Origin of the sequence: Pseudomonas sp. BN417, assembly GCF_029871205.1 — a bacterium.
Taxonomy (GTDB): domain Bacteria; phylum Pseudomonadota; class Gammaproteobacteria; order Pseudomonadales; family Pseudomonadaceae; genus Metapseudomonas.
Genome location: NZ_SSOJ01000148.1, coordinates 1 through 55,706, shown reverse-complemented (window position 1 = coordinate 55,706; position 55,706 = coordinate 1). Strand labels below are relative to the sequence as shown.

Below are 55,706 nucleotides of genomic sequence, written 5' to 3'. Positions count from 1 at the left end.
GGGGTAGAGGCTGTCGAGCGCTACCACCACCATGTCCTCAGGGATGCCATAGACCGGCACCTGGGTCTGCTCGCTGCGTTCCAGGCTGCCGGCGTAGACCGGTTCGTAGTAGCCGGTGATCAGGCCCTGGGGGCTGTTGCGCGCGGAGCGCAGGCTGTAGACCTCCAGCTGGGCCTTGAGATAGGCGCGAATGGCGGCGGCGTCTTCTGGAACCTGGCTGGCGCTGGTGCAGGTGGCGGCCCAGACCGGGTCCTTGGCCAGCCGCGCGCAGGCCGAGCGCCAGGCGCAGAAACCGGCGAGCAGGTCGGCGTCGCTGGTGACCGGCAGTTCTTCCCAGCTGGCCTTGGCGTAGGTGTCGACCTTGGGCGGTTCAGGCTTGGCGGGTTCCTTGTCGCAACCGGCGACCAGGGAGAGCAGGGCGGCGACGCACAGCGCCAGCCGGCCCCGGCGGAACAGGGGAGCAATCACGTCTTGGTGTTCCTGGTGGGGGATTCGAGGCGGGCTAGCTTGGGGAATAGCTGCGGCAAGGTCAAATTCAACAGTCCGATCCATTGATCCAAGCCACTGAAACCAAAAGGAAATATTCATCTAATAGGGTGCTCGCAGCTTTTCCAGAGACCATCGGTGTGACTCGTAACCTCAGAAACTTTCGCAAGACCCTGGATGCGGTGGCCATGAACAATGAAGCCGCCGCCATCGCCGTGATGCGCGCCGCCGACCGTATAGGCGACGCCGCGCTGAAGGAGCAGCTGTTCGATGTGATCCAGCGCATGAACCAGGACGCGGCCGAGCTGCGTGTGGTTCGCGACCATGTGGGCTGAAAGGGATTGCGTTCGATGTGCAGAAATTGCTGCTTGACCTGGGGTGCGCCGGCCATCTAGATTGGCCGCCATGACTAAATCCCCTTGGTTGTCCGGCCCCGCGATTATTACCGCCATTCCAGCAGTGGCGGGTTAGCCGACGACCAAACAGAAACCCGCCCTCGAGGCGGGTTTCTTCCTTCTGTCTCCTGGGCGAAAAAATCGAAACCAGGAGCCACACATGACCACCCCCTGCACCCGACCCGCCGACCCATTGACCGAGCGCCCGCTGGAATCCCGCGAGGGCCTGCTCAAGCACTACGTGCGCAAGATCCTCGCCGCGCCCGTGTACGACGTGGCCATCGAAACGCCCTTGCAGCCGGCGCGCCAGCTCAGCGAGCGCCTGGGCAACCGGGTACTGCTCAAACGCGAGGACCTGCAGCCGGTCTACTCCTTCAAGATCCGCGGCGCCTACAACCGTGTTGTGCAACTGAGCGAGGAAGAGCGTGCCCGTGGCGTGATCGCCGCCTCGGCCGGCAACCATGCCCAGGGTCTGGCGCTGGCGGCGCGGGAGCTGGGTGTGCGGGCGACCATCGTGATGCCGCGCACCACCCCCGAGCTGAAGGTGCAGGGCGTGCGCTCCCGAGGCGGCAAGGTGGTGCTGCACGGCGACGCCTTCCCCGATGCCCTGGCCCATGCGCTGCAGCTGGCGGAGGAGAGGGGCCTGACCTTCGTCCCGCCCTACGACGACCCGGACGTGATCGCCGGCCAGGGCACGGTGGCCATGGAAATCCTCCGCCAGCATGCGGGAGGGCTGGACGCCATCTTCGTGCCGGTGGGCGGCGGCAGCCTGATCGCCGGCATCGCCGCCTATGTGAAGTACCTGCGCCCCGAGGTGAAGGTGATCGGCGTCGAGCCGGAGGACTCCAATTGCCTGCAAGCCGCACTTGCCGCCGGCGAGCGCGTGGTGCTGAACCAGGTCGGGCTGTTCGCCGACGGTGTGGCAGTGGCGCAGATCGGCGCGCACAACTTCGAGGTCTGCCGGCATTTCGTCGATGAAGTACTGACGGTGAGCGCCGATGAAATCTGCGCCGCGATCAAGGACATCTACGACGACACCCGCTCCATCACCGAGCCGGCCGGCGCCCTGGCCGTCGCCGGGATCAAGAAGTATGTGGAACGCGAAGGCGCCAGCGGCCAGACCCTGGTGGCCATCGACTCCGGCGCCAACATCAACTTCGACCGCCTGCGCCACGTGGCCGAGCGCGCCGAGTTGGGTGAGAAGCGCGAAGCCATCATCGCCGTGACCCTGCCCGAGCGGCCGGGCGCCTTCAAGGCCTTCTGCCAGGCGCTGGGTCGACGCCAGATCACCGAGTTCAACTACCGCTACAACTCGGGGGACGAGGCGCACATTTTCGTCGGCGTACAGACCCATCCGCTGACCGATCCGCGCGCAGCGCTGGTGGAGAGCCTGCAGGCCCAGGGCTTTCCGGTGCTGGACCTGACCGACAACGAAATGGCCAAGCTGCACATCCGCCATATGGTCGGTGGCCGTGCCGCGTACATCGGTGAGGAGAAGCTGTTCCACTTCGAATTCCCCGAGCGCCCCGGTGCCCTGTTCAACTTCCTCGACAAGCTCGGCGGGCGCTGGAATATCACCCTGTTCCACTACCGCAACCACGGCGCCGCCGATGGCTGCGTGCTCGCCGGGCTGGAAGTGCCGGAAGATGAGTGCCACCTGATCCACGAGGCACTGGACGAGATCGGCTACCCCTACCGGGACGAGAGCGACAACCCGGCCTGCAGGCTGTTCCTGGGCTGACTTCCCTCTCGCTGAAGGACATGGGCCGCACAGCGTCCCCGTAGGGTGGACAACGCTCTTTTTGTCCACCAATCGAAGCTGGGCCGGGCGCCGTTGGTGGATGTAAAGAGCGACATCCACCCTACGCACTAGCGACGCTCCTCTGTAGGGGCGAATTCATTCGCCAAGGGCAACGCAATGGCCCCCTTGGGGTCCGGAGGGCGCACGCGCGGTTCGCCTAGCGGTGAAATCGCCCCCACAATCCTGTTCGCCCCTTCGCAATAAAGGCATGTCAGACAAATCCGACAAAAGCTATGTTAGCGCTAACAAAGTGATGTTAGAGTAACGACCATTCCTGATCGACATCCTTTGGAGGAGTGCCCATGTTGACCTGCGGAGAACTGCTGGTTGAGCTGCTGGAAGGCTTTGGCGTGGATACCGTCTTCGGTATCCCCGGCGTGCACACGGTGGAGCTGTATCGCGGCCTGCCGAATACTCGCATCCGCCACATCACCCCGCGCCACGAGCAGGGCGCCGGCTTCATGGCCGACGGCTATGCCCGCGTCTCCGGCAAGCCGGGCGTGTGCTTCATCATCACCGGCCCGGGCATGACCAACATCACCACCGCCATGGGCCAGGCCTACGCCGACTCCATCCCCATGCTGGTGATCTCCAGCGTCAACAACACCGAACAGCTGGGGATGGGCGGCGGCCGCCTGCACGAGCTGCCGTCCCAGCGCAACCTGGTGTCCGGCGTCGCCGCCTTCAGCCACACCCTGATGCGCCCGGACGAGCTGCCGGAAGTGCTGACCCGCGCCTTCGCCGTGTTCAACGGCGCCCGTCCGCGCCCGGTGCATATCGAGATCCCGATCGACGTGATCACCGCGCCCGCCGACCATGTGCGCCGCAAGCTGGGCGCGCTGCCGAGTCGCCCGGGTCCGGCCGCCGAGGCCATCGCCTCCGCCGCCGAACTGCTGAAGAACGCCAAGCGCCCGCTGGTGCTGCTGGGCGGTGGCTGCGCCGACGCCGGCGCCGATGCCCTGCGCCTGGTGGAGGCCCTGGATGCGCCCACCGCCTACACCATCAATGCCAAGGGCGTGCTGCCCAAGGACCACCCGCTGGCCCTGGGCTGCAACCAGGCCTGGGTGCCGGTACGGCAGATGGTGCTGGAGTCCGATGTGATCCTGGCCATCGGTACCGAACTGGGCGAGACCGACTATGACGTGGTGTTCGATGGCAACTTCCGCATCGAAAGCACGCTGATCCGCATCGATATCGACGCCGAGCAGTTGAACCGCAACTACCCGGCCGACGTGGCCATTCTCAGCGACGCCGGCCTGGCGATGAAAGCGCTGGTGGCGGCCCTGGGACAGGGCGCGGCGTTCAGCGCCGAAAGCGCCGGTTCGCAGCGCGCCGCGGCGGTTCGCGAGCAACTGGACGCCCAGTGGCCGGAAGCCTGGAATGGCCAGCGCAAGGTGCTGGAAACCCTGCAGCGGACCCTGCCGGACCTGATCGTCGCCGGCGACTCCACCCAGCCGGTGTATTCCGGCAACCACCTGTTCGAGGCCACCCGTCCGCGCAGCTGGTTCAACTCCGCCACCGGCTACGGCACCCTCGGCTACGGCCTGCCGGCGGCCATCGGCGCCAAGCTGGCCGCGCCGCAGCGCCCGGTGATCGCGCTGATCGGCGACGGCGGCATCCAGTTCACCCTGCCGGAGCTGGCCTCGGCCGTGGAAGCCGGCGCGCCGATCATCGTGCTGCTGTGGAACAACAGCGGCTACGGCGAGATCAAGCGTTACATGAAGAACCGCGACATCCCCACCATCGGCGTCGATATCTACACCCCGGACTTCCAGGGCCTGGCCAAGGCGTTCGGCTGCAATGCCGAGAAGGCCGAGAGCCTGGACCACCTGGCCGAGCTGCTGCAGACCGCCGCCAAGGCCGATCGCCCGACCGTGATCGAGGTGTGGGAGCATGCGGAGTTCCTCGCCTGACCCAGGCGTGGCCTTCGCTTTTCTGTGGGGGCGAATTCATTCGCCAAGGGCAGCGTAGCTGCCCCAGTCGAGGCAGCAGGGCGAACCTGCGGTCCGCTCAGCGATTGAAATCGCCCCCACAGGGATTTGCACCTGAGCGCGGCTGTTCAGGGATAATGCGCCTCCCCGATAGGCGCCAGAGGCCAGGATGTCGACCAAGAGCAAACCCACACTGCAGGATGTCGCCCGGCTGGCCGGGGTCTCCGGCATGACGGTGTCGCGGGTCCTGTCCAAGCCGGACATGGTCACGGAGCAGACCCGGCAGAAGGTCGAGCAGGCGGTGCGCGAGTTGGGCTATGTGCCCAACCTGGCTGCCAGCCAGCTGGTGACCCGGCGCAGCGGCATCATTGGCGCGCTGATCACCACAATCACCAACCCCATTCTCGCCACCACCATCGAGACCCTGCAGCAAGGCCTGGCCAGGGCCGGTTATCACCTGTTGATCGGGGAAACCCGCTTCTCCCAGGAAGAAGAAACCAAGTTGCTGCGGGCCTTCCTCGGCCGCCAGCTGGACGGCCTGATCCTCGCCTATGGCTACCACGCGCCGGAAACCCTGGAACTGCTGCAAGCCACCGATATCCCGCTGATCGAGCTATGGGACCTGCCCGAAGGCGAGGTGCCGCGCCAGCCCGTGGGGCAGGTGGTGGGTTTCTCCAACTGGGCCGCGGGTGCTGCCGCCGGACGCCATCTGGTGGAGTGCGGTTATCGCCGGCCGGCCTTCTTCGGCTATGACGACGATCGCGAGAACCTGCGTTTCTCTGGCTTCCGCCAGGCGGTGAGCGAGGGGCTGGGTGTCGAACCGCTGCGCCTGAACACCTCTCCTGTGCCCCATATCGATGACGGCGTGGACGTCATCCAGCGCATCGCCCGCGGCGAGATCGACTGCGACAGCGCCTTCTTCACCAACGATATGCCGGCCATTGGCGCGCTCTTCACCTGCCAGCGTCTGGGTATCCGGGTGCCGGACGAACTGGGCATCTGCGGCTTCGGCGACTTGCCCATAGCCCGGGTGGCGATGCCGACGCTGACCACCGTGCGCATTCCCGCCGAGCGTGTTGCCAATTCCACGGTGGAATTGCTCTGCCAGCGCATCCGCGGCGAGCAGGCCTGGGATGCGCTGGTGGATGTGGGCAGCGAACTGGTGGCGCGGGAGTCGACGGCGCTGCGGCGTTGACTCCGTGCCGGACCGCTTTTCCTGTGGGGGCGATTTTAATCGCTAAGCGGACCGCAGGTTCGCCCCAAAGACTTGCAGGGGGCAGCTGCGCTGCCCTTAGCGAATGAATTCGCCCCCACGAAAGAGCGCTAATGCTGAGCAGCCAGTAGCCACTCCGCAAACATCCTGACCCTGGCGTCGCGACAACCTTCGGGCCACACCAGGTAGTAATCCCCGCACACCAGCGGTTCCCGACTGGCGATCACCAGCCGGCCGTCTTCCACTTCCGGCGCGACGAAGTAGCGCGGCAGCACCGTGATGCCCAGCCCGTGCAGGGCGGCGTCGAGCACGAACTGGAAGTGCTCCAGGCGCTGGCCGGGCAGGGCGTCGATTTCCCGTGGCGACAGCCCGGCGCTCAGCAGCCAGAGCTGGGTGGAGGACTTGCCCTGGGCGGCGAGGGCGCTGTGGTGGAGCAGGGGATAGCGGAGGATGTCGCGTCGCTCGGCCACCGGGCCGTGGCGCTGGAGCAGGTCCGGGGTGCAGACAGCGACCATCTCGCCATCCATCAACCGTTGGGCTTCGAACCCCCGCCAGTGGCCGTCGCCGAAGAGAATGGCCAGGTCGAAGCCTTCCAATTGTTCATAGAGCCGCTGCAGGTCGTTCATGACCTGCAGCTCGATCTCCGGGTGCAGCTGTCCATAGGCCTTGAGCTTCGGCAGCAGCCAGCGGGTGGTGAGGGAGGGCTCGGCGCCGACCCGCAGGCGCCCGGATTGCCTGGCGCTCACCCGTCGGGTGGCGGCTTCCAGCTGGTCGAGCAGGGGGGCGATTTCTTCCACGTAGCGCTGGCCGTCCTCGGTCAGCAACAGGCGCTGGCGGACCTTCTCCACCAGGGGCCGGCCAAGCATGTCCTCCAGGTTCTTGATCTGCCGGCTCACGGCGCCCTGGGTCAGGCTGAGTTCTTCCGCCGCGCGGGTGACGCTCATATGCCGGGCGAAGGCGGCGAAGCAGGTCAGGGAAATCAGGCTGGGCAGCTGTCGGCGCATGGCAGTTCATTACGATTTGGAATGAGTGTCGGCAAGATAAATCGATATCTCCCGGTCAACAAGCGGCCCTAGTCTGCGGCGCTGATCCATCAATGCCTGCGGGAGACCCGATGAACACGACCGAACAACAACTGCGCACCGACCTGGCCGCCGCTTACCGATTGCTCGACCTGAATGGCTGGAGCGACCAGGTTTTCACCCATATCTCGGTGCGCCTGCCCGGCGCGAAGCCGGCGTTCCTGATCAACCAGTACGGCCTGCGTCCGGAAGAGGTCACGGCCTCCAACCTCGTCCCCATCGACGTCGAGGGGAACAAGCTCGAGCCTGGCGCTCCCGAGGTGAACCCCGCCGGTTTCACCATCCACAGCGCCATCCATATGCACCGCCACGACGCCGTCTGCGTGATGCACACCCACACCCTGGCCGGCATGGCCGTGGCGGCGCTGGAGGAGGGCTTGCTGCCACTGAACCAGACCAACATGACCTTCTACAACCGCCTCGCCTACTACGACTACGAAGGCGTGCCCCTGGACCTCGAAGTGCGCGGGCGTATCGTCGCCGCCCTGGGTGAGAGCAAGGCCATGATCCTGCGCAACCACGGCCTGCTCACCGTCGGCCGCAGCGTGGCCGAGGCCTACTTCCTGATGTACTACCTGAACCAGGCATGCGAGATTCAGCTGGAGGCCATGAAGGCCGGCCGGCCGCTGATCGTCCCGGACCACGAGGCCTGCGAGTTCACCGCGCGGCAGTTGAACAACGACCGCTACCACCTGGAGAGCGTGGACCTGGTGTGGCAGGCCGAACTGCGCCGGCTGGATCGGATCGATCCGTCGTTCCGGGACTGATCCGGGGCCGCCCAGGGCTGTTTTCCTGTGGGGGCGAATTCATTCGCTAAGGGCGGCGCAGCTGCCCCAATCGAAGTGGCAGGGCGAACCTGCGGTCCGCTTAGCGATTGAAATCGCCCCCACAAGGTTCCTTGCAAGCGTTGCTTCAGCGCAAACAAAAAGCCCGGATTCTCATCCGGGCTTTTTCACATCAGGCCGGCGCTGCCGCCGTTTCTCCCGTTTGCCTGGCCTTGCGCGCCGCCAGGTACTGGAACAGCAGCCGCGTGCAGAGTACCAGCAGGGTTACGCCAATCAGCAGGACCGAAATGGCCGCCACGCTGGGGTCGACGTTGTCCCGCAGGCCGCCCCAGATGCGGCGGGGCAGGGTGTTGACGTCGACGCTGGTGATGAACAGGGTCACCGCCACTTCCTCCCAGGACAGGGCGAAGCTGAGCAGGGCGGTGGAGGCGATGCCCAGCTTGAGGTTCGGCATCACCACGAGGAAGGTGGTCTGCATCAGGCTGGCACCCAGGTTGCGCGAGGCCAGTTCGATACGGCGGTCGATCTGGCTGAGCGCCACGAGCATGGTCACCACGCCGTAGGGCACCACCATCACCACGTGGGCGATGACCACGCCGGGAATGGTGTCGTAGCCGAAGCCGGGCAGCACGCGGCCGAGGTTGGTCTCCATGAAGTAGAGGACCAGGGCCGAGATCACCGGCGGGATGGCCATGGGCAGCAGCACCAGGCCGATCAGCAGGGTGGCCAGGCGCGAGCGCAGGTACCAGATGCCGAGGCTGAAGCTCACCGCCAGGGTGGTGGCAATCAGGCTTGTGGCGAAGGCGATGGTCAGGCTCTGGAGGATGCTCGCCATCCAGTCCGGGTTGCCCAGCAAGGCTTCATAGTGGCGCAGCGACCAATTGCCGTTGGGCATCGACAGGTAGCGCTTGCTGGTGAAGGACACCGGGATGACCGTCAGCAGCGGAAACAGCATGAAGGCCATCGCGACCGTGGCCAGCAGTCGGGTGGAAAGGCCAGTGCGGTGTGTATTCATGATCGATCAGCCCACCAGGCGGTTGACACGGGTTATGCGCAGGAGCAGCCAGATCAGCGCGCTGACCAGGGCCAGCAGGACCACGCTGAGCGCGGCGCCCAAGCCCCAGTTGCTGGTCTGGAACATCTGCAGGAAGACGTATTCAGCGATCATCACCGTCTGCCCGCCGCCCAGCAGCACCGGGGTGATGAAGAAGCCCAGGCAGAACACGAAAACCATGATGAAGGCGCCCAGCAGGCCCGGTACGGTCTGCGGCAGCAGCACCTGCCAGAAGGTGCGGAATGCGCCGGCGCCCAGCCCACGGGACGCCAGCAGCACGCGCTGGTCGAGCTGGCGCATGCTGGAGAGCAGCGGGAACAGGGCGTAGGGCACCATGAAGTGGAGCATGCCGATGACCACGCCGGTTTCGTTGCGGGTCAGCTGCAGCGGCGAATCGATCAGCCCCAGGCCCATCAGGCCGCCGTTCAGCACGCCGTTGCTGCGCAGGGCGATCAGCCAGCCGAAGGCCCGCACCAGTACCGAGATCCAGAACGGGATGAAGATGCAGATCTCCACCATGCGCTGCCAGAAGGGCGGGCTGAATACCCAGCAGTAGGCCAGCAGGTAGCCGATGACCAGCGCCAGGCTGCTGACCGTCAGGCACAGGCGCAGGGTGCGCCAGAGCATGTCGTGGATGGCTGGGTCGGTGGCGATGCGCTGGTACTGCTCGATGCCGGGCTCCGGCAGGGTGAAGCTCCAACCCACCACGCCGAGGAACGGCAGCAGGTAGAAGACCACCAGCAGCAAGGGCAGGGGAATCAGCAGCAGGCTGCGCTCGAAGTTGGCGGAGTGGGTTGTGCTCATGCGCGTCGGCTCACTTGGAAAGGTGGGTCAGGTACTGTTCCAGGGTGCTGGCGTAGTGGTCGGCGTACCACTGGGTGTCGAGGAAGATCTGCTTCTTGAAGTTCTCCTCGGAGGCGCAGTCTGCCTCGCGCTGCTCGGCCGTCATCAGCTTCTGGGTCGAGCTGTTGGAAGGGCCGTTGCCGAGCAGTTCGAACAGCTTGAGCTGGCCTTCGGGCTGCAGCGCGTGCTGGATGAAGCGCATGGCCTCCTGGCGGCCGGCGGGGTTGTCACTGAGCACTGCCCAGCTGCTGGCGTTCAGGAAGGCGTTGTCATAGCCCCAGCGGATGCGGCCTTCGCTGTCTTCGGCGAGCAGCTTGGCGCGGGTGCTCCAGATGGCGCCCATCGATACTTCGCCTTCGATCATCAACTGCTGGCTTTCCGCGCCGGAGCTCCAGAACGACAGGACGTGGGGCTTGAGCTCGTCGATCTTGCGCAGGGCGCGCGGCACGTCCAGCGGGTAGAGCTTGTCGGCGGGTACGCCGTCGGCCAGCAGCGCGGCTTCCAGCATGCCGTTCATCCACTTGTAGAGGGTGCGCTTGCCGGGGAATTTCTCGACGTTCCAGAAATCCGCCCAGTTCGACGGCCCCTGGTCGCCGAATTGCTCGCTGTCCCAGGCCATCACGTAGCTGAACAGGTAGCCGGCGATGCCGTGGTCATGGGCCAGGCCGGGAGCGACCTGGTCGCGCTGGATGACGCCGTAGTCCAGCGGCTGGAGGATCTTGTCGCGGCCGAGCGTCATGGCGCTGTAGCTGTCCACGTCGACCACGTCCCAGCTCGGCTTGCCACTGGCCAGCTGCGAGCGGATGGCGCCTTCGGTCGGGCCGGCTCCGTCGATGCGGACCTGGATGCCGGTGCTCTGACTGAAGCTGTCGGTCCAGGCGCGGCGGAAGGCGTCGAGGGCGTCGCCACCCCAGTTCACCACCACCAGCGGCTTGTCCGCCGCCCAGCTGATGCCGCTGCGCATGGCCAGCGGCACGGCGGCCAGCAGGCCCATGGCCTGGATGAAGGTGCGGCGGTTGATCTGCCCGCCACGGGCTTTCTCGATGAGGATTTCGATGCAGTCGCGATGATGTTCCTGGCTCATGGTCAAGTCCTCGCTGGGCAGGCCTCCGGGGGCGGGGCGCTGCCGATTGTTGTTGTAGGGAAACGCGGGTGGGCGAACGCGGTGGATCAGGCCTGGAGGAGGAAGCTCCTCTGCACCGGCCAGCTCAGCCAGACCGGCGTGCCGCTGGCCAGCTGGGCGCCCGGGTGGTTGCCGGGCACCGCGAGGTTGATGGCGGGCAGGTCCATGCCGACCTTGAGCGCCAGGTGGGTGCTGGCGCCCTGGTAGACCTTTTCGGCGAGGTGGGCGGGCACCACGTTGTGGCCGCTGAGGTCGGGCCTTTCCGTGTGCAGGTCCATGTGTTCGGGGCGCACCGCCAGCAGCAGCGGCTCGCCGCTCAGGGCATCGGGCGCGGCGGCATGCAGGTGGTTGTCACCGCAGCGGCCGCTGGCGTGGGCGCCGTTGCGGGCAACGTCGGCCAGGGGGAAGAGGTTCATCTTGCCGAGGAACTCGGCGACGAAGCGGCTGTTCGGCCGGTCATAGATGTCTTCCGGGCTGTCGACCTGGGCCAGGCGACCCTGGTTGAAGATGGCGATGCGGGTGGACAGCGCCAGGGCCTCGCCCTGGTCATGGGTGACGAAGACGAAGCTGGTGCCGACCTGGCGGTGGATGCGTTGCAATTCGGCCTGGAGCTGTTCGCGCAGGTTCTTGTCCAGTGCCGACAGGGGTTCGTCGAGCAACAGCAGGTCGGGCTCGAACACCAGTGCGCGGGCGATGGCGACGCGTTGCTGCTGGCCGCCGGAGAGCTCCGCCGGCTTCTTGTTCAGGTGGGCGCCGAGGCCGACCACTTCGAGGATGTGGCGGACCCGGCGCTGCCGTTCCTCCGCCTTGACCCCGCGAATGCGCAGCGGGTAGGCCACGTTGTCCGTCACTGTCATGTGCGGGAACAGCGCATAACCCTGGAAGACCATGCCGAAGTTGCGCTTCTCGGCCGGGCGCCGGCTGATATCGATGCCGTTTTCCATGAGCGAGCCGGAGGTGGCTTCGAGGAAGCCCGCGAGGATCATCAGCAGGGTGGTCTTGCCCGAACCTGATGGGCCGAGCAGGGTGAGGAATTCGCCCTGACGGATGTCCAGGTCGATGCCGTCCAGGGCGGTGAAGTGTCCGTACTGCTTTCTGATCCCCTGGGCGCTGAGCTGGATAGCCTGACTGCTGGGCACGCTGATTACTCCCCTTGTTGGCCGCGGGACGTGCGAGGACTTGCAGGCACGTCCGGAATGGAGGTTTTGGCCATTATTGTCAAAGGCAGCGCTACATCAATGGAATTATTTCCGCACTAATGTTTAGTTTTTTTGGACAATTGCAGGGGCGTAGACAGGACGGTCCCGGGGCTTCGCATTGGGTCGGTGAGGCCGGAATCGGTGCGCATGGCGCACCCTACGTGGAAGCGATCACCCGTAGGGTGCGCTGTGCGCACCGGGATAGAGCGTGCCGGCGTGGGGCCCTGGCGCCTAGCGATTGTCCTGCCAGAGCTGGGTCGAGGCCTGCAGCTGGGTCTTCACCCAGTTGCTGAAGGCTTGCACGGCAGGGCGTTCGGCCTTTTGCGGGTCGGCCACCAGGTAGTAGCCGCGGTGGGAATCGATGGAGATCTCGAAGGGCCGTACCAGCAGGCCGCGAGCCATGGCGTCGCCGCTGATCAGGTTGTCGCCGATGGATACGCCCTGGGCGGCGATGCAGGCGGACTGCGCGCAGTGGGCATCGGAGAAGACGATGCCGGTGGCGGCGTCGATGTTCGAGGCGCCCGCTGCGGTGAGCCAGACCCGCCAGTCGCTGTAGTCGGTCATGTGCAGCAAGGGGAAACCGCTCAGCTCCTGCGCGCTTTTCAGGCCGCCCAGGGCGTTGATCAGGCGCGGGCTGCATACCGGGAAGAAGCGCAGCGCGACGATCTGCTCGACTGCGAGGTCCGGCCAGTCGCCGATGCCGTAGGAGATGTACAGATCGACGTTGGCGTTGCTCACGTCATCCGGCGCGCGCGGCGAGATCAGCTGCAGCTGGACCTGCGGGTACTGGCGCAGGAAGCCGCCGATGTGGTGGCACAGCCAGTAGGTGGCGAAACCGGGGTTGCAGCTCACGCAGAGCCGTCCAGACACCTGCTGGTCATCCAGGCGGCGGCTGGCCTCTTCGAGGTTGGAAAGAATCCTGTGCACCTCGCGTGCGTAGCGCTCGCCCTGGTAGGTGAGGCCGATGCCACGGCCGATGCGCTCGGTGAGGGTGAAGCCGAGGCTCTCTTCGAGGCTGCTGATCTGGTGGCTGATGGCGCTGCGGGTGAGGTTCAGTTCCTGGGCGGCGGCGGACACGCTGCCGAGGCGGGCGACGGCGTCCAGTGCGCGCAGGGCGGTCATCGAGGGAAAACGCATGGTGGCTCCGGATTGCAGGGCATCTGGTGAAAATATCTAAACATTAGTGGCGAAATAAATCGATTGTTGGATGGCTCGCTTCAACAATACTAGGGCCAGCTCGCCCCTGGCCGGTCTGCGCGGACAGGGGTCGTCTCACCATCAAGGAATCCCGTTCATGCACGAGCCCAAGCAATTCGCCCTGGATTGGGTGGAGAACCACCACAAGACGCTGTCGGACTGGCACCAGGTGATCTGGCATTACGCCGAGCCCGCGTTCCGCGAATACAAGTCCTGCGCCTGGTACGTGGAGCTCCTGCGCAAGGAAGGCTTCGACGTGGAAGAGGGCAGCGGCGGCATGCCCACCGCTTTCTGCGCCACCTTCAAGAATGGCGAGGGCCCGGTGCTGGCCACCTACGGCGAGTACGACGCGGTGCCCGGCAACTGCCAGGCCGCGGCGACCCGCAAGATGCCGCGCGAGGGGCTTTCGCGCTTCGCCCCCGGCCATACCGATCCGCATTCGGCGCTGGGCATCAGTGCCCTGGGTGGCTTGCTGGCGGCCAAGGCGGCGATGCTGGAGCACGGCATCCAGGGCACCCTGAAGTTCTTCGGCGAGCCGGCGGAAAAGCTGCGCGCCTCCAAGCCGGTGCATGCCGCCAAGGGTTACTACGACGACCTCGACGCAGCCATCAGCTTCCACCCGACCTACATGCTGCCGCTGAACAACACCACCACCTGGGACACCCACTGCGGCATCGCCTACGCCTATATCTACACCTTTACCTGTGAAGACCCGCAGAACTGGATCGCCTCCGACAAGTACAGCCCCATTCCGCAGAACCACCTGGCCGCCCGCGCGCCGGGCGCCAACGATGCCCTGGTGCACTTCTACACCCTGAACGAGAGCCTGCGCCGCTCCACGCTGCCCTTCACCGGCCTGTGGAGCTACAACGAGGCGATCCTCACCGCCGGGCAGGCCACGGCGGACAACCTGCCGCCGCACATCTCGCAGATCCAGTACCTGCTGCGCTGCGACTCCATCGAACAGGCCGAAACCATTGCCCAGGTGATGGACAACAACGCCGCAGCGGCCGCGCTGGCCACCGGCTGCCAGTGGAAGAAGACCTGGGTCTGCAAGTCCCGCGGCGGCCTGCCCAACCATGCGCTGGCCCAGGCCACCTACGACAACCTGGCGGCGGTCGGTGCTCCGCGCTGGAACGGCGAAGCCATCGAGATCGCCCAGGAGATCCAGGCCAACCTGGGCCTGGAACCCATGGAAAAGCCCTTCCTGCCGGCCACCGAGGAACTGATCGAGCCCCAGGAATGCGAGCGCCAATTGCGCCAGCAGATGCCGGCCTGGCAGAAGTACCTGACCTCGGACGACTACCCCGAATACACCTGGCACTGCCCCACCGTGCGCCTGCTGGTGGCGCGGCCGATGCTCTCGGCGCCGGCCGGCTATGTCTACCCGGACTGGGTGGCCAATGCCCTGGGCGGCATCCGCCAGACCATCGACCCGATGATCCAGGTGGCGGCCAAGACCATCGCCGCGACGCTGGTGGACCTTTTCACCCGGCCCGAGCTGCTGCAGGCCGCCCGCGCCGAGTTCGTCGAACGCACCGGCGGCGGCATCGGCGGCAGCCACTGGCAGGCGCCGCTGTTGCCGCAGGACTTCCAGGCACCCCATCGCTTCCGCTGGCCGGAGTACATCCGCACCGTGCGTGGCGAAGAGTGGTGGATTCCCGCACGCGACGACGAGTGATCGCGCTGCCGGTCCTGGCCTTGTGCGGCCACACGCTTCTCGACTGATTGACCCAGGGCGGGCAGGAAGCCCGCTCTTTTCCCCAAAGGTGCCATTGTCATGGGTAACCCAACCGACTTCCGCTCCAGCAACGTGCCCGGTCCCGCCGGTGCCGCCGACCTGGTGCTGACCAACGGCCGCATCTACACGGTGGATGCTGCCAACCCCTGGGCCGACGCCGTGGCCATTCGTGGCGGGTGCTTCATCGCCGTCGGCGACAGTGCCAGCGTGGCGAACCTGATCGGCGCTCACACCCAGGTACTGGACCTGCAGGGCCGCTTCGCCATGCCCGGCCTCTACGACATGCACACCCACCCGGACCTGAAGCTGGCCCCCGGCTATGCGGGCTATCTGGAAGTGGGCGTCGAAGACCCGACCCCGGAGCAGGTCAGGCAGGCCATCCTCGACTACGCCGCCGCCCATCCGGGAGATGGTTGGGTCTATGGCCAGTACTTCGTCCGCTACACCTTCAAGCAGGCCGGCCTGGTGCCGGACCGCGACTGGCTGGACAGCGTCCTGCCGGACCGCCCGGTGGCCATCCTCGACCGCTCCTGGGGCTGCATGATGGTCAACTCGAAGGCCCTGGAGCTGGCCGGCATCGACGCCGACACCCTGGACCCTCGCCACGGCTACATCGAGCGCGACAGCGTCACCGGCGTGCCCACCGGCATCCTGGTCGACGGCGCCTATGCGTTGATCCACGCCGCCATGCCGCCCACCCCGCAGCACGCACTGAAGCGCGCCTACCGCGAAGGCGTGTGGTTCCAGAGCGGCCATGGCGTGGTGGGTACCAAGTACGTCCACGTCTGCGAACACCGCCTGAACGCGCTGAAGTCCATCGACCAGGTCGGTGAACTCTCTGTGCGGGTGGAGGCCGCCATCAGCTGGCAGGACGACATCTTCCCGGTGAAGCGCCGCTGGGAGCTGCTGGCCGGGGAGCGGCACTTCTACCGCAGCGCCCGGCTGAACGCCAACGCGGTGAAGTTCCACTTCGACGGCACCCACGAGTCGCGCTCGTCCTACCTGTCCAGCGCCTGGCCGGGCGACAGCAGCTGGCGTGGCCACCTCAACCTGACGCCGGAGCACATCTCCGACATGGTGGTGGACATGGACCGCAGGGGCATCCGGGTGATCGCCCACTGCACCGGCGACGGTGCCTCCGATCTGTTCCTCGACGCCGTGGCCGAAGCCCGCCGGCGCAATGGCGACAGCGGCGTGCGCCACCAGTGCGCCCACAGCACCACGCTGCTGGACGCCAACCTGCCGCGTTTCGCCGAACTGCAGGTGACGGCCGAGTTTTCGCCGGTGGGCTGGTTCCCGTCCTCCTTCGCCAACGCCCGCGCCGTGTTCGGCGAGGACCGCATGCAGCGCGCCTACAACTTCAAGGGCGTGCTGGAGCATGGCGGCGTGGCGGTAATGGGCACCGACTGGCCGGTGTCCAGCATCAATCCCTGGATAGGTTTCGAGGCCATGGTCACCCGCGAGAACCCGTTCGGCGAAGAGGAGGGGCGCTTCTACGGCAGCCCGATCTCCCTGGAGCAGGCCATCCGCGTGATGACCCTCAACGGCGCCTGGTGCATGGGCATCGAGGACAAGGCAGGTTCCATCGAAGTGGGCAAATCCGCCGACCTCATCGTGCTCGACCGCAACCTGTTCGAGCTGGAACCCAAGGGCAATATCCACGCCACCCAGGTGCAGCTGACGCTGCTGGAAGGCGAGGTGACCTGGGACCGTCACGGCGAGTTCGACGGCACTTCCTACGCCGCTACCTGGCGTAGCGAGCTGCCCAACATCCTCTGAGGCTCGCGAGACGAGGCAAGAACATGAGCAGACACGACCCGATTCCCGTGACCCTGGTGTCCGGCTTCCTCGGCGCCGGCAAGACCACGTTGCTGAACCGCATCCTCACCAGCGACCACGGCTTGCGCATGGCGGTGATGGTCAACGACTTCGGCGCGATCAACATCGACAGCCAGCTGATCGTCAGCCAGACCCAGACCATGGTCAGCCTGGCCAACGGCTGCATCTGCTGCACGGTGGAAAGCGACCTCATCGAGCAGCTCGGGCGTCTGCTGGACGACCGCGCCAATCGGCCGGAATACATCGTCATCGAGGCCAGCGGGGTGTCCAACCCGGGCAAGATCGCCAATACCCTGCGTTACCCGCAGTTCCGCGAGACGCTGGCCATCGACAGCATCCTCACGGTAGTGGACGCCGAGCAGTTCGAGAGCCTCGAAGGCGACATGGCGCAGCTGGCCATGGAGCAGCTGGATGTGGCGGACATCATCGTCCTGAACAAGGTGGATCGGGTCAGCCGTGAGCAGGTCGAGGCTCTCAAGGCGCGCTGGCTCTACCCCAATGCGCGGCTGCTGGAAAGCCGGTACGGCGATGTGCCGCTGGAACTGGTGCTGGGTGTCGGGCGCTTCAAGTCCACCTGGAGCTTCAAGCCGGCGACCGTCGCGCCGGCTCCGGTGCTGGCTGCGGCGCCGCCGGACCATGGTGGCGTATTCGATACCTGGAGTTTCTCCAGCGAGCGGCCCCTGGCCCTCAAGGCGCTGCGCGAGGTCCTTGCCGGGCTGCCAAGCGAGATCTACCGCGCCAAGGGCGTATGCCAGATCGCCGAAGCACCGGGCAAGCGCTGCGTCCTCCATCTGGTGGGCAGCCGCAGCGAAATCAAGCCGGAAGAGGGCTGGGAGGGCAGGGCGCCGCATACCCAGTTGATCGTTATCGGCAAGCGCGGCGCCGTCGATGCGGCAGGGCTGCAGACGGCGTTCGAGGCGTGCATAGCCGGGTAGCCCGTCGCCTCGTAGGCTCGCAGGCCTGCCTTTTGTGGGGGCGAATTCATTGGCTATGTCTGCATTAAGTGTTGCTAGAGCGTCCTGAGCCGAGCTGCTTATCGAGTGGGCTGCGAGTCCCTGTTTCGCCTCCCGGCGAGTCACTTCTTTCAAACGCCAAAGAAGTAACCAAGAACGCTCGCCCCTGCATCCGGCCCGGCTGCGCCGGGTCCCCTCGCTCCATCGTTGCTCCGGGGGCCCGGCGTGAGGGGCCATCCATGGCCCCACACGCCGCTCGCGGCATCCATGCCGCTCGTCCCCCTGCGCAACGCTTCCACTCGGCCTCCTGACGGGGCAGGTCCCTGCCCCACCTCTTCTGCACAGGTTCAGGCAATGATCAGGCGTCAGGATTGCTACGCCCTGTCAGGCGCGAGTCACCCCTCTACCTCTGGGGCGAAGAGGCACGCTTTCGGAAGCACCGCTTCCGGTGCCGATGAGCGACTGAGCGCGAAGCGATCAGGCTGGGGCGCAGGGCGGGGGCCGGGGGAGAGGGATGCATCAGGCAGGCGCGGAGGCCTGAAAGAGCCGTACTAACCGCTTCTATTCGGTTCTGCAACAGCTAACGCAGATATAGCCAATTCATTCGCCAAGGGAGGCGAAGCTGCCCCCTGATGGTCTGGAGGGCAGGCCTGCGGCCTGCTCAGCGATTGAAATCGCCCCCACAAGGCTTTTGCATCCGGGATTCAATCCCGCGCGGGAATCCCCAGCCCGCGGATCACCGCCGGACGTGCCAGGAAGGCTTCCAGCACCCGCTTCACGTTGGCGAAGCGCTCGAACTGCACCAGTTCACCGGCTTCATAGAAACCGACCAGGTTGCGCACCCAGGGGAAGGTGGCGATGTCGGCGATGCTGAACTGCTCGCCCATGATCCAGTCGCGGCCCTCCAGGCGCTGGTCGAGCACGGCCAGCAGGCGCCTGGATTCTTCCACGTAGCGGTCGCGGGGGCGCTTGTCCTCGTAGTCCTTGCCGGCGAATTTGTTGAAGAACCCGAGCTGGCCGAACATCGGGCCTATCCCGCCCATCTGGAACATCAGCCACTGGATGCACTCGTAGCGGTCGGCGGCGCCCTCGGGCAACAGCTGGCCGGTCTTGTCCGCCAGGTAGATGAGGATGGCGCCGGATTCGAACAGCGCCAGCGGGCGGCCATCCGGGCCGTTGGGGTCGATGATGGCGGGAATCTTGTTGTTCGGGTTGAGCGAGAGGAACTCCGGCGACATCTGCTCATTGCGCTCGAAACTCACCAGGTGCGGCTCGTAGGGCAGCCCCGTCTCCTCCAGCATGATGGACACCTTGACGCCGTTGGGCGTCGGCAGGGAATAGAGCTGGAGGCGGTCCGGCCGGGTCGGGGGCCATTTGCGGGTGATGGGGAAAGCCGACAGATCGTGCATGGGGACTCCCTGTTCGAGGTTGGGGCGGATAGGCAACCTTACCCGCCAAGGGACGGGCAGCGGAAGGCACTGGTTCAACTCCTGGTGGTTGGCAGACGGCTGAGGGCGATAGCCGCGAGCATCCCCCAGGGAGAGCCAGCGGGGAGGGCGATCAGTCGTCGCGGGTGAGGACTTCCAGCAACTCGATCTCGAACAGCAGGTTGGAGTTGGGTTTGATATGGGCGCCGACCTGGCGTTCGCCGTAGGCCAGGTGTGCCGGAACGAAGAGCTTGCGCTTACCGCCCACTTTCATGCCCATCAGGCCGATATCCCAGCCGCGGATCACGCGCCTGGTGCCGATCACGCACTGGAACGGCTTGCCACGTGCATAGGAAGAGTCGAATTCCGTGCCGTCTTCCAGGGTGCCCCGATAGTGGGTGGTGATCAGGGCGCCCTTGACCACCTCCTTGCCATCGCCCAGCTGGATATCGGTGATCTGCAGTTCGTGACTCATTCGTCGTGCTCCTTGGTTCTGCGGCCGGGTGTGGCCATTTCGGGCTGCGTTTTCGCAGGATTCGAGCGGGCTGGCAACCGGAAGCGATGCCAGCGCTATTCAACCTGACTGCAGCGCCAGGCCGATGCCGAGCGCTACCAGGGCCGCGAAGCCGATGCTGCAGACTAGAAACAGGCTAAGCCTCGATGCCCGATCCTGGCCATTGGTGGGGATGCCCGGGTATCGGTTGAACGTCAGCGTCCGGCAGACGCACCAGTCCACCTGCCAGAGGATGATTTCAATGCCCAGTTCCAACAAGTCAGACGGCCACCAGCAGTGCGCCGGCGATGGGTGCTTGGGCGCCTGAGTGGTCATGGCGATCTCCTCAACGGCTTTTCCCTGCTTCTGGAGTTCGGAGCCGCCGCCAGTTGGCAAGGTTTCTTCTGCACGACGGCAGGCGCCAGCGTCATGCAGATTGCACGGATGGCAAATCCGAATCATGCAAATGTCCCTACGGCACATCACTGGCCAACGATCCCAGGTCATTGATTCATGGGTTGTTTCACGGGTGCGCTGAACCGGGCACGGCTACTGCTTGGAATAGTCACCCAACAACCGTACGGGAGTACCCAGATGAAACTCGCATTCACTGCCTTCTTCGACGCCTTCCCGCAACATCAGGTCGACATCAAGCCGCGGCCGGACGGCACGCTGCTCCTTACCCTGGTAGGGGTAGATGGCCGGCCTTTCTACAAGGCCATCGACAGCGGCGCGCTCTACAGCGAGACGTGCGTACGTCAGGCGATCCGCGATCTACAGCGCGACATGAAGCTCGAGGCGGGCGAGGTGGTCTGGAATGGCAAGGGCATCGACTGGGTTTCCCGCGAGCTGCCGACCTATCTGGGCGGCCCCATCCATATGACTGCGGCCAAGACCCTGGTGGCCCGGCGCAAGCTGGAGCATGACCGCGCGCACAGCCGGCAGCGGGCCTGATTCGGGTCGACTGCTATTGTCGCGAAACTTTGTGTAGGAGCGAGCTTGCTCGCGAAAGTCGCGCTTGAGCGGAGTGCCGGCTAAGCCCCCTGGGCGCCATGGGTCGACCAGATCTCATGGGCTCTCAGCACATCGTCGGCTTCCGTTTCCAGCAGCTCGGCACGGGTCTCCACCAGGTGCGCGAGCAGGGCAGCGATCGCCTGGCGCTGGCTCGCGTCGCAGTGGTTGAGGAAGACGTTGTAGGCAGCACCCTGATAGAGGTGGAAGACCAGCTGCCAGCCATACCAGTCCAGCTGTTCTCCCGGCTCGTCCAGGGCGAAGCGCACCAGGGCGGGCATGTAATAGGCGATGCCTTCCGCTGAGCAGAAACAGATGGGGTCCCAGCCGGCATTGCCGACATCGGCGTGTTGCAGGGTACTGCGGTCGCGGCTGCACAACAGCTCGTCGTGCTCGGCGCATTCGCAGCAGTGCCGGTAGTTGGTGAAATGCTCCGGCCGCGGACAGTCGCCGAAGGCGGCGTCTATGGCGGCGAGTATCTGGGTGTCGGTGGGCATGCTTGCGTCGCAGGGCCGGGGATGGATGGACGCTAGCGGGTTGTTGCCGAACCGGCAATGGCTCTGGCCACCGGTGGCTGTGATCGCAGGTTTGGACGGTTTGAATTCCGCTGAGCCCATGGGCAGGCGGTGATGGGTATCGCTTCACTCAACTCGGGCGCAGAAAGGGGCAGGCGAACCTGCCCCCCCAGTGGCTTAACCACGTTTCGCCTTCTCGGCGAGTTCCTTTTCCTGGGCTACGGCTTCCTGGGCCTGGCGTTTCTGCAGTTCCACCTGGGCGAGACGCGTTTCGTAGCGTTTGATCACGCGATCGCCGCCTCCCGATGCCATGGCGGTACCGGCGGAAAGGACGACGGCGAGCAGCGTGGCGGAAGTGATAAGGGTTTTCATGGTGTGTCTCCTGTCGAGATCAAGGGTTGGGGTATTCAGAACAACTCCGAATTCGGCGTTGCCATCCTTGACGGAGTGAAGGCTCCTGGTCCGCAGAACTGCCTGCGGAGGCAGAAAGCGCCCCGCGGCAAGGAGCCGAACGCCGCGGGGCGAAGAGGCCGGCCTGGTTTGGCCGGACTGGGAGGAAAATGTCAGGCCTGGGGTTGCCAGCCGCCGCCAAGGGCCTTGTAGATGGCGACTATGCCGCGGTAGAGCTCGACTTCCGCCTGGGCCTGGGCGTCTTCGGCGGCCAGGCGCTCGCGTTCGGCGTCCAGCAGCACGAGGAAGTCCACGGTGCCTTCGCGGTAGCGGGTGGCGGCCTGTTCGGCGGCGGCGCGGGTGGCTTCCGACTGGCGCACCAGGGAAACCAGGCGCTGCTGGCGCTTGCCGTAGTCGCTGAAGGCGTTCTCCGACTCTTCCAGGGCCAGCAGGACCTGCTGCTCGTAGCTGGCCAGGGCGCCTTCGGCATCGGCTTCGGAGGCGCGGATCTGGGCCCGCACGCTGCCGAGGTCGAATGCCGCCCAGGAAATGGTCGGCGCCACGGCCCAGGCGCGGGCTGCGGAGGAGCCGATCTGCGAGCCACGGCCGGCGGTGAAACCGAGGAAACCGGAAAGGCTGACGCGGGGGAACAGGTCGGCGGTGGCGACGCCCACACCGGCGGTGGCGGCGGCCAACTGGCGCTCGGCCGAACGCACGTCCGGGCGGCGGCGCAGCAGTTCTGCCGGGTCACCGATGGGCAGGGCCTTGGCGATCACCGGCAGCGGCTTGGCCGAAAGGTCCACGGCGAGCTGTTCCGGCCGCTGGCCGAGGAGGGTGGCGATGCGGTTGCGGGCGCGCGCTTCCTCGGCCTGCAGTTGCGGCAGGCTGGCCTCGGTGGCCGCCAGGCGGCCATCAGCGCGCAGCACGTCCAGCTCACTGCCGACGCCGGCATCGCGCAGTTGTTCGGTCAGGCCACGGGATTCCTGCTGGTTCTCCAGGTTTTCGCGGGCGATGCGTTCGCGCAGCTGGGCGCCACGCAGGTTGCCGTAGGCGTCCACCAGCTCGGCGATCAGGCTGACCTGCAGCTGCTGCAGGTCGGCTTCGGCGGCTTCGCTTTCCGCTTCGCTGGCTTCGATCTGGCGCTGAATGCGGCCGAACAGGTCCAGCTCCCAGGCCATGTTCAGGCCAAGGTCGTAACGCTCGGTGTTGACCCGTTCCTCGGTGATGCCGGGCTGCTGGCCCTTGCCGATCTCGGCGCCGGCGCCGGCGGTGACCACCGGCAACTGGTCGTTGCCGACGTCGTCACGGATGGCGCGGGCGGCCTTGAGGCGGGCGAAGGCCACGCGCAGCTCGCGGTTTTCCTGCAGGGACTGCTGCACCAGCTGGTTCAGGGTCGGGTCGTCGAACTGCTGCCACCAGAGGCTCTCGAAACGGGCGCGGTCGACCTTGGCGCCGTCGGCCGAGGCGAGCCGCGCGGGCTCGCTCACGGGGGCCTTGTAGTCCGGGCCTACGGCGCAGGCGGAAAGTGCCAGGGCCAGCAGGGCAGGGGCGAAGGCTTTCATCATGCGTGTACTTCCTTCAGTTGCTGGCCGCGGGCGGCCTTGCGGGCTTCGCGCTTCTCGACGAAGCCGCGGATCAGGACATAGAACACCGGGGTCAGCAGCAGGCCGAAGAAGGTCACGCCGATCATCCCGCTGAACACCGCCACACCCATGGCATGGCGCATTTCCGCACCGGCGCCGGAGGACAGCACCAGGGGCACCACGCCCATGATGAAGGCGATGGAGGTCATCAGGATCGGGCGCAGACGCAGGCGGCAGGCTTCCAGAACGGCGGCGACGCGGTCCAGGCCTTCTTCCTGTTTCTCCTTGGCGAACTCGACGATGAGGATGGCGTTCTTGCACGCCAGGCCCACCAGTACGATCAGGCCGATCTGGGTGAAAATGTTGTTGTCGCTGCCGGCCAGGATCACCCCGGTGATGGCGGAGAACAGCACGGTCGGCACGATCAGGATCACCGCCAGCGGCAGGCTCCAGCTCTCGTACTGAGCGGCCAGTACCAGGAAGGCCAGCAGCACGCAGAGCGGGAAGATGAACACCGCGGTATTGCCAGCGAGGAGCTGCTGGTAGGTCAGGTCCGTCCACTCGAAGGTCATGCCGTTGGGCAGCTCTTCCTTCAGCAGCTTTTCGATCGCCGCCTCGGCCTGACCGGAGCTGTAGCCCGGCGCGGCCGCGCCGTTGATCTCGGCGGTGATGAAGCCGTTGTAGTGCATCACGCGATCAGGACCCGAGGTACTGTCGATCTTGACGAAGGTGGACAGCGGGATCATCTCGCCACGGTTGTTGCGCACCTTCAGCTGGCCGATCTGCTCGGGCTCCAGGCGGAATTGCTGCTCTGCCTGGACGTTGACCTGGTAGGTGCGGCCGAAGCGGTTGAAGTCGTTGGCGTACAGCGAACCCAGGTACACCTGCATGGTGTCGAAGATGTCGCTGATGGCCACGCCGTGGGTTTTGGCCTTCTCCCGGTCGATGGCGGCATCCACCTGGGGCACGTTGACCTGGTAGCTGGTGAACACCGACATGGGGTTCAGCTCCGGCAGCTGGCGCGCCTTGGCGATGATGTTCTGGGTCTGCTTGTACAGCTCCTCGTAACCCAGGTTGCCACGGTCCTCCACCTGCAGGCGGAAGCCACCGATGGTGCCGAGACCCTGTACCGGGGGCGGCGGGAAGATCGCGATGTAGGCGTCCTGGATATCCGCGAACTGCTTGTTCAGCTCGGCGGCGATGGCACCGGCGGACATGGACGGGTCCTTGCGCTCGTCGAAGGGCTTGAGCGGGGTGAACACGATGCCGCTGTTCGGGCTGTTGGTGAAACCGTTGATGGACAGGCCCGGGAAGGCCACGGTGTTCTCCACGCCCGGATGCTTGGAGGCGATCTCGGACATGCGCTTGATCACCGCTTCGGTGCGGTCCAGGGTGGCGGCATCCGGCAGTTGCGCAAAGGCCACCAGGTACTGCTTGTCCTGCTGCGGCACGAAGCCGGTCGGGGTGCTGGAGAAGCCCAGGTAGCCGAGCACCAGCAGACCCGCATAGACGAACATGGCGATGCCGCTGCCGCGCAGCACGCGGCGCACGGTGCCGACGTAGCCACCGCCGGCGCGTTCGAACATGCGGTTGAACGGGCCGAACAGCCAGCCACCGAACAGCTTGTCGAGCACGCGGGAGAAGCGGTCCTTCGGCGCGTGGTGGTCCTTCAGCAGCACGGCAGCCAGGGCCGGCGACAGGGTCAGCGAGTTGAAGGCCGAGATCACCGTGGAAATGGCGATGGTCAGCGCGAACTGCTGGTAGAACTGCCCGGTGAGGCCGGAGATGAAGGCGGTGGGGACGAACACCGCGCACAGCACCAGCGCGGTGGCGATGATCGGGCCTGTCACTTCCTTCATGGCCTGGCGGGTGGCCTCTACAGGTGACTTGCCGAGGCCGATGTTCCGCTCGACGTTCTCCACCACAACGATGGCGTCGTCGACCACGATGCCGATGGCCAGCACCAGGCCGAACAGCGACAGGGCGTTCAACGAGAAGCCGAACAGGTGCATCACCGCGAAGGTGCCGATTAGCGACACCGGCACGGCGGCCAGCGGGATGATCGAGGCGCGCCAGGTCTGCAGGAACAGGATCACCACCAGCACCACCAGCACTATGGCTTCGAGCAGGGTGTGGACCACCGCCTCGATGGAGCCCCGTACGAAGATGGTCGGGTCATAGACGATTTCGTAGTCCATGCCCTGGGGGAAGTTCTGCTTCAGCTCGGCCATGCGCGCCCGGACTGCATCGGAGATCTCGATCGCGTTGGAGCCGGGACGCTGAAATACCGGAATAGCCACTGCCGGCTGGTTGTTCAGCAGCGAGCGCAGGGCGTACTGGCTGGAGCCCAGCTCGACACGGGCGATGTCCTTCAGGCGAGTGATCTCGCCGTTGTCGCCGGCGCGGATGATGATGTTCTCGAATTCTTCCTCGGTGACCAGGCGGCCCTGGGTGTTGATCGAGAGCTGGAAGCTGTTGCCGGCATTGGACGGCGGCGCGCCGAGGGCGCCCGCGGCCACCTGGCGGTTCTGCTCGCGGATGGCGTTGACCACGTCGGTGGCGGTCAGGTTGCGCGAGGCCACCTTGTTCGGGTCCAGCCACACGCGCAGGGAATAGTCGCCCATGCCGAACAACTTCACGTCGCCTACGCCGTCCAGGCGCGCCAGCTCGTCCTTGACGTTGAGCGCGGCGTAGTTGGACAGGTACAGCATGTCGTAGCGGTTATCCGGCGAGGTCAGGTGCACGACCATGGTCAGGTCGGGCGAGGCCTTGTCGACCGTGATGCCGATCCGGGTGACTTCCTCCGGCAGCTTGGGCTCGGTACGGGTCACGCGGTTCTGCACCTGCACCTGCGCGTTGTCCAGGTCGGTACCCAGGGCGAAGGTGATGGTCAGGGTCAGTTGGCCGTCCGCGGTGGCCTGGGAGGACATGTAGAGCATGCCTTCGACACCGACGATGGCCTGTTCCAGCGGCGAGGCGACGGTCTCGCCGATCACCTTCGGGTTGGCGCCGGGGAAGCTGGCACGTACCACCACCGTCGGCGGCACCACTTCCGGGTATTCGCTGATGGGCAGCTGGAACAGCGAGATGGCGCCGCCGATCAGGATCAGCAGCGACAGCACGGCGGCGAAGATCGGCCGCTGGATGAAGAACTGGGAGAAATTCATGGCGTGCTACCTCAGCCGCGTGGGCCGACGGAGGTTTTGGCGTTGCGCTCGGCCACACGCGGTGACTCGCGCTCTTCCACGGATTGGCGCAGGCGCGCCAACTGGTCGAGGGTGGATTCGTCGGCCATCGGAACCGCTTGCGGCTCCACCGGCGCGCCGGGCATGGCCCGCTGCAGGCCGTTGACCACGATGGTCTCGCCCTTGGCCAGGCCGCTGCGGACGATGCGCAGGCCTTCCAGCTTCGGCCCCAGCTCGATGGAGCGGTAGTTCACCTTGTTGTCGTCACCGAGGACCAGGACGAACTTCTTGCCGAGGTCCGTGCCGATCGCCTCGTCCTTGATCAGCGCAGCCGGGTAGGTCTCGCTGCCCACCAGCTTGATGCGGGCGTAGAGGCCGGGGGTGAACTTGCCATCCTCGTTGTCGAACACGGCGCGGCCACGGATGGTGCCGGTGCGCGGGTTGACCTGGTTGTCGAGGAAGTCCAGCTGGCCCAGGTGCGGGTTGCCGGTCTCGCTGGACAGGCCCATGTACACCGGGCTGGCGGCGCGGGTGTCGGCGCCGGTCTTGCGGGCCAATTCCACATACTTGAGGAACGCGCGCTCGTCGGCATCGAAGTAGGCATAGACCTTGTCGGTAGAGACCACCGAGGTCAGCAGCGCCTGGCCGGCGTTGACCAGATTGCCTTCGGTGATCTCGGCACGGCTGACGCGGCCGTCGATGGGGGCGGTGACGCGGGTGAAGCTGAGGTTCAGTCGCGCGTTGTCCAGCTCGGCCTGGGTGGCGGCCACTGCGGCCTGGGCTTCGACAGCGGCAGTGGTGCGGGCGTCGGCCAGTTCGGCGGAGATGGCGTTGGTCTGGCGCAGACGCTCGCCGCGACGGGCTTCATTGGCGGCGCGGTTCTGGCTGGCGCGGGCCTGTTGCAGCTGGGCCTCCAGGCGCTTGACCTCGGCCTCGAAGGGGCGCGGGTCGATCTGGAACAGCAGGTCGCCTTTCTTCACCAGGCTGCCTTCGTGGAAGGCCACGCGGTCGATGTAGCCGGACACGCGAGGGCGGATCTCGACCGATTCGGGCGCTTCCAGGCGGCCGGTGAATTCGTCCCATTCGTTTAGGGGCTGTTCGATCACTTCGGCAACGCTGACCTTGGGTGCCGCGGCCGAGAGGTTGGCTTCCGGTGCCTTGCCGCAGGCCACCAGCACCACCGCCGCCGCGAGGGTCAGGGGGTAACGCCAGAGATTCTTGTGGATTGCTTCCATGGGACAGCTCCGCCAATTGGTTTTATGAATGGGCGGAGTCTGCGTGCGGGGTTGGATTCAGACGAATCGAACGGCCTGAAGATGACTATCACTGGAAGTGATCGATCAGGGCAGAGTTGTGGGATTGTCGACGGATCGGGGAGGTATGGGGCAGGGTGCATTGTGGGGGCGAATTCATTCGCTATGCAGTCCGCAGGACTGCCCTGCAGGGCCGACGGGGCTGCTGCGCAGCCCTTGGCGAATGAATTCGCCCCCACAGTGAGAGGTACAGTCCTGCGAGAACCGAGACCGTGCTATTCCAGACTATCCGGATCCCCGCAATACATCTGAACTGAATTCGTTGTGAGGCTCTAGATCGGTACTTTTAGAGTGGTATATGCCGCTTGTCGCTTTTCCTTGCCCCCAAGCTTGCCCCCTTTCGCACAGAGGGCGTTCCCCTTCGACCTATCGTCAGAACCTTCTGACCTTTTTCAGCAATACGGCCCGCACCGCAAAGCCTAGCACTGCGCCGTCTCCAGCTGTGCATGAGCGTGACCAGCCAGGATCCAGGCCCGCAGATCCAGGCGCAGCAGCCACAGCGCCCAGCGCCAGGGGCGCCCGCAGGCAGGGGGATGGAAAGGCGAGGGGGGTGGGGGGTGGCCCCGGGCTTTGGGCCGCGCCCCTCCCTACCTATAGGGGCCTACCAAACTCAGACCACTCAAAATCCCAATCCGTGAAACCAAAATTCCAATCTCGCCCCACGGTTCCAAAATCCCAACCGTGAAGAAATTCCCCAACGTTTGCAGAATCCCAATCCGTGACAACCCCAGTGCTAGACGCTGCGCCGCTTAAAATTCCGCCTTCAATCGCCGCCTAAATTTATCCAGCGGCTGTGCACCCGCCGCTAGTTTCCCGCCCCCTCAGACGCCCATACCGCAGCCCATAACCACCCATAACGCCACGACCACCCCGCCATAGCGTCCTCAAAGCCCGTGCCAGCACCGACGACCGTTCGTCTGATCAAACGAATAAATAATTGATCAAACGATTTAGACCGATTGATTTCTACAATAGCAGGCATACCCTTGTTTCATCGGTCGAACGAACCGGCAGGGGGCACCAGATGGGCACACTAGACAGCCAGACGATCACCGCAGCGAACACTGCGACGATCACCGCGCGTGAATTGTGCGAACTGGTGGACCGCTGCCCGAGCTTCTTCACCCTGCACCGCGGCGAGCTACCCCAGCCCCAGCTTGTGCACCAGGGCGTCGGGCGCCCCGCCCATCACTACAGCCTCCAAGAACTGGCCGACTTCGCACTCAGCCACACCAGTCATCTCAGTGACGCCGAATGCCGGCTGCGGTGCGCCATCGCCAGCCTGGCCAAGAGGGAACAGCCATGATGCGCCGCCGCAATAAGCCCGTGCCGAAGCCGGAGCCACCTCAGTGGCCCGTACCCCCCGAGGGCCTGCCGTACAAGACGGTTTCCGGTAAGACCCTGCGGGTGGACCTGCGCGACTACTTCGCCGCCGGGCCGCAGCAGGTCATCTGCCCCAGGTGCGGACGGTGCCCTACCTGCGGCCAACCTCTAGATACCCCTCCTGATCAGTCAGCCCCCGAGGACCAGCGCCATGAGTGACTCGCCCCTGGCCGATGCCTTGGCCGCCCTGAACGATAAGCCGCTGCCGGACATGCTGGCCATGTACGGATTTACCAACGTGTTGTGCCAACCGACCACCGCCGAAGAAAGCTTTAGCGCGGCGTTGCTCTGGGCCGTGCATGAGCGCAACACCGGCATCCACACGCTCCATTGAGGTCACCACCATGGCAACGCTCGCACAGATGCTGAATCCCGAAACGCTCGACAAGATGCTGGGTGACCCCAGGCTGATGCTTGGTTTGCAACTGCTCCAAGCTGGGGGCCCGCAAGCCCAGCAAATGTCCACCGGCCAGCGCCTGGCACAAGCTGCCGGCGGGTTCATGGACCAGCGCCAGGCCCAGCTCCAGGCGCAGCAGATGCAGCAATACCGCCAGGTGCTCGTGGACCAGCAGCGCGCCGCCATGGAGGCCCGCCAGGTGGAAGCCCAGCGCAATGCGGACTTGCAGCGTCGTATGCAGGATCCATCGTTCCTTGAACAGCTGGGCCCGCTGGCCCGTGCCATGGCGCAGTACGGTGCTGAGCCACAGCAGGTCATTTCCGCGCAGAACGCCGGCAACGCGCAGGCACATCGTGACGCCCAGCTCGACATGCAGCAGCAACGCTTGGACCTGGCCCGGCAACGCGCCCAGCAGGCCGGCGGTGCACAGGGGCAGAAGGCACCTAGCATGCGCCAGACCCTCGACGAACCCCTGGCCGATGGCCGGATACAACGCCACAAGTTCAACCCTCAGACCGGCAAATACGAACCCTTCGGCACCCCCTTCAGCCGCAGCCAGGCTAAGGCCGACCCGCTAGACGAGATCCTGAACAACGTTCCGACCGAAGGCCAGGACGTGCCCGACGTGAACGCTGGCCCTGGCCCCGCTGTGCCCGGCCTCCCGGGATCGGCGCCCATGGCCAACTACATCCCCAGCCAACGGCCGGCCCCGCCGCAAGCCACTGACCAGCCTGGTAGTCAGGCGCTGCCAATGGCTGGTGCAGGCTCCGTCACTCCCAAGCGGCCTGCAGTATCCGCTGCCGATGCCAACGCCCCGGCCACCCCGAAGACTCAGGCCGAGTACGACGCGCTGCCCGTAGGTGCGTTGTACGTCGACCCGAAAAACGGCGGCATCTTCACCAAGAAAGCCAAGGGCCGGAGCTAAACGATCATGGCCATCAGCAGCTTCGGCGACAGTGACGACGATGCAGTGAGCATGCCCCAGGCACCGGCCCGCGTCGTGTCCAGCTTTGGCGACGAAGCGGATGATGCCCTTGTGCAACCGCAGGGCGTCCAGCGTGTAGGCCGTCACCAACTGCCGCAGACCATGACGCAGGATCACGCGCCGACCGCCCTCGGCGATGTTGGGCGCGGCCTGTTGCGTGGCGTAGGTGGTGCAGCTCAAGCCGGGGTCGGCATTGCCGACATTCTGTCCGGTGGTGCAGCTGGCCAGCTTGCCGAACAGTCCGGCTACTACAATCCGCGCCAGGCCGATGCACGCCTGAACCAGCAGGACACGCCCGAACTGCAGCAGGCACGCCGCGAACTGGAACAGGCGCAAGGTTTTACCGGCACCATCCAATCCGTGCTGGGCAATCCGCGTCTGATAACCGAAGCCCTGGCCCAGGCTGCACCCTCGATGCTGTTGGGTGGTGGCGTAGGCCGTGGCGTTGTCGCAGCTGGTCAGCTCGCCGGCCGTGCCGTACCTGCCATTGCAGCCGCCGGCATCGGCGAGGGCGCCGTCAGTGCTGGCCAACAGGCCGAACAAACGAGGCAAACCACGGGCGGATTGACCGCAGGCCAGGCTGGTCTAGCTGTCGGTGCCGGTGCGCTAACGGGCCTGCTCGGTGCCGCCGGGGCTCGCCTCGGCCGTGCCATGGGCATCGCTGATATCGACGCCCAGCTAGCCGGCGTTGATGGCGTGAACGTGGCGAAGGGCCTGGTTAACCGAGTGCTTGCCGGGGCCGGTATCGAGTCGATAGAAGAGCTTTCGCAGTCAGCCCAGGAACAGGTGCTTGGCAACATCGCCCAGGGCCGCCAGCCCATGGAAGGTGTAGGCCAAGCCGCTGCTATGGGCGGTGTCGTCGGCGGCCTGATGGGGGGCGCAGCTGGCCTTCGTCGCCCTGCCGTTGGCCAACCTGTGCAAGCGCCCGATCTGGTCACCCAGCAGCCCATACAGCAGGCGCAAGCGCAGGCTGTACCTTCGGCACCCATGGCACCGCAGCAAGCCGCCAGCGCGCCCGCAGCCCCGGCGCCGGCCCTTGCTCAACCAGCCCCGAGCCCGGCGATTCCATTCGCAGCCTCGCAGGACATTTCCCCGCTGCTGGACAAGCTTGGTGTCCAGGGCGAGCAACGCACCCAGACGCTCGACCTGCTGCGCCCGAGTGAAGCCGACATCGAAGCCCGGCGTCGTGGTGTTCTCCCCCTGGATGAGCAGCGCAAGCTCGCCGATTTGATTGGCTTGGAGGGCGCGAAGGCCCAATCGCTCACGCACCAGATAGGCCAGACTTGGAACGCCGAGCAGATCTTTGCCGGCACTGACCTTGTGCGCAACCGCCTGGCTTCCATCCTGGATCTACAGCAGCGCATAGCCAACCGCCAGGCGACCGACGCTGACAAGGCACTGTTTGTCGAGCACATCGACGACTATCGCCGGGCAGCCAGTGCACTGATGGCCACGCGCGCGGAAGCGGGCCGCGCATTAGCCGCTCTCCGCCGGACGCCGAACCTCGGCCAGGCGAGTGATATCGCCAAGGCACTGGAGAAAGCCGGCGGCGCCGATAACGTGGACAAGCTAGCCGGTGCATTGGGTGAAGCCATCAAGGCCGGCGGACTCAAGGGCGCGGGCAAGGTGTTGAAAGGTGGGCCTGGCCTTATCGATTTTTACTGGCGTAGCGCCCTCCTGACTGGTCTGGGAACCCACACCGCCAACTTTGTCGGGAACCTCGGCATGCTGCCCTTGGGCGTTGGTCAGCGCTATGTCGCGGCAGGCATCGGCACGGCCAAGCGCGCTGTAGGTTTGCCCGGTGCCACCACCTTTGGCGAAGCGAACGCCTACACGGCGGGCCTGGCAGGCTCTGTGCTGGACGGGCTACGGGCCGCCACCAAAGGCTGGCAGACCGGCGAATCGCAGAATGTCATGTCAGTGAACTTGGACGATATCCAGACCAGCGTTGGCCTGTCTGCGGATCCCAATGCCCCCAAGATGCAGCGCATGTTCGGCATTCCATTCCGAGCCCTGGCTGCTGGCGACAGCCTCTTCGGGACGATCAACGCGGGTGCAGAACGCTACGCCTCGGCGCACCGGACAGCGCTTGCCGAGAAGCGCGACGGCAAGCTGCCGGCTGGCGTAACTGTGCAGGGTCGCACCCAGCAGCTCTACGCGAACCCGACCCCGGAAATTATCGAGGATGCTGGCCGCCACGCCGCGCGGATGACCTTCAACAGCAAGGCCGGCGCCCTTGTGCAAGGGTTCCAAGTCGCCAAGCAGCGGATGCCCATACTCGGGTTGCTCGCGCCCTTCACCAGAACTCCCAGCAACATAGTGCACACCGTCACGGGTGATCTTGCCCGACGTGAAACCTACGAAGAGTTTCGCGGCAAGCATGGTCAGGCACGCCAGGAGCAGGCCGTTGCCCGTGTGCTGACGGCTGCGAGCATGGTTGCCGTGGCCGCGCAGATGGCCGCAACGGGACAGCTGACAGGCAGTGCACCATCGGATGAGAAAGAGCGTGAAGCCTTCTACAACAGCGGCAAGCAGCCCTTCAGTGTGCGGATCGGGGATCGCTGGGTCAGCTATCAGCGACTGGAGCCGTTTTCCAGTTGGTTAGGTCTTGCCACGGATTTGACCCGGATGGACACCACGCACAAGGACGCCGCAGAGGTCGCCGGCCAGGTGATGGGCACCTTCTACCAGAACATTTTGCAGAAGAGTTTCATGCGCGGGCTCAACGATTTTCTAAATGCGCTCAGCAGGCCGGAGCAGTACGGCGCCGGATTCGGCACCCGCCTCGGCGCCAGCCTTGTGCAGCCGCTCTCCATCCTCAGTCAGGCCGCCAGCGCAGCAGATCCTTACATGCGCCAACCCGAGGGGCTGACTGAATCGATCATGTATCGCACTCCCGGCTTGCGTCAGCAGCTGTCCGAAAAGCTCGACATGTTCGGCCGCCCGGTGCGCAACCCCGCCCAGGGCCTCGCCTACATGATCGGCGGTGTGCGCTCGTCCGAGGCGTCCAACGATCCGCTCGACATTGAAGTGGACCGCCTTGGATGGGCACCGCCCGAGGTGCCAACCAGCATCGCCAACGCCAAGAAAGAATACCCGTTGACCGCTGAACTACAGCGCGAGTGGGCGCAGCTGCGCGGTCGGCTCCTGCACAACAAGGTCAGGCAGGCCATGGCTTCGTCGAACTGGAAACGGCTGAACGACGACCAGAAGCGCGACAGGCTAAGCAAGCTGGCGCGCGAGGCCCGCGACGCCGTGAAGATGAAACTTCTACCGAAAATCGTCAGGAGTGCCCGCAAATGACCAGGCAAGAACAGATCGACCAGGCGCGCGCCGCTGTGCGTGTCGCCCGGGCCAAGTACGACGAAATGCAGAAGGCCGCCGAATTCCTGCGCGACGAACTGCCCAAGGCACAGCAAGCCTGGCATGCAGCCCGGGAGAGTTTGTCGCGATTGGAGGCCCAGCAACGTCGCGAGCCGGGGCGCATGAAGCAAAAACGGGACGCCGAGCTTGAGCGATTGAAAGCGCAGCTGGCCGAACTCAAAGAGGGGGCATGACCATGTACGACATTGCGCAGCTTGCACAGCTCCGGAAGGACGCGGATTTCAACGCCGTAGATTTCACCAGGGGCAGCATCGAACCGACAGCGGACGGTGGCTTTGCCGTGAAGCTGAAGGCGCCTCTTGTGCCGATCAACGACTTGCTTGATCCGCCACCTACGTTGTCCTTCGTCACCGGTTCCGCGCTTCTTGCGGAAGCATGGATGCTGGACAACCTGATCAAGATCGCCCGCGCCGAACGCTTGAAGATACGGACCGGCAGAGTTTCCAGTTGGTCCACGGTGCAGATCACACGCACGCCATTGAGTGATGCGGAAGTCGCCGAATACAAAGCGTTCCTCGAACACCGGAACAAGGTGGCCAAGCTCCAGGCCGAGCTATCCGAAGCCATGCAGAAGAAGGCCGCGCGCCAGAGCGCCCAGGCCGGCGCCGCCGCCCTCCAGGCGCGCTACGGCAACGCCCCGGCACAGGCTGTGCCTGTAGTCGAAGTCGCCCAGGAATCCACGCCAGCGGCCCCGGAGGCTACGCCTGACGTCAGCATCGAAACTCTGCTGGCCCAGTCCGCCGCGCCCATCTACGCCACCCGCAAAACCTCCAAGAGGAAATGACAAATGTCTCTCGATGACGTTCTCGGGTCCGATGATTTCCAGTCGGAAGAAACCCCAATCGAAAGCAGCTGGGCCGCCGAAATCACCGGCACCGTGGGCCTCACTGACGATGATATTGCGTACGACGGCGCCCCGGTGCCTGACGACCTGGCCGGCGACGTCGAGGACTACGACCGGCACCACGACACCCAACGCCAGGTACCACTGGGTGCGTTGAAGGAAGAGCGCGCCAAGCGCCAGGAGGCACAGGCGCAGCTGGAACAGGCACGTCAGCAGCGCGCGGCTGTGGAGCAGCAGCTGGCGCAGTTCGCCCAGCACCTGCAGGCGCAGCAGCAAGCCGCGCAGCGGGCGGCCGCCGAGGCTGCGATTCCGAGTTTCTCGGAAGACCCCGAAGGTCACGTAGCGGCTTTGCGTGAACAATTCGCGCAGCGGTTGGAACAGATCCAGGCCGGCCAGCAGGCCCAGGTCCAGGCACAACAGCAGGCGGTGCAGATACAGCAGGTTCGCGCCGAACTGGCCCAGATCGGGGAATCGATCCAGGCCGAAGAAGCCGATTTCGCCAGCCGTCAACCTGATTATGTTGAGGCAGTCGGTTTCCTGCAGCATCAGGTTACTCAACAGCTCCGGGCGCAGTATCCAGGGGCTACACCGCAACAGCTGGAACTGGTGCAGGCCGTCGCGCTTGGCCAGGCGACGCAGCATTGCAGGGCGCAAGGCGTCAGTCCGGTGCAATGGCTGTATTCCCGTGCCCTGGCCCGTGGCTGGCAAGGCAGCGGTGCACCAGCACAACGCCAGGCCCGGCCTGCGGCAGCCCCTGCGGCGTACCGGCCAGCCCCTTCCAATCTGGGCAATGCCGGCGGTGCTCCGGGCGATATCACTACAGAGCAGTTGGCGGCGATGAGTGACACTGAGTTCGATGCCTACTGGAGCCAGCTCGCCGCGCAGCACAAACCCCGCTTCTTCAAGTAGGGGGTGTGCCATGGAAGCTGACGCCGAAGCCCGGCCGCAGGGCGACAATCGCCGGGGCAACAAAACACGCGGCACCACGCGGCGTGACGCCCTGGCGGTGCGGGCCCAGGTGCTGGAGAACACGCTGCGTGAACTCCAGCTCAAGCTGGAACTCAGCGGCGACCCTGCCACCCGTGCGAGACGGCGGCAGTTGCTGCACGGGATTCGCGTTGGTGCCTACCTGCTGAGCGAGAAACACGAGCCGGGCGAGGTTCGCCGTATGCTGGAGGCCGAGCTGCGGGTGTGAGGCACAACAAGGGCCGCCGCAGCGATGGGGTTCCTATACTGCGGCGGCCAGGTGGCCTTTCACCGGGGCCATTACTGAAAGTCTAGTTGGCGCGCACTGGAAAAAGCGGCTGGCGCGGCCTGCGAGCTATCGCATGAGGGAGGGAAATGCCGCGCCAGTCGAAAGCCCCACTTGCGCCATGGGGCTAACCATACAATTCTAGTCGCCATGCAGGGCTGACGTGAAAAGAGCCGCCACGGCTGCGAGCACATGCGCCGTGGCGGAAGGTTACTTCAGCAAGAGATGCCAACGCGGACCTCGAAACGGGCATAACGATTCCGCGACGGCAACTGTCCTTGGGGGAGGACAATTCGAGCTTAGCAATCACGTATACGTGCGTTGCTGTAGGTGACGGGCGGATTACAGCGTAATGACGGGGCCGATCAAGGCCCCTTCGTTTTGGGTGGCGCCTTCGGCTGAGCTGGCGTATTAGTGGCGCACCGGCATGGAGCCGGGATAAGGAGGGTGGCGGATGGCGTTCTCTACAAGAGAGTCTTGGCTGAAGGTGGAAAGGGCCAGGCAGTTGCTGTCTGGGATCTATGAAAGCCTCGGTGAGTTCCTAGACGGGTATGAGCTCGACATACCAATCGAGAACCACGCAGACCACGAGAGGGGCTGCATATCGGTCAGGATCACGGCACTCCCCAGCCTGCCGCAGGATCTCGGATTGATCATCGGTGACATAGCGCACAACTACCGATGTGCACTGGATTACTTGTGGTGGCAGCTGGCGACGCACAACCTTGGGCGCGAGCCTACCGACGAAGAGGCACCGTCAATTCAGTTCCCCATACTTAAGGAATCGGACAAGTGGGGGAAGAAAGGCTTCAGGTTCGTTTCCTTGGATGACGCGGCCTTTGTAGAGAAGTACCAGCCGTTCAGCTTTGACACGACCGATGACTCATACACCCCACTGGAAGGGCTCAATGTGCTGTCAAACCACGACAAGCATAGAGTCCTGACCCCGGTGATTGCTCGGGCATTGAAAGCTAACTACGTCAACACTTCGGGCCAGGAGCTCCGGGGGGAGTGGTTTGAACTACCACAGCATGTCGTAGTCGGCACAGAAGTGATTCGGTTTTTCGCTGACCTTGACGGCCTGGACGTGGCAACGGCAATCACAGGTAGCTTCCGTGCCTATCTGGCTGTTCAGAACGACTGGAACGTTCTTCAGCTGTTTGAAGCGATAGACCTTCACTGCGACAGCATCCTTAAGGAGGCTGGCAAAAGGTTCGGGTGAGCGCCCCTGTGCACCCGGCGAAGGATGCACATGGTCATCCCGGGTCACCTCTCCAACTCGGCGCACCCGTGCGCTGGCGGTATCTCGATGAGGCCCGCGTCCACGTCCTTGAAGAACTGCTCAAGCAGTGCGTACCAGATATCTTCAGTGCAGTAACCGAACGTGTTCAGCGCCCTCAGCTGGGCGATGCCAGCGACGAACCGTTGCTGACCAAGCGTCAGCTGCGCCATGTGCTGGTTGATGAAGTCGCCATCGATGAAGCGCACATTCGGATCCTGCGCGGCCAGTTCTTCCATGGGCGAGCCTGGCTTGCACCAGATGGCTTCGCCCGTCCGGTCCTGGCGGGCATACGCCTTGCGCAGCTGCGCCGCCGTGAAGTCGATGACCTTACTCATGGCTGCTTGCCCCCTTCGATTGCATGGAGAGACGCGCCTGGCCTGGCAGCGTGGTCCCGTCGTTCCTGCGGCGTTTTCTTGCCCCACTCCGCGGCGTTACGCCAACACCAGTGGGCGTAACCCTTCACGCGGCTGGTGCGGATGTGCGTCACGCCGGCTTGCCTCAACGCGGGGGGCAGGGTGTCTTTATTGACCGTGAGTTTTTGCGCGGCTAGCACCGCTTGGCTATCGAGGCTGAGGATCTGCACAAGGTCATCTATGTCGCCCAGGTCTTTCTCGAACGGCTTTTCCCGGCGGTCGATCTTGGCCTTGATGAACTTGGCCAGGGGACTCATGGACTCCTCAAACATGTCCAGCTTGGCGTCAGTGACTGGCGGCCGCGCCTTGGCATCCCAGCCGATGGATTCGAACCCTTTGCCGTCGTAGCCGAACGTCTTCACGAGCACGCCCGCCACCTTGGCAGCGCCGCCGTTCTGCATCCACCCGACGATTGCTCGGTAGTCAGCCGGCGTCATCGGCGTTTCATCGCAAGCCAGAATCAAGTGGCGACGTTCACCAATTCCACTCAGCGCCACGCAATTCAGATCGTTCGAGGTGTAGACGAACTGCAAGTAGTTCGGCACGTTGTCGTGGGCGGTGACTTGCTTGACCTCGATGCGCATGAACGGGTCAGTGATGAGTGTCTTCAAGCGCCCGGCGGTGTCGGGGTCGCGGACGGCAGACACCTCATTCACTCCGACGACAAGGTATGGCCACAGGGAGCTTTGAAACTTCGACTTGAGCGCGGCGCCCTCGACTGAGTTGACCAGTCCGCTACCCAACATCGCCCGCAGTAGTTCGATGAACGCCGATTTGCCGACGCCCTCTTCTGGACTGTGCAGCACAGGCACGTGGAGGATCTTTATGTGTGGCCTCAGGTAGAGCGAAGCCGTCCAGCACAGCAGCGCTTTAAGGCCGACCCCGCCTTCATCCCGCGCGCCACCAGCCAGGCGCCCCAGGAATCGGGTGAAAGGTTCGATATCCGCGCTTGTCGCACTCAGGTCCGGCTTCACCATGCCTTCGCGCAGCCGAAACCACATGTTGTAGGTGGGCGACATTCTGTCGTCTTCGATTTGCTTGCCGTCCGCCCCGACATGCGGCAAGGGCTCAAAGGTCATCGCTGTGACGACGCGCTTGGGGTAGCCCTTGTGTTCCCACCAAAAGTCTTGGGCATCCATATACCTCGGGCTGCCATTGGCATGAGTCCCAACCTGAACGTCTGGGATTTCAAGGTCCAGCGCCTTGAAAGACCCCTTCGAGAAGTGTTTGCCCGTTGCATATTCGACGGCTTGCGGATCCCGATCGCTGGCGAACAAGAAGAACCGGTCGGATACGTCCATAAGCGCTTGCTCCATGCGCTGTTTCATTACGTCCACGCCCATGGCGGGGGTGACTGCGGCGCTCATTGTTGTTCCCCCTGCTCAGGCAGGGCCATGGCCCGCGCCCGTGCTATCTCGTCACAGAACCATTGCCAGCCCTTGGCCTTGGGTTTCTCGGCCAGATCCTGACTGCCCAAGGCGCCGAACCAGATCACCTTGGCTATCGACTCATCACTGAGTTCCGGTGCCCTGGCACGCAGCGCCGCCATCTTGCGTGGCGGTACGCCCGCATCGGTTTGGGTGAGCCGGCGCAGTGTGTTGATGGCCAGCCACAGGCAGCGGGAGCGGTCCGGATAGTGCTGCACCATGCCCGGCACCGACAGCAGGTCGGCGGTCTTGGGATCACGGAAGCGCAGCACATCGAGCAGGCAGGCGGCGTCTTCGGCGGTGTTGGGGAACGCCTGCATGACGCTATTGCTGTCCAGGGCGACCGCTTCCACATGGCGTGCATGGGCGGCCATGAGCAGGCCAACAGCCCATTCCGGTGCCGGCTGCAGGGTGCCGGCACACAGCCACTCATATTGGTTCCCGGAGGGATGCAGGGACGGCGGCGCCACGGTGAAGCCATCGGCCAGCACGTCGATGGCCTGGCTGCTGCCTTTCTGGATGGCGCGAGCCGACGGGCAATGCGCGGGCCGGTAGTAGTACAGGTGCGCGCCTTTGGACGTGCGCACGATGTTGTTACAGGGTTCCGGGGTGTTGGCGATGGCTTCGGCCACCGCTGCGGAACTGTCGCAGTCGATGACCACCAAGCCCGAGGGTCGCAACAGGACGCCGATGCCCAGCCTCGGGTCGTAACGCCAGGGGATTTGTGCCGTCATCAGGTCACCCGCTGGCACTTCATCGAACGTGTCGAAGCCGCTCAGGTGCTTGAAGCGCATCACTGGCTGTTTCGATTGGGCTACCAGCGGGATACACACCAAGCGGTGACCCAGGTAGATCGCCGCAGCCGCGCGGTTGTCGTCCGCCCCGCGGAACAGGTCGAGCGGAAGCACAAGAGTTCGTGCGGGCGAGTCGTCGGGCTGCGCTTGCTGATTGGGTGAAAGTGTTACATTATTACAAAACATGAGGATGCCCCCGATGGAGTTGTCCATCTGCGATCCAGCCCCCTCCACAGACGGCAGGGATCACAGGTTTTTCTACGGGGCAGGCATCGTTCTTATAAAAGCCTTGTGAGCTCGTACCTCCGGGGCTTTTTCTTTGTTTGGTAGGCGCAGCGCCTGTCCTACCTAGTGGGCGGTATCAACGCAGCGCCGCTACTGGTGCAGTCTCAGGCGCTGGCCTCAGTCTGGTTGGTGCAGAACTCCGCAAGCCAGGCGTCTACCTGCTGATTAACCCAAAGCTGCACCGATGGCCGGCCGCTCTTACGCACAGTGGTGGCGGGTATCGGCTGGGGGAACCCACGAGTTGCCATCAACGCCTCAAGCAAGTTCGGGCCGACGCCGACTTTCTCGCAAACTTGCTTCCTTCTCAGGAAAGCCGGACTGACATTCGCAGTGGACTCTGGCTTGTTCATGTTTTCGACCCTCGCACTAGTTGTATCTGGTTCAACTTTCTAGCGGCTTACCGCTTGGGGTCGGAATATACGCCGGCCTCGATTGTTGGGAAGGGTTTTCACATTGCGGTGCGATAATTTGTGTGGGATCGCGAAAAAGGCTTGAAAAGTGCAGTATCCAGGCGGCGACTTCTGCAGGCACAGCGAGCGCCTGGGATACATGAAGTGCACAGTTCTTTTGCCACCAAAATAAATCCGGGTGGCAACTTGTGGAGGGGTGGACCGGGGCGGGATTGGAACTTAAGGGCGGCTGAAGTGGGTCCGGGAGGCTTGGGGAATTGGCTGCTTGGGGCTCATAGAATCGCTATGAGCCTATGAACCCCCCTTCATAATTGGGCTGATTTTAGAGTTAAAACGGCAGATTTTAATTATTTTTAACTAAATACCGTTTGCGTAGCGGCGAAGTTATTGGGAGCTCAAACGGTTTGTTATGCGGGGTAGCTCATAATTTATGAGGCACGCCGGGCGCAGGGTTCATAGGCTGAAAAGCCCGAGCTAGAGCACAGGGATTGAGATTGTTATTACCCTATTACCCTATATTTAAGATTGGTGAGAATAAGGAATATAGGGTTTCTATAGAGTTTGAGGGGGGGTTCATAGCGCATAGGCTCATAGGCGCTGTGCTGCAGGCTGGAAAAATGGCACTGTGCCACCACCCATCCGACGCTGTGTGTCACGCCGCCTGGCCCTTTGCCCGAAGCTCATCCAGATAACACGCCCAGCGCTGAACAACCTCCCGCCGCTGCGGCAGGAGCTGTGCCCTTGCGTATGCGGCTCCCAGCGGGCCGGGCATCCTGTGCGACAGGTGCAGCTCCAGAACCACCCAATCTGCGCCCAGGTGCTCATGTGCGATGGAGCGGAAGCACGCTCTGGCGCCATGTGCCGTGGATTCGAATCCCAGCCGGCGTATCGCCTTGAGCAGGCTGTCACCCGTAAGCGGCAGCCCGGGGCGCCTGGGGGAGGGGAAGACCCAGCCTCGGCCCTTGCTGTCCACGACTCGCTGGCTGTGCTGTGCCCGCAGGATCTCTACCGCTTGGGGCGGCAGCGGTACCACATGCTTGCCGCGTTCACGGTGCGCCGTCTTGCCTGGCGTGTAGCGCCATTCCGGGGACTCGGCGTCGAGGTCGGACAGATCCTCCCAGCGCATCGTGGCCAGCTCGCCCGGTCGCGGCGCCAGGATGAACAGGAGCTTGAGCGCTCGCGTGACAACGGAGTCTTCTGCCGCGTACAGGGTGCATAGGAACCGCTGCAGCTCATCCGGCGTTTCGAGGGCTGCATAGCTTTCGGTTCGGTGCTCGATGCGCAGCGCGCCGCCCCGGACGTCCGCCGCGTTCGACTCGACCCAGCCCAATCCCTGTGCATAGCCCAGCACCGCCCGAATGATCGTCCGCACGCGCTTGGCCATGGAGGTGATCCCTTCGGCCTCCAGCTTCCTGATAACACCAGCGATGTGCTCAAGCCGGATGGTTGCGACTTGCATGTCACCCAGCGCGGGGTAGACGTGCTTTGTGAGCGCCTGCTCGAAGCCTGTGATGGAGCGCTCCACCAGGCGCCCGCGCTCCCGTCCAAGCCACTGCTCGGCGACGGCCCGGAATGTCCTGGCTTTCTCAGCCTCCTGTGCGGCCTTCTGCGCGTTCCTAGCGTCAACCGGCTTCACACCACGGGCAATCCCCGCACGCGCTTCTGTCGCGATTCTGCGGGCCTCCGTGACGCCAATCTCAGGCCAGGCCCCGATGGCATAGCGTCCTTCGGCACCGTCCATGCGGTATTTCAGTCTCCAGAGTCGATTTCCGGCCTTGGTGACTTCGAGGTACAGGCCGCCCACGGTCCCGTCGCTGTGCTTCTTGCCGGGCTCGCTGAGCTTTCCGATTTTGGCGTCTGTGAGTGTTCCGCGTGCGCTGGACATTGGGGGCAAGCTCCTGCGTTTTGAAGGTCAATGCCCCCAAGCTTGCCCCCAAAAACAACGGAAAACAACCAGCAGCCCCAACCAGCAACAGGCAGCAACCTTTAGCTGTAAGCCTTGGTATCCGTGGGTTTCATGGTGATTTAGCCTGATTTACTCGAGGCTGTCAGGATCCCCGCAATACATCTGGATGCGCGAGCGCAGCCAGCGTTCGGCGGGGTCGTTGTCCTGGGCACCGCGCCAGGCCATGGACAGCTCGAAGGCCTGGGTCGACATGGGCGGATCTTCGGCGCGCAGGCCGCCGGCGGCGGTCAGGGCGGCAGCGGTGTAGTCCGGGACCATGGCCACCAGGTCGGTGCCGGCGAGCAAGGTGCCAAGACCGTTGAATTGCGGCACCGCCAGCACCACCCGTCGTTTGCGGCCGATCTTGGCCAGTTCTTCGTCGACGAAGCCATTCAGGTCGCCGGCGAAGGACACCAGGGCGTGGGGCCGTTCGCAATAGTCGTCGACGCTCAGGGCGCCGGGCACGGTGTCGGCGCGCAGCAGCTTGGGCTTGGAACGGCGCAGGGTCTTGCGCTTGGCGTTGGCCGGCAGTTCGTCCGTGTAGCTGACGCCCACGGAGATCTCGCCAGAGGCCAGCAGGTTGGGCATCAACAGATAGTTGGTGCGCCGCACCACCAGCACCACGCCCGGCGCCTCGGCGCGCAGGCGACGGAGCAGGGCGGGGAGCAGGGCGAATTCCACGTCGTCCGACAGGCCGACGCGGAACACCGCGGTGCTGGTGGCCGGGTCGAAGTCGGCGGCACGGCTGACGGCAGTGGAGATGGAATCCAGCGCCGGGGAGAGCAGGGCGAAGATCTCCATGGCCCTGGCCGAAGGTTCCATGCTGCGGCCGGTACGGACGAAGAGCGGATCGTCGAACAGGGTCCGCAGGCGCGCCAGCGCCGCGCTGATCGCCGGTTGGCCGAGGAACAGCTTCTCTGCTGCGCGTGTCACGCTGCGCTCATGCATGAGCGTCTCGAACACGATCAGAAGGTTGAGGTCAACTCTTCGCAAGTCGTTCCGGTTCATGGAATCATCCGTAATTGATGTGTGAAAGGTGCAGTTCCCGTGTCCGATCGTCAAGGCTCACATCATCGCCGTTTATGACAACTATCAATGGCCACGGGTGGTTTTGTGGATAGAGCCCGGATAGAGTCCATGGCTATAGAAGAGACACAGGCGAGGTATGTGATGTCCCGCATGATCCGTTTTCACCAGTTTGGTGGCCCCGAAGTCCTCCAACTGGACGAGCTGCCGACCCCCGTTCCGGGCCCGGGCGAAGTCCTGGTGCGCACCCAGGCTCTGGGTGTGGGCTGGAGGGACGTGCTCTGGCGGCAGAATCTCGCGGCCGAGCAAGTGGCCCAGCTACCTTCCGGCCTCGGCGCCGAGGTGGCCGGCATCGTGGAAGCCGTGGGCGAGGGCGTTGACGACCTGACCCCCGGTACCCCCGTGGCCAGCTTCCCTGCCGGTACCCCGAGCCAATATCCGGCCTGGGGCGACCTGGTGGTGATGCCGCGCCACGGCCTTGTCGCCTATCCCGACGCCCTGACGCCGGTCGAGGCCAGCATCCACTACACGGCGCTGCTGATGGCCTATTTCGCCCTGGTGGACCTGGGCGGGCTGAAGCCTGGCCAGCATGTGCTGGTCACCGAGGCCGGGCATTGCCTGGCGCCGCAGACGGTGCAACTGGCCAAGGCGCTGGGTGCCAAGGTCATCGCGTCGACCAGCTACCCGGAAAGCCGGGCTTTCATCAAGACGCTGGGCGCCGACAAGATCATCGTCACCGAAGAGCAGGACCTGGTCCTGGAAGTCGAGCGCTTCACCCAGGGCAAGGGTGTCGAAGTGGTGCTGGACCAGTGCGCCGGCCAGCAGATGAAACTCCTGGGCGACGTTGCCGCGACGCGCGGCAAGCTGGTCGTCTATGGCTGCAACGGCGGAAACGATACTGCGTTCCCGGCTTGCGCCGCGTTCAAGAAGCATCTGCAGTTCTATCGTCATTGCGTACTCGACTTCACCGGTTCTCCGGAGTTGGGCATCGAGACCAATGAGGCTTCGGTCAAGCGGGCGCTGGACCATATCAACCAGATGACCCGTGATCATCTGTTGAAGCCTCCGGTTGATCGCGTCTTCGCGTTCGAGGACTTCGTCGAGGCCAACCGTCATATGGAAACCTGCCCGGCGGGTGGCCGGGTGGTCATGAAAGTCGCCGACTGAGGAAGGCGGGGCGGGCACGTTGCCCGCCCCGAATCTGTGTTGTTTTCGAATGGTGGGCAGTGTGCCGCGCGAGGCGGCCCGGTCGATAGCCGAATCCTGCTGGATTCTTGCCTGATTCTCTCGAACCGCTTCCAGAGGCGAGACTAGCCCGCAAGCGATGGGTAGAGTTGACCCATCTTCGCCGAGGGTCAGAACCATGAATGCACACGCCTTCCCGGCTCCCCATGAGTCCGATACGGCCGTCCGCCAGCAGCAGCAGTTGGTGCGGCTGATTGATCGATTCACCGGAGAGGACGGCGCCCGGACCACCGCCGTTCCCGGTCTGACCCTGTTCCGTGCCTCCCAGCCCAGCGAACCCTTGCACTGTCTCTACGAACCGGCCCTGGGCCTGGTGGTTCAGGGCCGCAAGCAGTCGGTGCTGGGCGAGGAGACCTACCACTACGGGCCGTCCGAGTACCTGGTGGTATCGGTGGACCTGCCGGTGATCGGGCAGGTCACCGAGGCCAGCCCGGAGGTCCCTTTCCTCAGCCTGCGCCTTGACCTCGACCCCAAGGAAATCAGCGCCCTGCTGATGGATTTCCCGGTGCCCGCGCCGGCTCCCCAGCCTTGCCCGCGCTGCCTCTCGGTCAGCGGCCTGGGTGTGCCGCTGCAGGACGCCGTACTGCGTCTGGTACAGCTGTTGGACACCCCGGAAGACATTCCCGCCCTGGCGCCGCTGGTGCGCCGCGAGATCCTCTACCGTCTGCTGCGCGGCGAGCAGTGCGCGCAACTGCGCCAGATCGCCAGCAGCGGCACCCAGGGCCACCGCATCAGCCGGGCGGTGAACTGGCTGCGGCAGAACTTCCACCAGCCGTTGCAGATCGAGCGCCTGGCCAATGAAGTGAACATGAGCACCTCGGCCCTGCATCACCACTTCAAGGCGATGACGGCCATGAGCCCGCTGCAGTTCCAGAAGCACCTGCGCCTGCAGGAAGCCCGCCGGCTGATGCTGATCGAGGCCCTGGACGCGGCCAGCGCCGGCGGCCGGGTGGGCTACGAAAGCCCGTCGCAGTTCAGCCGCGAGTACAGCCGGCTGTTCGGCGCGCCGCCCCTGCGGGATATCGCGCGGCTGCGCCAGTCGGCCTGACACGGCGCACCGCCGCCGGCGGGCTAGCCTGAATGACTCCTCCGGCCGGGTATCACCGGCCGGCTCCGATGAACCATCCAGCCAGAGGTGGTAAGCCTGATGATTACCCTGAACCTGAACGGCAAGGACCATGAACTCGACGTGCCCGCGGACATGCCCCTGCTCTGGGCCCTGCGCGACGTCGCCAACCTGACCGGCACCAAGTACGGCTGTGGCATGGCCCTCTGCGGCGCCTGCACGGTGCAACTCGACGGCCAGGCCACCCGCTCCTGCATCACCCCCGTCTCGGCGGCGGTGGGCAAGAAGGTCACCACCATAGAAGCCGTGGACCAGGACCCGGTCGGCCAGGCCGTGCAGACGGCCTGGCGCAAGCTCGACGTGGTGCAGTGCGGTTACTGCCAGTCCGGGCAGATCATGTCGGCCACCGCGCTGCTGCAGGGCAACCGCAAGCCGAGCGATGCCGACATAGATGCGGCCATGAGCGGCAATATCTGCCGCTGCGCCACCTATGTGCGGATTCGCGCCGCCATCCACGAAGCCGCCAGCAATCTGGCCTGAGGAGAACCGTCATGGGCAAGTTCGAGCCAGATACCACTGCCGGCAGCGGCATCCTCAATATCAGTCGGCGCACCTTCCTCCGGGGCAGCGGCGGGCTGGCACTGGGCATCTTCTTCGCGCCGCTGTTGCGCGGCGGCGAGGCGTTGGCCGCCGGGGAACCCTTCGCCGCCAATGCCTTCGTCCGCATCGGCGGCGACGGCAGCGTGACCATCCTCGCCAAGCACGTGGAAATGGGGCAGGGCAGCTACACCGGCCTCGCCACCCTGCTGGCCGAGGAGTTGGACGCCGACTGGAGCCAGGTCAGGGTCGAGGGCGCGCCGGCCAATGCGGCGCTCTATAACAACCTGGCCTTCGGCCCCATGCAGGGCACAGGCGGCAGTTCGGCCATGGCGAACTCCTTGGAACAGATGCGCAAGGCCGGCGCCAGCGCCCGCGCCATGCTGGTGGCGGCTGCCGCCGAGCAGTGGAAGGTGCCGGCGCAGGAAATTTCCGTGAGCAAGGGCGTAGTCAGCCATGCCGCCTCGGGGCGCAAGTCCGGTTTCGGCGAGCTGGCCGAAGCGGCGGCGCGGCAGCCGGTGCCCGGCGAGGTGAAACTCAAGTCGCCCAAGGACTTCATCCTGATCGGCCAGGAGCGCCTGGCGCGCAAGGACAGCGCCGACAAGACCGACGGCAGCGGTACCTTCACCCAGGATTTCAAGCTGCCCGGCATGCTGGTGGCGGTGGTGGCCTACCCGCCACGCTTTGGCGGCGTATCGAAAGCGGTCGATGCGAGCAAGGCCAAGGCGGTGCCCGGCGTCGTGGAGGTGGTGGAGTTCAAGGACACGCCCCACGGCCGCGCCGGTGTGGCCGTGCTGGCGAAGAACACCTGGGCCGCGCGCCAGGGCCGTGATGCCCTGGTGGTGGAGTGGGACGAGAGCCGCGCCTTCAGGCTCGGCAGCGAGGAGATATTCGCCCGTTACCGCGAGGCCGCCGGCAAGCAGGGCCTGATCGCCAGTAAACAGGGCGATATCGCTGCCGCCATGGCCCAGCCGGTGAAGCTGATCGAGGCCGACTACGAATTTCCTTACCTCGCCCATGCGGCCATGGAGCCGATGAACTGCCTGGTGAAACTGTCCCCCGGTCAGTGCGACGTGTGGAACGGCGAGCAGTTCCAGACCGTGGACCAGATGGCCATTGCCAAGTACCTGGCCATCCCGGTGGAGAAGGTCAGCCTGACCCAGCTCTACGCCGGGGGCAGCTTCGGCCGTCGCGCCAATCCGCATTCGGACTACCTGCTGGAAGCCGTGGCCATTGCCAGGGCGGCGCAGGCCAAGGGCCATGAGGTACCGGTGAAGCTGGTCTGGACCCGTGAGGACGACACCCATGCCGGCCACTTCCGGCCGGCCTACCTGCACCGCGCGCGCCTGGCGCTGGACAGTGAAGGCAAGCTGCAAGGCTGGCACCAGCGCGTGGTGGGCCAGTCCATTCTCAAGGGCACCGCCTTCGAAGGGGCGATGGTGAAGGAAGGCATCGACCACAGCTCGGTGGAGGGTGTCGCCAACCTGTCCTACGAGGTGTCCAACCTGCAGGTGGAATTGCACACCCCCGAGGACATTGGCGTACCGGTCCAGTGGTGGCGCTCGGTGGGCCATACCCATACGGCCTATGCGGCGGAAACCCTGATCGACCAGGCCGCCACCACCGCCGGCAAGGACCCCTATGAGTACCGCCACGCTCTGCTTGGCAAGCACCCGCGCCACCGCGGCGTGCTGGAGCTGGCGGCACAGCGCGCCGGCTGGAGCCAGCCGCTGAAGCCCGGCGCCGAGGGCGAGAAACGCGGGCGCGGGATCGCCGTGCACGAATCCTTCGGCTCCTTCGTCGCCCAGGTGGCGGAGGTGACGGTCAAGTCCGACGGCAGTTTCAAGGTGGACCGGGTGGTCTGTGCGGTGGACTGCGGGCTGGCGATCAACCCGGACGTGATCCGGGCGCAGATGGAGGGTGGTATCGGCTACGGTCTGGCAGCCGCGCTGCATGGCGCCATCACCCTGAAGGACGGGGTGGTGGAGCAGTCCAACTTCCACGATTTCCAGGTGTTGCGGATCAACGAGATGCCGGTGGTGGAGGTCCACATAGTGCCGTCGGAGGCAGCGCCCACCGGGGTTGGCGAGCCCGGCGTGCCGCCCATCGCGCCGGCCGTGGCCAATGCGCTGCATGCGGCGGTGGGGCAGCGGATCTACAAACTGCCGTTGCCGCGTCAGTTGCAGGCCTGATCTCAGGCCGCCCGGCCGCAGATCAGTTCCCGCAGGGCCTTGCGCTCGGCCGCCGGAGTCGGCGCCTTGCGCACGGCCAGGCTGCCATCTTCCAGGCTCACCGCCACTTCGGTCTCGAAGTGCAGGCGGAGTTCGTCCAGGGTCACATGGGTGACCTGGTACAGGCTGTCGCTGATGCGTGGGTTGGCGGACATGGCGCGGTCTCGTTCCGGTTGGCCACAGGGCCGATGGAGCGATAGTGCCGCTCGGGCGTCCAGCGCGGAATTGAATGGGCCTGATGGTGAAGATCATTCGCGTTGATGGCGTATCAGAAACAGCGGACCGGTTGGCGCTGGCCAGGTAGGGTGCGCCGCGCGCACCTTACAAGGGGCCTGGCGTCACAGTCATTTGCTCAGCAGCACTGCCAGTTCGTCGGCTTCCTCGGCCCAGTCGGCATCTTCCAGCAGAGCGTCCCGCAGGAAGGTCGCCTGGGCCGGGTTCCAGAAGGGGGCGTCGGGCAGAGCCTGGCCCACCGCCAGCCGGTGATCGGCAGTGAAACGCTCTATATCGCTCTTTCCCGAGGGCAGCCCAAGCTGGTCGAAGAGGGCGCTGAGGGAGTGGTGGCTGGTATCCATGCTGGGGCCTCCGAATGCGGCGTCGAGGGATAAAAGACCTTCATCGACTATAGACCCTGTGCCGGCCAGGACCGCCGAACGGCAGCATGTCGGCTACGAGTGGCGCGGGGTTGCGCCTTGCGCTGACTTGGCTAGCCTCACAAAAAAGCGGTCGCCGAGCCGCGGCCACCTGCACGGGGGCGAAATGAGCGTCCATGGCGAGCAGAGGAACTCCTTGTGGGACCCGGTGGAGGCTGGGCTGCTCCTGGCTCCGGTCTGGTCCCCGGTGCTGTTTATCTTCCTCGCCGAATTCCTCCACGAGTTCTTCCAGATCAATTGGCTGTTCAATTCCAGCCTGAGCACCTTCGGCATGTTCCTGGTACCGGCGATCTCGATGCTGCCGTTGATCCACGATTCGCCCCGCCCGATGGCCATCACCCTGTTGCTGGCGGGCGGTTACTACCTGGCCGGGCTGGCGGCGATCTTCCTGATGTCCTGGGGAATGCTGCTCTATACCGGCTATTCCTGATTCGCCCGCGGAACCCGGCGCGGGGCCATGGATCAAAGGCCCCGGGTCCGCAAATTTGGCGGATCGTCCCACTACGGAGCCATTCATGTCCCCTTTGAAGAAACTCGCGCTCATCGGCCTCGCGGCGCTGCCGCTGGCTGGCTGCCTGAAAGAGGAATCGGTCGACCAGGCGGCGCTCTGCACCTACAGCACCGATGCCGAGGCCAAGCTGTGCAAGTCCGGCCAGTTGTCCTGGTTCAAGGCGGGAAGGGCGGTCAACCAGCAGCTGCCGCTGAGCGTGGCGGCGGCCTATTGCGACTTCAACCATCCGGTCATGTACAACGAGGCGGGGGTGATCTGCGTCTTCACCGACAAGCGCCTGAACTTGGTGAAGTAGGAGGGCGCGCGACCTTTGGGGGCGAATTCATTCGCCAAGGGCAGCGCAGCTGCCCCCTTGAGGTCCGATTGGCAGACCTGCGGCCTGCTTCGCGAATGAATTCGCCCCCACAAGGGCATGCGAGGCGGTAACGCCCGACCTCAGCGCTTGCCCATGGACCGGCGGGTGCCGCGCGGTGCCGGGCCGGGGCGTTGGCCGCGGTCGTGGCCCTTGAGGCTCTGGTACCAGGGGATATTGGCTTTCTTCGGTTTGGCTTGCGCGGCTTCGGCGGCCGGGGTTTCCTGCTGCTGGATTTCGGCCTGGTCGTGGTCTTGGCTGGTCATGGTGCTTCTGCTGTATCTGGGCTTGGCCCGCATCCGGGCCGGAGGCGCGCATCATACACCATGTGCCCGTGGGCCGGCCTCCGGGAGTACCCGGAGGCCATTGGTTCTGCTCAGGCTTCCTCTTCCGGCAGTCCCTCGCCGACCAGCTCCACGCGGTGGTCGACGTGGTTGATGGCCGAGAGTATGTGTCCCGGGTCTGTCAGCGAGGGCGCCATGGTCCAGCGGTCGATCGGTTCGTTGCCGATCCGCACCATGCCGGTATGGGTCAGCTGGTTGCCGTCCACCAAGGGGTCCACGTCATAGAAGCCCAGGGCATAGCGCAGGTCGAGAATGTCCTGCGGGGCCCCGGTGAGGTACTCCCAGCCGGGGCCGATGCCGAACTTGTCGATGTACTCCTGCAGGTGACGCGGCTGGTCAAGCTCCGGTTGCAGGGTGATGGAGTACATGAAGACGTCCCGTCCCAGGCGTTCGCCAAGCATCTGCTGGACCTTGCGCAGGTTCGCGGTGGCGGTCGGGCAGTTCCGGCCGCAGCTGGCGTACATCATGTTGAGCACCACCACCTTGCCGCGTATCAGGTCGTCGTAGAACGCGACCCTTCGGCCCTGGTGGGTGAGCAGGATGGGGTTGGGGAACCTGGCCGCCCCGGTGCCGGGCGTCGGTCGGCGTTCTCCGGCGGCACCCAGGGCGCCCAGGGCCGCCAGCCCCAGTACGCCGGCACCCAGGCCGCCAATCAGATTTCTGCGAGTGTTCATGGATTGGTACCTCCCACCGCTACTCGATATCGAAGCGCAGCATCATGGCGTGGTCTTCGTGGATCAGGTTGTGGCAATGCATCACGTATTTGCCCACGTAGTCCCTGAAGCGGATGAAGATCCGGACGGTTTCGGCCCTGTTGAGCACATAGACGTCCTTGCGTCCCTGCTCATGGGCGGGGATGGGCTGCGAGACGCCGTTCCTGATGCGCGCGATGATGCGGCCTTCCTCGAAGTGGATATGGATTGGGTGCGACCAGCCGTTGTCGATGTTCACCAGCTCCCAGATCTCGCCTCGGCCCTTGGGCACCGTGAAGCGCGGCGCAGTGACGTTGACGAATTGGCCATTGATTACCCACATGTTGTTGGAGCGCTCGAAGACGAAGCGACGCACCGGGGCATTGGCCACCTCGTAAGGGTCCAGGGGCGGCAATGGGCGCAGGTAGGCCGGCACCTGGCTGAGGTCCTGGGCGGTCGGCCAGCGGTCCACCACTATCTTCAGCACGCGCACGCCGGTATCCCTGATGTCCTTGGGTCCGCGGGTCTCTTCCTGGCGCATGCGGTTGACCAGGTAGAGGGTGGTGCCCACCGGGTACTTGGAGAAGTCCACCACTATGTCGCCGCGCTCGGCCACGCCCAGGGTCACGATCTGCTGGTTGAGCAGCGGCTGGGGCAGCAGGTTGCCGTCGTTGCCGATGTAGGTGAAGTTCTGCTTCAGGTTGCCCGAGTTCACCAGCGAGAAGGCGTAGAACAGGCTCGGCCCCGTATTCAGCAGACGGAAGCGATAGCGCCGCGCGGCCACCTTGAGCACCGGCTCGATCATGCCGTTGACCAGCACCTTGTCGCCCAGTACGCCCTCGGGATTGATTTCGTCGTAATAGAGCATGCCGCCAGCATCGAAGCGGCGGTCGGCGAACATCAGCGGGTAGTCGTAAGGGTGGCTCGGCAGTCTCAGCGCGCCGGGCGTCGGGTCGGCCTCGTTGCCCGAGTCTAGGTGGTCGTACAGCAGGTAGAAGCCCACCAGCCCCCGATAAAGGTTGGGTGCTGTGAAGTCCAGGGTGTGGTCGTGGTAGAACAGCGTGCCCAGGGCCTCGCGGTAGTCGCCGATGCTGTCCTGCAGGTTCTCGAACCCGGCGCAGACGTTGGGGTAGAGATGGTCCTTGAACTTGCCCGAGGCAGTCAGGGTCGGGCCGGCCTTGGTGGCGCTGTAGTAGTCGCCTGGGAAACCGTCGCTCTCCGAACCGGTGTGCAGGTTGTGCAGGTGGGTGGAGATTTCCGGCGTACCAAAACCGGTGTGGTTGGACGGCAGCTCGTTATGGATACGGCAGATCATCGACCTGCCATAGTGGGCCATCACCGTGGCGCTGAATTCCTTGTCCGGCGTGTTGGCGGCGCGGTAGGCCCAGACCTTCTGTTTCGGGTAGGCCGGGTTGAACATCCAATCGCGCTCCTGCGCGCGCAGCTCATAGTATTCCGCGTTCTGCCTGAACTGCGTCCAGCGCTGGTGCCGGCTACGTCCGGCCTCACCGCCGGCGAGATTGGCCAGTTCGGTCGGTGCCGGGGTCAGGGAGGGGGCGGCGGCGGCGGGAACGATCTGCTTGGGCAGTTCCATCACCCAGGGTGTGGTGGCCGGGCTGGGCGGCAGAATCGGTACAGCCGCCTCGGAGGCCGGTGCGCGTAACAGGGCGGGGGCGGCCACCGCGGCGGCGGAGAGCTTGAGGAAGTCGCGCCGCGTTTCATCCGCCAACCTGTCTTTCTTGTTCTTGGTTTGTCGAGGATTCTTGCCTTTCATGGGTGTGCTCCATCTCCCCACCGCGAATCCGCGCGAACGGCCCGCCCTGGATGCGATGCTCCATGGCTCATTTTCCCCATCCGTTCACGCGAAGGTGCAGGCCGCTAATGGAAGTTGCTCGTGCGGCCAATACGCCAATAAGCCGACTAAAGACGGCGCACTTGGTGGGCGCAAATTGGCAAATGACAATTAATTGCCGCTTTCGATGGCCAGTGGCTTTTGGCTCTAGGCATTGCGGTGAGTGTTACAGGATGTGTCTCGAAGACGGGCGGCGGCGATTGCAGGGCAGGCGGTAGAGCGGTTTCTGCGAGGTGGAGGCGACCGGAAAAGATGGGATTCCGGCCGCTCCGGGAGCCTTACTGGTACTTGGAGTGGAACAGGGCAATCTGATTGACCGGCTTGGGTTCTTCCTTGGCCAGTACATAGACCACGCGCTGGCCGTCCGGGCCGCCGCCGATGTCGACATAGCTGAAGGTGGGCTCGCCGATCTTGTACATGTCCATCATGTCGCCGTAGCGGCTGAACACGTAGATGATGCCTTCTTCGTCACGCAGCTCGCCGTAGAAGGGCTGGGCTGGCGGCAGGCTGATGTCGAGGAAGCGCGTGGCGCTGAGGGTCTTCAGGTCCTTGCCCTGGTCGGCGGCTTTCAGCACCAGGACGATGTCGCGACCGAAGCCGTCCTTCTTGCCCAGGTTCTGCTTCACCGGCGCGCTGCCGCTCTTCACGAATTCGCGGTAGGTGGTGTAGTCGTCGAAGACATACAGCTCCTTCTCGGTGCGGATCTGGTACCAGTCTTCATTGTCCAGGGCCACCGGCTTGGCCGGTGCCGGGGCCTGCATGCTGCAGGCGCTCAGGGCGGCGGCCAGCAGGGTGGCGGCCAGTGGCTTGATCAGGTTCTTCTTGTCGTTCATCAGAGGTCCTCCCCAGGAAAGTTGAGCAGAGAATCTGCCTGCGGCGGATGACTGATTGATGACGGGATTGTGTCGTGATGGTTAAGGATGAAGGCTTTGGTTTTCAGTGAGTTAGCAGGTTTTTTTGAGATTGCGACTGTGGTCCGCCGTCCAGCGTAGGGTGCGCTGTGCGCACCGTGGAGCTTCCGGTGCGCACGGCGCACCCTACCGAATTGAGCCAGCGCCAGTCCGGTCGGCGCAAAGAAAAAGGGTGAAGGCGTGTGCCTCCACCCTTTGAAGGCCCCGCCGTAGCGGGGCAGTCGAGGGACTCTTGCTTAGCCGCGGTAGTAGCGCTGCGGCACGAAGGGGGTCTTGGCCACTTTCATGGCCACGCGCTTGCCGCGCACCAGGGCCCAGACTTCGCTGTCCAGGGCCGCATGGCTGGCGGCGACGAAGCCCATGGCCACGGGCGCGCCCAGGCTGGGGCCGAAGCCGCCGCTGCAGACGCGGCCAATCACGCTGCCGTCGGCGTCGACGATCTCGGCACCTTCGCGCACCGGTACGCGCTCCAGGGGCAGCAGGCCGACGCGCTTGCCGGTCACGCCGTCGCGCTGTTGCTCGAGGATGCGCTCGGCGCCGGGGAAACCACCGGCACGGGCGCCATCGGCGCGACGTGCCTTGGAGATGGCCCAGGCCAGGCTGGCCTCGATCGGCGTGGTCGCGGTGCTCATGTCATGGCCATAGAGGCACAGGCCGGCTTCCAGGCGCAGCGAGTCGCGGGCGCCGAGGCCGATGGGCTGGACTTCCGGCTGGGCCAGCAGCGCACGGGCCAGGGCTTCGGCCTGGGCCACGGGGACGGAGATCTCGTAACCGTCTTCGCCGGTATAGCCGGAGCGGCTGACGAAGCATTCCACGCCTTCCAGGCGCACGCTGCCGAACTGCATGAAGGTCATGCCCTTCACCTTCGGTGCGAGGCGGCCGAGCACCTCGGCGGCCTTGGGACCCTGCAGCGCCAGCAGCGCGCGGGATTCGAACAGCGACTCGATCTGGCACTGGCCGGCCAGGTGCTGTTGCAGGTGGGCCAGGTCCTGCTCTTTGCAGGCGGCATTGACCACCACGAACAGCTCGTCCTCGGCCAGGCGGGCCACCATCAGGTCGTCGAGGATGCCGCCGTTGTCGTCGGTGAACATGGCGTAGCGCTGCATGCCCACCGGCAGGTCGAGGATATCCACCGGCACCAGGCTTTCCAGCGCCCGGGCCGCATTGGCGCCACGCAGGATGATCTGGCCCATGTGGGAGACGTCGAACAGGCCGGCCTGTTCACGGGTGTGCAGGTGCTCCTTGAGCACGCCGAGCGGGTATTGCACCGGCATGTCGTAGCCGGCGAAGGGCACCATGCGTGCGCCGAGTTCGAGGTGCAGGGCGTGCAGCGGGGTCTTGGCGAGGGTTTCGGTAGTCACGCGGAATCTCCAGTAGGGTGCGCCATGCGCACCGATGAACGTCTGTGGTGCGCGCGGCGCACCCTACGGACGGCTGATCAGCATTCGATGATGTTCACCGCCAGCCCACCGCGGGCGGTTTCCTTGTATTTGCTCTTCATGTCGGCGCCGGTCTGGCGCATGGTGCGGATCACCTTGTCCAGCGAGATGAAGTGCTGGCCGTCGCCACGCAGGGCCATGCGCGCGGCGTTGATCGCCTTCACCGAACCCATGGCGTTGCGCTCGATGCAGGGCACCTGGACCAGCCCGCCGACCGGGTCGCAGGTCAGGCCGAGGTTGTGTTCCATGCCGATCTCGGCGGCGTTCTCCACCTGCTGCGGGGTGCCGCCCATGACTTCGCAGAGCGCGCCGGCGGCCATCGAGCAGGCCACGCCCACCTCGCCCTGGCAGCCGACTTCGGCGCCGGAGATCGAGGCGTTCTCCTTGTAGAGGATGCCGATGGCGGCGGCGGTGAGCAGGAAGCGCT

At 64.9% G+C, this 55,706-nt stretch carries 53 protein-coding genes (1 of these 53 running past the window's edge); 24 read left to right on the top strand and 29 right to left on the bottom strand.

The features are described from left to right. A protein-coding gene (locus tag E8F11_RS23070; protein WP_280291220.1) for a murein transglycosylase A crosses the window boundary here: on the bottom strand, nt 1–468 show its start. 711 nt of this gene lie to the left of the window's left edge; the window shows 468 of its 1,179 coding nt (coding positions 1–468); the start codon lies at nt 466–468; its stop codon lies beyond the left edge, outside the window. Nucleotides 469–626: 158 nt separating this feature from the next. Between E8F11_RS23070 and E8F11_RS23065 the strand changes: the two genes are divergently transcribed. The 4 genes from E8F11_RS23065 to E8F11_RS23050 all read left to right on the top strand — a co-directional run bounded on the left by E8F11_RS23065 (nt 627) and on the right by E8F11_RS23050 (nt 5,808). After that, on the top strand, nt 627–821 hold the full coding sequence (locus E8F11_RS23065) for a hypothetical protein (RefSeq protein WP_280291219.1): 195 nt from the start codon (nt 627–629) through the stop codon (nt 819–821). A 220-nt stretch (nt 822–1,041) separates the two neighbouring features. Then, on the top strand, nt 1,042–2,622 hold the full coding sequence (ilvA, locus tag E8F11_RS23060) for a threonine ammonia-lyase, biosynthetic (RefSeq protein WP_280291218.1): 1,581 nt from the start codon (nt 1,042–1,044) through the stop codon (nt 2,620–2,622). A 362-nt stretch (nt 2,623–2,984) separates the two neighbouring features. Continuing rightward, nucleotides 2,985–4,595 (top strand): 5-guanidino-2-oxopentanoate decarboxylase, encoded by a 1,611-nt coding sequence (locus E8F11_RS23055; protein WP_280291217.1) that lies wholly within the window; start codon nt 2,985–2,987, stop codon nt 4,593–4,595. Nucleotides 4,596–4,782: 187 nt separating this feature from the next. Then, nucleotides 4,783–5,808, top strand: coding sequence for a LacI family DNA-binding transcriptional regulator (locus E8F11_RS23050; RefSeq protein ID WP_280291216.1), 1,026 nt, complete (start codon nt 4,783–4,785; stop codon nt 5,806–5,808). A 128-nt stretch (nt 5,809–5,936) separates the two neighbouring features. Here the strand turns inward: E8F11_RS23050 and E8F11_RS23045 are convergent, their stop codons facing one another. After that, nucleotides 5,937–6,830, bottom strand: coding sequence for a LysR substrate-binding domain-containing protein (locus E8F11_RS23045; RefSeq protein ID WP_280291215.1), 894 nt, complete (start codon nt 6,828–6,830; stop codon nt 5,937–5,939). Between the two features lie 110 nt (nt 6,831–6,940). Here E8F11_RS23045 and E8F11_RS23040 point away from each other — a divergent pair, with 110 nt between their 5' ends. After that, nucleotides 6,941–7,675 carry a class II aldolase/adducin family protein gene (locus E8F11_RS23040; protein WP_280291214.1) on the top strand — a complete coding sequence of 245 codons (735 nt, stop codon included), beginning with the start codon at nt 6,941–6,943 and terminating at the stop codon, nt 7,673–7,675. A 190-nt stretch (nt 7,676–7,865) separates the two neighbouring features. On the opposite strand, the gene E8F11_RS23035 is transcribed toward E8F11_RS23040, so the two are convergent. The 5 genes from E8F11_RS23035 to E8F11_RS23015 form a co-directional block, all read right to left on the bottom strand. Next, entirely contained in the window at nt 7,866–8,708 is an 843-nt protein-coding gene (locus E8F11_RS23035; protein ID WP_280291212.1) for an ABC transporter permease, read from the bottom strand. Between the two features lie 6 nt (nt 8,709–8,714). Then, nucleotides 8,715–9,551, bottom strand: a complete 837-nt coding sequence (locus E8F11_RS23030) for an ABC transporter permease (protein WP_280291211.1) — start codon at nt 9,549–9,551, stop codon at nt 8,715–8,717. Between the two features lie 10 nt (nt 9,552–9,561). Then, a complete protein-coding gene (locus tag E8F11_RS23025; RefSeq protein WP_280291210.1) occupies nt 9,562–10,674 on the bottom strand; it encodes an ABC transporter substrate-binding protein in 1,113 nt (370 codons plus the stop codon). 86 nt (nt 10,675–10,760) lie between these two features. Next, on the bottom strand, nt 10,761–11,852 hold the full coding sequence (locus E8F11_RS23020; protein WP_280291208.1) for an ABC transporter ATP-binding protein: 1,092 nt from the start codon (nt 11,850–11,852) through the stop codon (nt 10,761–10,763). A gap of 291 nt (nt 11,853–12,143) precedes the next feature. Then, the gene (locus E8F11_RS23015) at nt 12,144–13,049 is read right to left on the bottom strand and encodes a LysR substrate-binding domain-containing protein (RefSeq protein WP_280291207.1); all 906 of its coding nucleotides are present in this window, start codon (nt 13,047–13,049) and stop codon (nt 12,144–12,146) included. A gap of 157 nt (nt 13,050–13,206) precedes the next feature. Here E8F11_RS23015 and E8F11_RS23010 point away from each other — a divergent pair, with 157 nt between their 5' ends. The 3 genes from E8F11_RS23010 to E8F11_RS23000 all read left to right on the top strand — a co-directional run bounded on the left by E8F11_RS23010 (nt 13,207) and on the right by E8F11_RS23000 (nt 17,624). Next, complete coding sequence (locus E8F11_RS23010; protein ID WP_280291205.1) at nt 13,207–14,790, top strand: amidohydrolase; 1,584 nt, start codon at nt 13,207–13,209, stop codon at nt 14,788–14,790. A 99-nt stretch (nt 14,791–14,889) separates the two neighbouring features. Further along, complete coding sequence (locus E8F11_RS23005; RefSeq protein WP_280291204.1) at nt 14,890–16,629, top strand: amidohydrolase; 1,740 nt, start codon at nt 14,890–14,892, stop codon at nt 16,627–16,629. A 23-nt stretch (nt 16,630–16,652) separates the two neighbouring features. Continuing rightward, complete coding sequence (locus E8F11_RS23000) at nt 16,653–17,624, top strand: GTP-binding protein (protein ID WP_280291203.1); 972 nt, start codon at nt 16,653–16,655, stop codon at nt 17,622–17,624. A gap of 722 nt (nt 17,625–18,346) precedes the next feature. Here the strand turns inward: E8F11_RS23000 and E8F11_RS22995 are convergent. The 3 genes from E8F11_RS22995 to E8F11_RS22985 all read right to left on the bottom strand — a co-directional run bounded on the left by E8F11_RS22995 (nt 18,347) and on the right by E8F11_RS22985 (nt 20,024). Continuing rightward, a complete protein-coding gene (locus E8F11_RS22995) occupies nt 18,347–19,051 on the bottom strand; it encodes a glutathione S-transferase N-terminal domain-containing protein (RefSeq protein ID WP_280291202.1) in 705 nt (234 codons plus the stop codon). A 151-nt stretch (nt 19,052–19,202) separates the two neighbouring features. After that, a complete protein-coding gene (locus E8F11_RS22990; RefSeq protein ID WP_280291201.1) occupies nt 19,203–19,544 on the bottom strand; it encodes an FKBP-type peptidyl-prolyl cis-trans isomerase in 342 nt (113 codons plus the stop codon). 99 nt (nt 19,545–19,643) lie between these two features. Continuing rightward, complete coding sequence (locus E8F11_RS22985) at nt 19,644–20,024, bottom strand: hypothetical protein (RefSeq protein ID WP_280291200.1); 381 nt, start codon at nt 20,022–20,024, stop codon at nt 19,644–19,646. A gap of 132 nt (nt 20,025–20,156) precedes the next feature. Between E8F11_RS22985 and E8F11_RS22980 the strand changes: the two genes are divergently transcribed. Then, nucleotides 20,157–20,516, top strand: coding sequence for a DUF3509 domain-containing protein (locus E8F11_RS22980; protein ID WP_280291199.1), 360 nt, complete (start codon nt 20,157–20,159; stop codon nt 20,514–20,516). Between the two features lie 80 nt (nt 20,517–20,596). On the opposite strand, the gene E8F11_RS22975 is transcribed toward E8F11_RS22980, so the two are convergent. The 5 genes from E8F11_RS22975 to mexE form a co-directional block, all read right to left on the bottom strand. Further along, a complete protein-coding gene (locus E8F11_RS22975) occupies nt 20,597–21,070 on the bottom strand; it encodes a hypothetical protein (protein WP_280291198.1) in 474 nt (157 codons plus the stop codon). Between the two features lie 195 nt (nt 21,071–21,265). Next, nucleotides 21,266–21,460, bottom strand: a complete 195-nt coding sequence (locus tag E8F11_RS22970; protein WP_280291197.1) for a hypothetical protein — start codon at nt 21,458–21,460, stop codon at nt 21,266–21,268. A 191-nt stretch (nt 21,461–21,651) separates the two neighbouring features. Then, a complete protein-coding gene (locus tag E8F11_RS22965; protein ID WP_280291225.1) occupies nt 21,652–23,040 on the bottom strand; it encodes a TolC family protein in 1,389 nt (462 codons plus the stop codon). After that, nucleotides 23,040–26,228 carry an efflux RND transporter permease subunit gene (locus tag E8F11_RS22960; protein ID WP_280291196.1) on the bottom strand — a complete coding sequence of 1,063 codons (3,189 nt, stop codon included), beginning with the start codon at nt 26,226–26,228 and terminating at the stop codon, nt 23,040–23,042. The genes E8F11_RS22965 and E8F11_RS22960 overlap by 1 nt, the downstream gene beginning before the upstream one ends. 11 nt (nt 26,229–26,239) lie before the next feature. Beyond that, the gene (gene mexE, locus E8F11_RS22955) at nt 26,240–27,481 is read right to left on the bottom strand and encodes a multidrug efflux RND transporter periplasmic adaptor subunit MexE (protein ID WP_280291195.1); all 1,242 of its coding nucleotides are present in this window, start codon (nt 27,479–27,481) and stop codon (nt 26,240–26,242) included. A 1,102-nt stretch (nt 27,482–28,583) separates the two neighbouring features. On the opposite strand from mexE, the gene E8F11_RS22950 reads away from it, so the two are divergent. The 9 genes from E8F11_RS22950 (at nt 28,584) to E8F11_RS22910 (ending at nt 37,026) form a co-directional block, all read left to right on the top strand. Next, a complete protein-coding gene (locus E8F11_RS22950) occupies nt 28,584–28,865 on the top strand; it encodes a hypothetical protein (RefSeq protein WP_280291194.1) in 282 nt (93 codons plus the stop codon). Nucleotides 28,866–29,093: 228 nt separating this feature from the next. Next, nucleotides 29,094–29,276, top strand: a complete 183-nt coding sequence (locus E8F11_RS22945) for a hypothetical protein (RefSeq protein ID WP_280291193.1) — start codon at nt 29,094–29,096, stop codon at nt 29,274–29,276. A gap of 10 nt (nt 29,277–29,286) precedes the next feature. Beyond that, nucleotides 29,287–30,264, top strand: a complete 978-nt coding sequence (locus E8F11_RS22940; protein WP_280291192.1) for a hypothetical protein — start codon at nt 29,287–29,289, stop codon at nt 30,262–30,264. Between the two features lie 6 nt (nt 30,265–30,270). Next, complete coding sequence (locus E8F11_RS22935) at nt 30,271–33,627, top strand: hypothetical protein (RefSeq protein WP_280291191.1); 3,357 nt, start codon at nt 30,271–30,273, stop codon at nt 33,625–33,627. Further along, nucleotides 33,624–33,881: a hypothetical protein gene (locus E8F11_RS22930; protein WP_280291190.1), complete on the top strand. Its 258-nt coding sequence runs from the start codon at nt 33,624–33,626 to the stop codon at nt 33,879–33,881. The genes E8F11_RS22935 and E8F11_RS22930 overlap by 4 nt, the downstream gene beginning before the upstream one ends. Beyond that, nucleotides 33,878–34,492 (top strand): hypothetical protein, encoded by a 615-nt coding sequence (locus tag E8F11_RS22925; protein ID WP_280291189.1) that lies wholly within the window; start codon nt 33,878–33,880, stop codon nt 34,490–34,492. Before E8F11_RS22930 ends, E8F11_RS22925 begins: the two co-directional genes overlap by 4 nt. Nucleotides 34,493–34,495: 3 nt before the next feature. Then, on the top strand, nt 34,496–35,461 hold the full coding sequence (locus E8F11_RS22920; protein WP_280291188.1) for a hypothetical protein: 966 nt from the start codon (nt 34,496–34,498) through the stop codon (nt 35,459–35,461). Nucleotides 35,462–35,471: 10 nt separating this feature from the next. Beyond that, nucleotides 35,472–35,747, top strand: a complete 276-nt coding sequence (locus E8F11_RS22915) for a hypothetical protein (protein ID WP_280291187.1) — start codon at nt 35,472–35,474, stop codon at nt 35,745–35,747. Between the two features lie 511 nt (nt 35,748–36,258). Then, nucleotides 36,259–37,026 (top strand): hypothetical protein, encoded by a 768-nt coding sequence (locus E8F11_RS22910; protein ID WP_280291186.1) that lies wholly within the window; start codon nt 36,259–36,261, stop codon nt 37,024–37,026. 44 nt (nt 37,027–37,070) lie between these two features. Here the strand turns inward: E8F11_RS22910 and E8F11_RS22905 are convergent, their stop codons facing one another. The 6 genes from E8F11_RS22905 to E8F11_RS22880 all read right to left on the bottom strand — a co-directional run bounded on the left by E8F11_RS22905 (nt 37,071) and on the right by E8F11_RS22880 (nt 43,368). Next, nucleotides 37,071–37,421, bottom strand: coding sequence for a hypothetical protein (locus E8F11_RS22905; protein WP_280291185.1), 351 nt, complete (start codon nt 37,419–37,421; stop codon nt 37,071–37,073). Continuing rightward, entirely contained in the window at nt 37,418–38,866 is a 1,449-nt protein-coding gene (locus E8F11_RS22900; protein WP_280291184.1) for a DUF5906 domain-containing protein, read from the bottom strand. The genes E8F11_RS22905 and E8F11_RS22900 overlap by 4 nt, the downstream gene beginning before the upstream one ends. Continuing rightward, the gene (locus E8F11_RS22895) at nt 38,863–39,933 is read right to left on the bottom strand and encodes a bifunctional DNA primase/polymerase (RefSeq protein ID WP_280291183.1); all 1,071 of its coding nucleotides are present in this window, start codon (nt 39,931–39,933) and stop codon (nt 38,863–38,865) included. Before E8F11_RS22895 ends, E8F11_RS22900 begins: the two co-directional genes overlap by 4 nt. A gap of 176 nt (nt 39,934–40,109) precedes the next feature. Continuing rightward, the gene (locus E8F11_RS22890; RefSeq protein ID WP_280291182.1) at nt 40,110–40,355 is read right to left on the bottom strand and encodes a hypothetical protein; all 246 of its coding nucleotides are present in this window, start codon (nt 40,353–40,355) and stop codon (nt 40,110–40,112) included. 712 nt (nt 40,356–41,067) lie between these two features. Then, nucleotides 41,068–42,300: an integrase arm-type DNA-binding domain-containing protein gene (locus E8F11_RS22885; protein ID WP_280291181.1), complete on the bottom strand. Its 1,233-nt coding sequence runs from the start codon at nt 42,298–42,300 to the stop codon at nt 41,068–41,070. A 150-nt stretch (nt 42,301–42,450) separates the two neighbouring features. Next, a complete protein-coding gene (locus E8F11_RS22880; protein WP_280291180.1) occupies nt 42,451–43,368 on the bottom strand; it encodes a LysR substrate-binding domain-containing protein in 918 nt (305 codons plus the stop codon). Nucleotides 43,369–43,530: 162 nt separating this feature from the next. On the opposite strand from E8F11_RS22880, the gene E8F11_RS22875 reads away from it, so the two are divergent. From E8F11_RS22875 to E8F11_RS22860, 4 genes are all read left to right on the top strand, one after another. Next, nucleotides 43,531–44,553, top strand: a complete 1,023-nt coding sequence (locus E8F11_RS22875) for a zinc-dependent alcohol dehydrogenase family protein (RefSeq protein WP_280291179.1) — start codon at nt 43,531–43,533, stop codon at nt 44,551–44,553. Between the two features lie 196 nt (nt 44,554–44,749). Then, nucleotides 44,750–45,679: an AraC family transcriptional regulator gene (locus tag E8F11_RS22870; RefSeq protein WP_280291178.1), complete on the top strand. Its 930-nt coding sequence runs from the start codon at nt 44,750–44,752 to the stop codon at nt 45,677–45,679. Nucleotides 45,680–45,778: 99 nt separating this feature from the next. Continuing rightward, nucleotides 45,779–46,237 carry a 2Fe-2S iron-sulfur cluster-binding protein gene (locus E8F11_RS22865; protein WP_280291177.1) on the top strand — a complete coding sequence of 153 codons (459 nt, stop codon included), beginning with the start codon at nt 45,779–45,781 and terminating at the stop codon, nt 46,235–46,237. Between the two features lie 11 nt (nt 46,238–46,248). After that, on the top strand, nt 46,249–48,486 hold the full coding sequence (locus E8F11_RS22860; RefSeq protein WP_280291176.1) for a xanthine dehydrogenase family protein molybdopterin-binding subunit: 2,238 nt from the start codon (nt 46,249–46,251) through the stop codon (nt 48,484–48,486). Between the two features lie 2 nt (nt 48,487–48,488). Here the strand turns inward: E8F11_RS22860 and ptrC are convergent, their stop codons facing one another. Both ptrC and E8F11_RS22850 read right to left on the bottom strand, forming a co-directional pair. Continuing rightward, nucleotides 48,489–48,680, bottom strand: coding sequence for a type III secretion system co-regulatory protein PtrC (gene ptrC, locus E8F11_RS22855; RefSeq protein ID WP_280291175.1), 192 nt, complete (start codon nt 48,678–48,680; stop codon nt 48,489–48,491). A 189-nt stretch (nt 48,681–48,869) separates the two neighbouring features. Further along, nucleotides 48,870–49,100, bottom strand: a complete 231-nt coding sequence (locus E8F11_RS22850) for a DUF2789 domain-containing protein (protein ID WP_280291174.1) — start codon at nt 49,098–49,100, stop codon at nt 48,870–48,872. 184 nt (nt 49,101–49,284) lie between these two features. On the opposite strand from E8F11_RS22850, the gene E8F11_RS22845 reads away from it, so the two are divergent. Then, complete coding sequence (locus E8F11_RS22845; RefSeq protein WP_280291173.1) at nt 49,285–49,608, top strand: hypothetical protein; 324 nt, start codon at nt 49,285–49,287, stop codon at nt 49,606–49,608. 85 nt (nt 49,609–49,693) lie between these two features. After that, nucleotides 49,694–49,984: a hypothetical protein gene (locus tag E8F11_RS22840; RefSeq protein WP_280291172.1), complete on the top strand. Its 291-nt coding sequence runs from the start codon at nt 49,694–49,696 to the stop codon at nt 49,982–49,984. A gap of 140 nt (nt 49,985–50,124) precedes the next feature. Here E8F11_RS22840 and E8F11_RS22835 read toward each other — a convergent pair whose 3' ends face one another. The 6 genes from E8F11_RS22835 to E8F11_RS22810 all read right to left on the bottom strand — a co-directional run. Beyond that, nucleotides 50,125–50,307 carry a hypothetical protein gene (locus tag E8F11_RS22835; RefSeq protein WP_280291171.1) on the bottom strand — a complete coding sequence of 61 codons (183 nt, stop codon included), beginning with the start codon at nt 50,305–50,307 and terminating at the stop codon, nt 50,125–50,127. Nucleotides 50,308–50,417: 110 nt separating this feature from the next. After that, a complete protein-coding gene (locus tag E8F11_RS22830) occupies nt 50,418–51,059 on the bottom strand; it encodes an SCO family protein (RefSeq protein ID WP_280291170.1) in 642 nt (213 codons plus the stop codon). A gap of 19 nt (nt 51,060–51,078) precedes the next feature. Next, complete coding sequence (locus E8F11_RS22825; RefSeq protein WP_280291169.1) at nt 51,079–52,851, bottom strand: multicopper oxidase domain-containing protein; 1,773 nt, start codon at nt 52,849–52,851, stop codon at nt 51,079–51,081. Nucleotides 52,852–53,207: 356 nt separating this feature from the next. Further along, on the bottom strand, nt 53,208–53,762 hold the full coding sequence (locus E8F11_RS22820; protein ID WP_280291168.1) for a hypothetical protein: 555 nt from the start codon (nt 53,760–53,762) through the stop codon (nt 53,208–53,210). Between the two features lie 314 nt (nt 53,763–54,076). After that, entirely contained in the window at nt 54,077–55,201 is a 1,125-nt protein-coding gene (gene gcvT, locus E8F11_RS22815) for a glycine cleavage system aminomethyltransferase GcvT (RefSeq protein ID WP_280291167.1), read from the bottom strand. 77 nt (nt 55,202–55,278) lie between these two features. Next, nucleotides 55,279–55,706: L-serine ammonia-lyase, iron-sulfur-dependent, subunit alpha (locus E8F11_RS22810; protein WP_280291166.1), on the bottom strand; the 428-nt coding region annotated here is incomplete at its 5' end.

Coding starts and splice junctions, on each gene's coding strand:
- E8F11_RS22910 (WP_280291186.1), top strand. CDS start 36,259: ATGGCGTTCTCTACAAGAGAGTCTTGGCTGAAGGTGGAAAGGGCCAGG.
- E8F11_RS23030 (WP_280291211.1), bottom strand. CDS start 9,551: ATGAGCACAACCCACTCCGCCAACTTCGAGCGCAGCCTGCTGCTGATT.
- E8F11_RS22875 (WP_280291179.1), top strand. CDS start 43,531: ATGTCCCGCATGATCCGTTTTCACCAGTTTGGTGGCCCCGAAGTCCTC.
- E8F11_RS23010 (WP_280291205.1), top strand. CDS start 13,207: ATGCACGAGCCCAAGCAATTCGCCCTGGATTGGGTGGAGAACCACCAC.
- E8F11_RS22975 (WP_280291198.1), bottom strand. CDS start 21,070: ATGCCCACCGACACCCAGATACTCGCCGCCATAGACGCCGCCTTCGGC.
- E8F11_RS22940 (WP_280291192.1), top strand. CDS start 29,287: ATGGCAACGCTCGCACAGATGCTGAATCCCGAAACGCTCGACAAGATG.
- E8F11_RS22870 (WP_280291178.1), top strand. CDS start 44,750: ATGAATGCACACGCCTTCCCGGCTCCCCATGAGTCCGATACGGCCGTC.
- E8F11_RS23015 (WP_280291207.1), bottom strand. CDS start 13,049: ATGCGTTTTCCCTCGATGACCGCCCTGCGCGCACTGGACGCCGTCGCC.
- E8F11_RS22905 (WP_280291185.1), bottom strand. CDS start 37,421: ATGAGTAAGGTCATCGACTTCACGGCGGCGCAGCTGCGCAAGGCGTAT.
- E8F11_RS23005 (WP_280291204.1), top strand. CDS start 14,890: ATGGGTAACCCAACCGACTTCCGCTCCAGCAACGTGCCCGGTCCCGCC.
- mexE (WP_280291195.1), bottom strand. CDS start 27,481: ATGGAAGCAATCCACAAGAATCTCTGGCGTTACCCCCTGACCCTCGCG.
- E8F11_RS22840 (WP_280291172.1), top strand. CDS start 49,694: ATGTCCCCTTTGAAGAAACTCGCGCTCATCGGCCTCGCGGCGCTGCCG.
- E8F11_RS22980 (WP_280291199.1), top strand. CDS start 20,157: ATGAAACTCGCATTCACTGCCTTCTTCGACGCCTTCCCGCAACATCAG.
- E8F11_RS22985 (WP_280291200.1), bottom strand. CDS start 20,024: ATGATTCGGATTTGCCATCCGTGCAATCTGCATGACGCTGGCGCCTGC.
- E8F11_RS22830 (WP_280291170.1), bottom strand. CDS start 51,059: ATGAACACTCGCAGAAATCTGATTGGCGGCCTGGGTGCCGGCGTACTG.
- E8F11_RS22930 (WP_280291190.1), top strand. CDS start 33,624: ATGACCAGGCAAGAACAGATCGACCAGGCGCGCGCCGCTGTGCGTGTC.
- E8F11_RS22960 (WP_280291196.1), bottom strand. CDS start 26,228: ATGAATTTCTCCCAGTTCTTCATCCAGCGGCCGATCTTCGCCGCCGTG.
- E8F11_RS22880 (WP_280291180.1), bottom strand. CDS start 43,368: ATGAACCGGAACGACTTGCGAAGAGTTGACCTCAACCTTCTGATCGTG.
- E8F11_RS22825 (WP_280291169.1), bottom strand. CDS start 52,851: ATGAAAGGCAAGAATCCTCGACAAACCAAGAACAAGAAAGACAGGTTG.
- E8F11_RS22835 (WP_280291171.1), bottom strand. CDS start 50,307: ATGACCAGCCAAGACCACGACCAGGCCGAAATCCAGCAGCAGGAAACC.
- E8F11_RS22990 (WP_280291201.1), bottom strand. CDS start 19,544: ATGAGTCACGAACTGCAGATCACCGATATCCAGCTGGGCGATGGCAAG.
- E8F11_RS22915 (WP_280291187.1), top strand. CDS start 35,472: ATGGAAGCTGACGCCGAAGCCCGGCCGCAGGGCGACAATCGCCGGGGC.
- ptrC (WP_280291175.1), bottom strand. CDS start 48,680: ATGTCCGCCAACCCACGCATCAGCGACAGCCTGTACCAGGTCACCCAT.
- E8F11_RS22890 (WP_280291182.1), bottom strand. CDS start 40,355: ATGAACAAGCCAGAGTCCACTGCGAATGTCAGTCCGGCTTTCCTGAGA.
- E8F11_RS22900 (WP_280291184.1), bottom strand. CDS start 38,866: ATGAGCGCCGCAGTCACCCCCGCCATGGGCGTGGACGTAATGAAACAG.
- E8F11_RS22860 (WP_280291176.1), top strand. CDS start 46,249: ATGGGCAAGTTCGAGCCAGATACCACTGCCGGCAGCGGCATCCTCAAT.
- E8F11_RS22895 (WP_280291183.1), bottom strand. CDS start 39,933: ATGGACAACTCCATCGGGGGCATCCTCATGTTTTGTAATAATGTAACA.
- E8F11_RS22945 (WP_280291193.1), top strand. CDS start 29,094: ATGAGTGACTCGCCCCTGGCCGATGCCTTGGCCGCCCTGAACGATAAG.
- ilvA (WP_280291218.1), top strand. CDS start 1,042: ATGACCACCCCCTGCACCCGACCCGCCGACCCATTGACCGAGCGCCCG.
- E8F11_RS23040 (WP_280291214.1), top strand. CDS start 6,941: ATGAACACGACCGAACAACAACTGCGCACCGACCTGGCCGCCGCTTAC.
- E8F11_RS22935 (WP_280291191.1), top strand. CDS start 30,271: ATGGCCATCAGCAGCTTCGGCGACAGTGACGACGATGCAGTGAGCATG.
- E8F11_RS22970 (WP_280291197.1), bottom strand. CDS start 21,460: ATGAAAACCCTTATCACTTCCGCCACGCTGCTCGCCGTCGTCCTTTCC.
- E8F11_RS22925 (WP_280291189.1), top strand. CDS start 33,878: ATGACCATGTACGACATTGCGCAGCTTGCACAGCTCCGGAAGGACGCG.
- E8F11_RS22885 (WP_280291181.1), bottom strand. CDS start 42,300: ATGTCCAGCGCACGCGGAACACTCACAGACGCCAAAATCGGAAAGCTC.
- E8F11_RS22850 (WP_280291174.1), bottom strand. CDS start 49,100: ATGGATACCAGCCACCACTCCCTCAGCGCCCTCTTCGACCAGCTTGGG.
- E8F11_RS23045 (WP_280291215.1), bottom strand. CDS start 6,830: ATGCGCCGACAGCTGCCCAGCCTGATTTCCCTGACCTGCTTCGCCGCC.
- E8F11_RS22965 (WP_280291225.1), bottom strand. CDS start 23,040: ATGAAAGCCTTCGCCCCTGCCCTGCTGGCCCTGGCACTTTCCGCCTGC.
- E8F11_RS23025 (WP_280291210.1), bottom strand. CDS start 10,674: ATGAGCCAGGAACATCATCGCGACTGCATCGAAATCCTCATCGAGAAA.
- E8F11_RS23050 (WP_280291216.1), top strand. CDS start 4,783: ATGTCGACCAAGAGCAAACCCACACTGCAGGATGTCGCCCGGCTGGCC.
- E8F11_RS22820 (WP_280291168.1), bottom strand. CDS start 53,762: ATGAACGACAAGAAGAACCTGATCAAGCCACTGGCCGCCACCCTGCTG.
- E8F11_RS22865 (WP_280291177.1), top strand. CDS start 45,779: ATGATTACCCTGAACCTGAACGGCAAGGACCATGAACTCGACGTGCCC.
- E8F11_RS22920 (WP_280291188.1), top strand. CDS start 34,496: ATGTCTCTCGATGACGTTCTCGGGTCCGATGATTTCCAGTCGGAAGAA.
- E8F11_RS23035 (WP_280291212.1), bottom strand. CDS start 8,708: ATGAATACACACCGCACTGGCCTTTCCACCCGACTGCTGGCCACGGTC.
- E8F11_RS22995 (WP_280291202.1), bottom strand. CDS start 19,051: ATGCACGATCTGTCGGCTTTCCCCATCACCCGCAAATGGCCCCCGACC.
- E8F11_RS23000 (WP_280291203.1), top strand. CDS start 16,653: ATGAGCAGACACGACCCGATTCCCGTGACCCTGGTGTCCGGCTTCCTC.
- E8F11_RS22950 (WP_280291194.1), top strand. CDS start 28,584: ATGGGCACACTAGACAGCCAGACGATCACCGCAGCGAACACTGCGACG.
- E8F11_RS22845 (WP_280291173.1), top strand. CDS start 49,285: ATGAGCGTCCATGGCGAGCAGAGGAACTCCTTGTGGGACCCGGTGGAG.
- E8F11_RS23055 (WP_280291217.1), top strand. CDS start 2,985: ATGTTGACCTGCGGAGAACTGCTGGTTGAGCTGCTGGAAGGCTTTGGC.